Annotated in this window: 53 protein-coding genes (2 of these 53 only partly in view); 27 read left to right on the forward strand and 26 right to left on the reverse strand. The window is 70.7% G+C overall.

The window, feature by feature from the left end:
- The 3 genes from OG417_RS30765 to OG417_RS30775 form a co-directional block, all read left to right on the forward strand.
- Positions 1-1,216: the 3' portion of a VWA domain-containing protein gene (locus OG417_RS30765; protein ID WP_329235961.1), read on the forward strand. It extends 74 nt beyond the left edge of the window; only the last 1,216 of its 1,290 coding nucleotides appear in the window; the start codon falls outside the window, past its left edge; it ends in the stop codon at positions 1,214-1,216.
- A gap of 1 nt (position 1,217) precedes the next feature.
- Positions 1,218-2,003 carry a hypothetical protein gene (locus OG417_RS30770; protein WP_329235963.1) on the forward strand — a complete coding sequence of 262 codons (786 nt, stop codon included), beginning with the start codon at positions 1,218-1,220 and terminating at the stop codon, positions 2,001-2,003.
- A gap of 255 nt (positions 2,004-2,258) precedes the next feature.
- Positions 2,259-5,336 (forward strand): discoidin domain-containing protein, encoded by a 3,078-nt coding sequence (locus OG417_RS30775; RefSeq protein ID WP_329235965.1) that lies wholly within the window; start codon positions 2,259-2,261, stop codon positions 5,334-5,336.
- Positions 5,337-5,346: 10 nt separating this feature from the next.
- Here OG417_RS30775 and OG417_RS30780 read toward each other — a convergent pair whose 3' ends face one another.
- Entirely contained in the window at positions 5,347-5,916 is a 570-nt protein-coding gene (locus OG417_RS30780; protein ID WP_329235967.1) for a DUF4232 domain-containing protein, read from the reverse strand.
- Between the two features lie 186 nt (positions 5,917-6,102).
- The gene (locus OG417_RS30785; RefSeq protein ID WP_329235968.1) at positions 6,103-6,447 is read right to left on the reverse strand and encodes a hypothetical protein; all 345 of its coding nucleotides are present in this window, start codon (positions 6,445-6,447) and stop codon (positions 6,103-6,105) included.
- Positions 6,448-6,544: 97 nt separating this feature from the next.
- Between OG417_RS30785 and OG417_RS30790 the strand changes: the two genes are divergently transcribed.
- Complete coding sequence (locus OG417_RS30790; protein ID WP_329235970.1) at positions 6,545-7,114, forward strand: TetR/AcrR family transcriptional regulator; 570 nt, start codon at positions 6,545-6,547, stop codon at positions 7,112-7,114.
- A 51-nt stretch (positions 7,115-7,165) separates the two neighbouring features.
- On the opposite strand, the gene OG417_RS30795 is transcribed toward OG417_RS30790, so the two are convergent.
- From OG417_RS30795 to OG417_RS30810, 4 genes are all read right to left on the reverse strand, one after another.
- On the reverse strand, positions 7,166-8,323 hold the full coding sequence (locus tag OG417_RS30795; protein ID WP_329235972.1) for a sensor histidine kinase: 1,158 nt from the start codon (positions 8,321-8,323) through the stop codon (positions 7,166-7,168).
- Between the two features lie 233 nt (positions 8,324-8,556).
- Entirely contained in the window at positions 8,557-9,309 is a 753-nt protein-coding gene (locus OG417_RS30800) for an HAAS signaling domain-containing protein (RefSeq protein WP_329235974.1), read from the reverse strand.
- A complete protein-coding gene (locus OG417_RS30805) occupies positions 9,306-9,620 on the reverse strand; it encodes a PadR family transcriptional regulator (protein WP_329235976.1) in 315 nt (104 codons plus the stop codon). The genes OG417_RS30800 and OG417_RS30805 overlap by 4 nt, the downstream gene beginning before the upstream one ends.
- A 94-nt stretch (positions 9,621-9,714) precedes the next feature.
- Positions 9,715-11,535 (reverse strand): helix-turn-helix transcriptional regulator, encoded by a 1,821-nt coding sequence (locus OG417_RS30810; protein WP_329235978.1) that lies wholly within the window; start codon positions 11,533-11,535, stop codon positions 9,715-9,717.
- Between OG417_RS30810 and OG417_RS30815 the strand changes: the two genes are divergently transcribed.
- From OG417_RS30815 to OG417_RS30835, 5 genes are all read left to right on the forward strand, one after another.
- The gene (locus tag OG417_RS30815; protein ID WP_329235980.1) at positions 11,534-11,707 is read left to right on the forward strand and encodes a hypothetical protein; all 174 of its coding nucleotides are present in this window, start codon (positions 11,534-11,536) and stop codon (positions 11,705-11,707) included. The two genes, OG417_RS30810 and OG417_RS30815, sit on opposite strands and share 2 nt — an antisense overlap.
- 14 nt (positions 11,708-11,721) lie before the next feature.
- A complete protein-coding gene (locus OG417_RS30820) occupies positions 11,722-12,216 on the forward strand; it encodes a hypothetical protein (protein ID WP_329235982.1) in 495 nt (164 codons plus the stop codon).
- Positions 12,195-12,440 (forward strand): hypothetical protein, encoded by a 246-nt coding sequence (locus OG417_RS30825; protein ID WP_329235984.1) that lies wholly within the window; start codon positions 12,195-12,197, stop codon positions 12,438-12,440. The genes OG417_RS30820 and OG417_RS30825 overlap by 22 nt, the downstream gene beginning before the upstream one ends.
- Before the next feature lie 136 nt (positions 12,441-12,576).
- The gene (locus OG417_RS30830; protein ID WP_329262738.1) at positions 12,577-13,119 is read left to right on the forward strand and encodes an oxidoreductase; all 543 of its coding nucleotides are present in this window, start codon (positions 12,577-12,579) and stop codon (positions 13,117-13,119) included.
- 125 nt (positions 13,120-13,244) lie between these two features.
- Positions 13,245-14,426 (forward strand): acyl-CoA dehydrogenase family protein, encoded by a 1,182-nt coding sequence (locus tag OG417_RS30835; RefSeq protein WP_329235986.1) that lies wholly within the window; start codon positions 13,245-13,247, stop codon positions 14,424-14,426.
- 85 nt (positions 14,427-14,511) lie between these two features.
- On the opposite strand, the gene OG417_RS30840 is transcribed toward OG417_RS30835, so the two are convergent.
- On the reverse strand, positions 14,512-15,435 hold the full coding sequence (locus tag OG417_RS30840; protein ID WP_329235989.1) for an SDR family oxidoreductase: 924 nt from the start codon (positions 15,433-15,435) through the stop codon (positions 14,512-14,514).
- A 124-nt stretch (positions 15,436-15,559) separates the two neighbouring features.
- Here OG417_RS30840 and OG417_RS30845 point away from each other — a divergent pair, with 124 nt between their 5' ends.
- Positions 15,560-16,123, forward strand: a complete 564-nt coding sequence (locus tag OG417_RS30845; protein WP_329235991.1) for a TetR/AcrR family transcriptional regulator — start codon at positions 15,560-15,562, stop codon at positions 16,121-16,123.
- Positions 16,124-16,152: 29 nt separating this feature from the next.
- Here the strand turns inward: OG417_RS30845 and OG417_RS30850 are convergent, their stop codons facing one another.
- Positions 16,153-17,619, reverse strand: a complete 1,467-nt coding sequence (locus tag OG417_RS30850; RefSeq protein WP_329235993.1) for a class I adenylate-forming enzyme family protein — start codon at positions 17,617-17,619, stop codon at positions 16,153-16,155.
- A gap of 79 nt (positions 17,620-17,698) precedes the next feature.
- Between OG417_RS30850 and OG417_RS30855 the strand changes: the two genes are divergently transcribed.
- On the forward strand, positions 17,699-18,130 hold the full coding sequence (locus OG417_RS30855; RefSeq protein ID WP_329235996.1) for an SRPBCC family protein: 432 nt from the start codon (positions 17,699-17,701) through the stop codon (positions 18,128-18,130).
- Between the two features lie 7 nt (positions 18,131-18,137).
- Here OG417_RS30855 and OG417_RS30860 read toward each other — a convergent pair whose 3' ends face one another.
- From OG417_RS30860 to OG417_RS30870, 3 genes are all read right to left on the reverse strand, one after another.
- Complete coding sequence (locus OG417_RS30860) at positions 18,138-18,923, reverse strand: enoyl-CoA hydratase/isomerase family protein (protein ID WP_329235998.1); 786 nt, start codon at positions 18,921-18,923, stop codon at positions 18,138-18,140.
- Positions 18,920-19,831 carry an alpha/beta hydrolase gene (locus OG417_RS30865; protein WP_329236001.1) on the reverse strand — a complete coding sequence of 304 codons (912 nt, stop codon included), beginning with the start codon at positions 19,829-19,831 and terminating at the stop codon, positions 18,920-18,922. Before OG417_RS30865 ends, OG417_RS30860 begins: the two co-directional genes overlap by 4 nt.
- 113 nt (positions 19,832-19,944) lie before the next feature.
- Positions 19,945-20,664, reverse strand: a complete 720-nt coding sequence (locus OG417_RS30870; protein ID WP_329236003.1) for a gamma-glutamyl-gamma-aminobutyrate hydrolase family protein — start codon at positions 20,662-20,664, stop codon at positions 19,945-19,947.
- Between the two features lie 471 nt (positions 20,665-21,135).
- On the opposite strand from OG417_RS30870, the gene OG417_RS30875 reads away from it, so the two are divergent.
- Positions 21,136-22,245, forward strand: a complete 1,110-nt coding sequence (locus OG417_RS30875) for a globin domain-containing protein (RefSeq protein ID WP_329236005.1) — start codon at positions 21,136-21,138, stop codon at positions 22,243-22,245.
- A gap of 50 nt (positions 22,246-22,295) precedes the next feature.
- On the opposite strand, the gene OG417_RS30880 is transcribed toward OG417_RS30875, so the two are convergent.
- From OG417_RS30880 to OG417_RS30895, 4 genes are all read right to left on the reverse strand, one after another.
- Positions 22,296-23,099 (reverse strand): helix-turn-helix transcriptional regulator, encoded by an 804-nt coding sequence (locus OG417_RS30880; protein ID WP_329236007.1) that lies wholly within the window; start codon positions 23,097-23,099, stop codon positions 22,296-22,298.
- Between the two features lie 143 nt (positions 23,100-23,242).
- A complete protein-coding gene (locus OG417_RS30885) occupies positions 23,243-24,340 on the reverse strand; it encodes a P-loop NTPase (RefSeq protein ID WP_329236009.1) in 1,098 nt (365 codons plus the stop codon).
- Positions 24,333-27,140 carry a molybdopterin-dependent oxidoreductase gene (locus OG417_RS30890; protein ID WP_329236011.1) on the reverse strand — a complete coding sequence of 936 codons (2,808 nt, stop codon included), beginning with the start codon at positions 27,138-27,140 and terminating at the stop codon, positions 24,333-24,335. Before OG417_RS30890 ends, OG417_RS30885 begins: the two co-directional genes overlap by 8 nt.
- Positions 27,141-27,152: 12 nt before the next feature.
- The gene (locus tag OG417_RS30895; RefSeq protein ID WP_329236013.1) at positions 27,153-28,550 is read right to left on the reverse strand and encodes a 4Fe-4S dicluster domain-containing protein; all 1,398 of its coding nucleotides are present in this window, start codon (positions 28,548-28,550) and stop codon (positions 27,153-27,155) included.
- A gap of 241 nt (positions 28,551-28,791) precedes the next feature.
- On the opposite strand from OG417_RS30895, the gene OG417_RS30900 reads away from it, so the two are divergent.
- Positions 28,792-29,178, forward strand: a complete 387-nt coding sequence (locus tag OG417_RS30900) for a YidH family protein (RefSeq protein ID WP_329236015.1) — start codon at positions 28,792-28,794, stop codon at positions 29,176-29,178.
- A 61-nt stretch (positions 29,179-29,239) separates the two neighbouring features.
- Positions 29,240-29,572 (forward strand): DUF202 domain-containing protein, encoded by a 333-nt coding sequence (locus OG417_RS30905; protein WP_329236017.1) that lies wholly within the window; start codon positions 29,240-29,242, stop codon positions 29,570-29,572.
- A gap of 71 nt (positions 29,573-29,643) precedes the next feature.
- On the opposite strand, the gene OG417_RS30910 is transcribed toward OG417_RS30905, so the two are convergent.
- The gene (locus OG417_RS30910) at positions 29,644-30,636 is read right to left on the reverse strand and encodes a LysR family transcriptional regulator (protein ID WP_329236019.1); all 993 of its coding nucleotides are present in this window, start codon (positions 30,634-30,636) and stop codon (positions 29,644-29,646) included.
- A 272-nt stretch (positions 30,637-30,908) separates the two neighbouring features.
- Between OG417_RS30910 and OG417_RS30915 the strand changes: the two genes are divergently transcribed.
- The 4 genes from OG417_RS30915 to OG417_RS30930 are packed head-to-tail and all read left to right on the forward strand — an operon-like array spanning position 30,909 to position 34,394.
- On the forward strand, positions 30,909-31,226 hold the full coding sequence (locus OG417_RS30915) for a UxaA family hydrolase (RefSeq protein WP_329236021.1): 318 nt from the start codon (positions 30,909-30,911) through the stop codon (positions 31,224-31,226).
- The gene (locus OG417_RS30920) at positions 31,205-32,365 is read left to right on the forward strand and encodes a UxaA family hydrolase (RefSeq protein WP_329236023.1); all 1,161 of its coding nucleotides are present in this window, start codon (positions 31,205-31,207) and stop codon (positions 32,363-32,365) included. Before OG417_RS30915 ends, OG417_RS30920 begins: the two co-directional genes overlap by 22 nt.
- 30 nt (positions 32,366-32,395) lie before the next feature.
- The gene (locus OG417_RS30925) at positions 32,396-33,391 is read left to right on the forward strand and encodes an NAD(P)-dependent oxidoreductase (protein WP_329236025.1); all 996 of its coding nucleotides are present in this window, start codon (positions 32,396-32,398) and stop codon (positions 33,389-33,391) included.
- Positions 33,378-34,394 carry an Ldh family oxidoreductase gene (locus tag OG417_RS30930; protein WP_329236026.1) on the forward strand — a complete coding sequence of 339 codons (1,017 nt, stop codon included), beginning with the start codon at positions 33,378-33,380 and terminating at the stop codon, positions 34,392-34,394. Before OG417_RS30925 ends, OG417_RS30930 begins: the two co-directional genes overlap by 14 nt.
- A gap of 34 nt (positions 34,395-34,428) precedes the next feature.
- Here OG417_RS30930 and OG417_RS30935 read toward each other — a convergent pair whose 3' ends face one another.
- From OG417_RS30935 to OG417_RS30965, 7 genes are all read right to left on the reverse strand, one after another.
- Positions 34,429-35,169, reverse strand: coding sequence for a FadR/GntR family transcriptional regulator (locus OG417_RS30935; protein ID WP_329236028.1), 741 nt, complete (start codon positions 35,167-35,169; stop codon positions 34,429-34,431).
- A gap of 101 nt (positions 35,170-35,270) precedes the next feature.
- Entirely contained in the window at positions 35,271-35,663 is a 393-nt protein-coding gene (locus tag OG417_RS30940; protein WP_329236030.1) for a hypothetical protein, read from the reverse strand.
- A complete protein-coding gene (gene sdhC / locus OG417_RS30945) occupies positions 35,660-36,163 on the reverse strand; it encodes a succinate dehydrogenase, cytochrome b556 subunit (protein ID WP_329236032.1) in 504 nt (167 codons plus the stop codon). Before sdhC ends, OG417_RS30940 begins: the two co-directional genes overlap by 4 nt.
- On the reverse strand, positions 36,160-37,887 hold the full coding sequence (locus tag OG417_RS30950) for an FAD-binding protein (protein WP_329236033.1): 1,728 nt from the start codon (positions 37,885-37,887) through the stop codon (positions 36,160-36,162). The genes sdhC and OG417_RS30950 overlap by 4 nt, the downstream gene beginning before the upstream one ends.
- The gene (locus OG417_RS30955) at positions 37,871-38,560 is read right to left on the reverse strand and encodes a succinate dehydrogenase/fumarate reductase iron-sulfur subunit (RefSeq protein WP_329236035.1); all 690 of its coding nucleotides are present in this window, start codon (positions 38,558-38,560) and stop codon (positions 37,871-37,873) included. Before OG417_RS30955 ends, OG417_RS30950 begins: the two co-directional genes overlap by 17 nt.
- Positions 38,553-39,170 (reverse strand): FumA C-terminus/TtdB family hydratase beta subunit, encoded by a 618-nt coding sequence (locus tag OG417_RS30960; RefSeq protein ID WP_329236038.1) that lies wholly within the window; start codon positions 39,168-39,170, stop codon positions 38,553-38,555. Before OG417_RS30960 ends, OG417_RS30955 begins: the two co-directional genes overlap by 8 nt.
- Positions 39,160-40,074: a fumarate hydratase gene (locus OG417_RS30965; protein ID WP_329236040.1), complete on the reverse strand. Its 915-nt coding sequence runs from the start codon at positions 40,072-40,074 to the stop codon at positions 39,160-39,162. Before OG417_RS30965 ends, OG417_RS30960 begins: the two co-directional genes overlap by 11 nt.
- A 314-nt stretch (positions 40,075-40,388) precedes the next feature.
- On the opposite strand from OG417_RS30965, the gene OG417_RS30970 reads away from it, so the two are divergent.
- The 3 genes from OG417_RS30970 (at position 40,389) to OG417_RS30980 (ending at position 42,983) form a co-directional block, all read left to right on the forward strand.
- On the forward strand, positions 40,389-40,631 hold the full coding sequence (locus tag OG417_RS30970) for a hypothetical protein (protein WP_329236042.1): 243 nt from the start codon (positions 40,389-40,391) through the stop codon (positions 40,629-40,631).
- Positions 40,628-42,160: a sodium:solute symporter family protein gene (locus OG417_RS30975; RefSeq protein WP_329236044.1), complete on the forward strand. Its 1,533-nt coding sequence runs from the start codon at positions 40,628-40,630 to the stop codon at positions 42,158-42,160. Before OG417_RS30970 ends, OG417_RS30975 begins: the two co-directional genes overlap by 4 nt.
- A gap of 82 nt (positions 42,161-42,242) precedes the next feature.
- Positions 42,243-42,983, forward strand: coding sequence for a sulfite exporter TauE/SafE family protein (locus OG417_RS30980; protein ID WP_329236046.1), 741 nt, complete (start codon positions 42,243-42,245; stop codon positions 42,981-42,983).
- A 127-nt stretch (positions 42,984-43,110) separates the two neighbouring features.
- On the opposite strand, the gene OG417_RS30985 is transcribed toward OG417_RS30980, so the two are convergent.
- From OG417_RS30985 to OG417_RS30995, 3 genes are all read right to left on the reverse strand, one after another.
- Entirely contained in the window at positions 43,111-48,369 is a 5,259-nt protein-coding gene (locus OG417_RS30985) for an AAA family ATPase (protein ID WP_329236048.1), read from the reverse strand.
- Positions 48,370-48,711: 342 nt separating this feature from the next.
- Positions 48,712-49,965, reverse strand: coding sequence for an NAD(P)-binding domain-containing protein (locus OG417_RS30990; protein ID WP_329262745.1), 1,254 nt, complete (start codon positions 49,963-49,965; stop codon positions 48,712-48,714).
- Positions 49,962-50,510, reverse strand: a complete 549-nt coding sequence (locus tag OG417_RS30995) for an OsmC family protein (RefSeq protein ID WP_329236050.1) — start codon at positions 50,508-50,510, stop codon at positions 49,962-49,964. The genes OG417_RS30990 and OG417_RS30995 overlap by 4 nt, the downstream gene beginning before the upstream one ends.
- A gap of 82 nt (positions 50,511-50,592) precedes the next feature.
- On the opposite strand from OG417_RS30995, the gene metX reads away from it, so the two are divergent.
- The 6 genes from metX to OG417_RS31025 all read left to right on the forward strand — a co-directional run.
- Positions 50,593-51,816, forward strand: a complete 1,224-nt coding sequence (gene metX / locus OG417_RS31000) for a homoserine O-acetyltransferase MetX (protein ID WP_329236052.1) — start codon at positions 50,593-50,595, stop codon at positions 51,814-51,816.
- Complete coding sequence (locus tag OG417_RS31005; protein ID WP_329236054.1) at positions 51,813-53,150, forward strand: O-acetylhomoserine aminocarboxypropyltransferase/cysteine synthase family protein; 1,338 nt, start codon at positions 51,813-51,815, stop codon at positions 53,148-53,150. The genes metX and OG417_RS31005 overlap by 4 nt, the downstream gene beginning before the upstream one ends.
- Positions 53,147-53,629 carry a CoA-binding protein gene (locus tag OG417_RS31010; RefSeq protein WP_329236056.1) on the forward strand — a complete coding sequence of 161 codons (483 nt, stop codon included), beginning with the start codon at positions 53,147-53,149 and terminating at the stop codon, positions 53,627-53,629. The genes OG417_RS31005 and OG417_RS31010 overlap by 4 nt, the downstream gene beginning before the upstream one ends.
- A 293-nt stretch (positions 53,630-53,922) precedes the next feature.
- Positions 53,923-54,879 carry a MetQ/NlpA family ABC transporter substrate-binding protein gene (locus OG417_RS31015; protein ID WP_329236058.1) on the forward strand — a complete coding sequence of 319 codons (957 nt, stop codon included), beginning with the start codon at positions 53,923-53,925 and terminating at the stop codon, positions 54,877-54,879.
- Positions 54,880-54,931: 52 nt separating this feature from the next.
- Positions 54,932-56,005, forward strand: coding sequence for a methionine ABC transporter ATP-binding protein (locus OG417_RS31020; RefSeq protein WP_329236060.1), 1,074 nt, complete (start codon positions 54,932-54,934; stop codon positions 56,003-56,005).
- A 1-nt stretch (position 56,006) separates the two neighbouring features.
- On the forward strand, positions 56,007-56,465 hold the 5' portion of the coding sequence (locus OG417_RS31025) for a methionine ABC transporter permease (protein ID WP_329236062.1). The gene runs 201 nt beyond the window's last position; the window shows 459 of its 660 coding nt (coding positions 1-459); the start codon lies at positions 56,007-56,009; its stop codon lies beyond the right edge, outside the window.

Here is a 56,465-nt window from a genome sequence, read left to right on the forward strand (position 1 = left end):
GCCCGCGACGGCCGGCGAGCCGACGGACGGCGAGGCGCCGAAGGTCGAGCTGGTCCTGGACTCCAGCGGTTCGATGCGCGCCAACGACATCGACGGCCGCAGCCGTATGTCGGTCGCCCAGCAGTCCTTCGACGAGGTGGTGGACGCCCTTCCCCCCGAGACCCAGCTCGGCATCCGCGCGCTCGGCTCCCGCGTGCCGAACTCGGCCAGCCAGGCGCTCGGCTGCCGGGACACCCAGCAGATCAGCCCCGTCGGCCCGGTCGACAAGCCTCAGGCCAAGGCCGCGATCGCGACCCTGCGCCCCACCGGATGGACACCGATCGGGCTCGCCCTGCGCGCCGCCTCCCACGACCTGGGTACCGGCGAGACGACCCGGCGGATCGTCCTCATCACCGACGGCGAGGACACCTGCGGCGCGCCCGACCCCTGTGACGTGGCCCGGCAGCTCGCCGCGGCAGGCACCCACCTGGTCGTCGACACGCTCGGGCTCACGCTGGACGCACGGGTGCGGCAGCAGCTGACCTGCATCGCGGACGCGACCGGCGGGACGTACACCGCCGTCCAGCACCAGACCCAGCTCACCAGCCGCCTGAACCAGCTCGTCCGCCGGGCGCACGACACGTACCGCCGGACGCCGCGTCAGGTGGGCGGCGCCGACCGGTGTTCGGCGGCGCCGGTGCTGGGGCCCGGTGTCTACACCGACCGTGAGCGCTTCGCCGAGCACCGCTGGTACCGGGTGGCGGTCTCGCCCGGCCAGGAGCTGCGGGCCTCGGTGAGCATCGCCCTCGACCGGCGGCTCAACCCCGACTACGGCGTCCTGCTGCGTGCCGTCTCCACGAGCGGCCAGGAGATCGTGCGCGGCACCGGCGCGGACGGGGGGCGTACCGACGTGCTGTCCACCGGGCTGCGCTGGTCGGACCAGCGGCCGGCGGCCTCGCCCGAACCCTCGGCGTCCTCGTCCACGGACGGTTCCGGTGACGGCCTGGTCTGCCTGGTGGTGAGCAACTCCTTCTCCGCTCCCGCCGGCGTGCAGACCAACCCCGGCATGCCGGTGGAGCTCACCGTCGACGTGGTCTCCGCCTCCCCTGCGCCGGGCGGCCCGTCCCTGGGCCGTGGCTGGCTGCTGCTGCTCGTACTGACCGGAACGGGACTGATCGGCGGCCTGGTCACCGGATGGCTGGCCCGCTGGCGCGTCGCCGTGTGGAAGGAGAACTGACATGCGGTACGTACTCGCGGGGCTCGCCGCCCTGGCCTGTCTGTCCGTCGCCGGGCCGGCCGCGGCGGACGACACGCCCTCGCCCAGCCCGAGCGCCACGGTCGGCACCGCCGGGACGTCCTTCCTCACCGCCACCGCCGTGGAGCCCGGCCAGCAGGTACGGGTCTCCTCCTCCACCGGCGACTACCTGTACTGGTCGTTCGACGCGGCGGCCGGAGAGACCGACCGGCTCGCGATCACGATCACGCTGCCGACCCGCTCGAGCCGGCACGGGCCGGCGACCTGGACCGTCGATGTCTTCGACGGTCTTCGACGCCGCCAGCCGTGCACGGCGGGTTCACAGACGGCCACCGCCGCGACCGGCGCCGCGACGCTCGCGCTCCACTGCCTCCTGCGCCAGGTCCGTTCGTGGGCCGACCCCTGGTCCGACGAACCCCTCCCGGGCACCTACTACGTACGGCTGTCGGCGACCGGGCTGCCGGAACAGGATCTCGGCCTGCCGATACAGACCGACCTGTCCATCACGGCGAAGAAGGGCGACGCCCAGCCGGACAACGCCCGCCTGAAGGCCCCGCTCTCACCGGCGACCGACCCGGGGAGCACGTCCGCGCCGCAGGCGGGGTCCTCGGCGGCCCCGGCCGCCGCCGAGGAGGGCGAGCACTTCTGGAACCGGTTCTCCTGGCCGTCCACGCGGTGGTGGTGGACGATCGGCGGCGGCCTGCTCGCGGCCGTCGCGGGCGTCGGCGGTTACCGCCTCACCCGCCACCCGCGCCGCTGGTTCTCCTGACGCCGCGTCCCTGCCCGCCGCCTCGTCGCGCGGCGGGCAGGATATACGTGCGGCCTTAATATAAGGCGTGAGAAATATCCTCCGAGACGGTTGACACCACGCCTGGCCGCGATCAGTCTCTCGGGAGAGCGCTCCTACGCCGGCCTCCGGCGGCCCTGACCCGCCAGTCGGCCGCCGGATCCGGTGTCCCATCCCGTCGCACGACGGTGGCACCCCCTCCGCCGCTCCGTCGTGCTCGCGAAGAGGAGACGCCCCATGAGACCCCGTGCCCGTACGGCGGTGCACCCCACCGTGACGACGGCGGTGATCGCCGCCCTGACCCTGGTCATGGCCTGCGTGAGCGCCGCCCTGCCGCGAACGGCGAGCGCGGCGCCCGCCCTGCTGTCGCAGGGCAGGCCGGCCGTCGCCTCGTCGGTGGAGAACGCGACCACGACCGCCGCGGCGGCCGTGGACGGGGACACCTCCACCCGGTGGTCCAGCGTCGCGAGCGACCCCCAGTGGCTCCAGGTCGACCTCGGCGCCTCGGCCACCATCAGCCAGGTCGTCCTCAACTGGGAGACGGCGTACGCGACCGCCTTCCAGGTCCAGGTATCCGGCGACGCGAACACCTGGACGACCGTCTACAGCACCACCACCGGCACCGGGGGCACCCAGACGCTGAACGTCTCCGGCAGCGGGCGCTACGTCCGGATGTACGGCACGGCACGCGCGACACAGTGGGGCTACTCGCTGTGGGAGTTCCAGGTGTACGGCACGAGCGGCTCCGCGCCGCCCCCGAGCACCACGCCGATCTCCGCCTTCAAGCAGGTCACCGCCTCCTCGACGGAGGGCGGCAACGCACCCGCGGCGGCGCTGGACGGCCGTACGAACACCCGCTGGTCCAGCCTCTACACCGACGACGAGTGGCTCCAGGTCGACCTCGGCGGCGCCGCCACCGTCTCCGGCGCCACGCTCATCTGGGAGAACGCCTACGCCACCGGCTACCACATCGACGTGTCCGACAACGGCACGTCCTGGTCGACCATCTACTCGACCACGACGGGCAAGGGCGGCACCGAGAACCTCGACCTGTCCGGCAAGGGCCGCTACATCCGCTTCCACGGCACCAAACGGGCCACCGGCTACGGCTACTCGCTCTGGGAGTTCCAGGTCTTCGGCACGGTCGACACCACGAACGACGAACCGCCGCTGCTCTCGGCGCCCACGAAGGCACCGGCGACCACCGGCCAGTTCGCGCTGACGACGCCGGCCGACAAGGCGATGGTCACCGACACCCGCCGTCCGATGCTCGCCTGGAACTCCGTGCCCGGCGCCGCGCACTACGAGGTGTGGATCAACGTCAGCCGCACCGACTACGACTTCACCGCGTCCGGGAGGCTGCTCGACCTCTACACCAAGGTCGCCGAGCCCACCGGCACCAGCTACACCCCGACCTGGGACATCGGCGACCGCTGGACGTACAAGTGGTACGTCGTCTCGGTGACCGGTTCGGGCACCAGGACCACGTCGAACATCAGGACGTTCAGCCTCTACCATCCGACCGTCACGGCGGCGAGCGACGGCGTCAAGATCGTGAACGGCGCCCGCGACCTCAACAAGGACGGCACGATCGAGCCGTACGAGGACTGGCGGCAGCCGGTCGAGACGCGGGTGGCCGACCTTCTCTCCCGGATGACCCCGGAGGAGAAGGCGTACCAGATGTTCTACAACGCCCAGACGTACCCGCAGTCGGGCTGGCACTTCGGCCCGGCACAGCCGAACGACCTCAACAACGTGCTCGTCGCCGCCGCGGGGACCCGCCTCGGCATCCCGCCGGTGTCCGCGGGCGACACCATCTCCGGGTACCAGACCACGTACCCCCTGCAGAGCGCGCTGGCCGCGGGCAGGGACTACCCGCTCGACTACAAGCTCGGCGACATGCAACGCCGCGAGGAGCTCGAGGTCGGCGCGCGCGGCGTGCTGGGACCGCTCGCCGAGGTCGGCACCAAGGTGCTCTACCCGCGCATCCAGGAGGGCAACGGCGAGAACGCCGACGTCGCCGCCGCGCAGGTGCGAGCCCTCGTGGCCGGACTCCAGGGCGGGCCGGAGCTCAACCCGGGATCGGTGCTGGCGACCGTCAAACACTGGCCCGGAGAAGGGGCCGGCGGTGAGGCGGGCATCGTCTACGACGGGGTGACGATCAAGTACCACATGATCCCGTGGCGGGCCGCGCTGGACGCCGGAGCCGTCAACATCATGCCCGGCTACGCGGGCAGCTCCTACCTCGACCCGGGCGGGCCCGGCGCGGGCAACAGCAAGCCCATCCTCGACTACCTGCGGAACAACCTGGGCTACACCGGGCTCATCACGACCGACTGGCTGCCCTCCGGCGCGTGGATCAGCGCGGCGAACGCCGGCTCGGACGTCATGGGCGGCGCCGACCCCGGCGCGTCCGGATTCTCGATCTCGAGTTTCCTGTCCAGCGTGCCGATCTCCCGGATCAACGACGCCGTCACCCGGATCCTGCGGCTGAAGTTCGAACTCGGCATCTTCGACCGGCCCTACGGCGACCCGGTGAACGGCCCGTACCGCTTCCACCAGCCGTCCTATGCCAAGCTCGCGAACCAGGCCGCGCGCGAGTCCATCACCCTGCTCAAGAACAACGGAGTGCTCCCGCTGAAGCTCAAGGCGGGCGACAACATCGTCGTCGCCGGGCCGCGCGCCACGGACGGCGCGTCGTGCTGCGTGTGGACCAGCTACTTCCATCCCGACTACGGCTCGCTGGACATCCTGGACGCGATCAAGGCGCGGGCGGCGACGGCGGGCGTCAACGTCTACGCCGACAGCGCGCCCTCACCCAAGCTGGCGGTCGTCGCGGTCGGCGAACCCAGCTACACCCACGCCACCGCATGGGTGAAGGAACAGCCCTACCTGCCGGCGGACCAGCTCGCCATCATCCAGAACTTCCACAACCAGGGCATCCCGGTCGTCGTCGTCATGGACCTGCCCCGGCCGACCGTCATCTCGGACTGGAACGGCATCGCCGACGCCATCGTGATGACGTACCGCGGCGGCGAGGAGGTCGGCCCGGCCACCGCGTCCCTGCTCTTCGGCGACTACACACCCCACGGGACGCTGCCCTGGCAGCTCCCGCGCAGCGTCGACCAGATCCTCGAACCGGGCGGCACCGACACACCCGCCGACGCCGTCGAGGACTGGAGCCTGCCGTACGACCTGGGCGCGACCGCCGCCGAACGCTCCGACATCCGAGCGAAGATCGACGCGGGTCAGTCACCGCCCACCACGTACGGAGACCCTCTGTACCCCTACGGCGCCGGCATCAAGAGCTGGTAGCCATCCACCCCTAACGCAACGGCGTGTGCGCGGCGAGGGCGGAGACGGTGATCCGTCCCGCCCGCACATATCCGGGCGTGAAAGGCACGGTCAGATGGTGGTCCGTGTCGCTGGGCAGCCAGAGCCACAGGGTCTTCGGCTGCACGCCGTCGGAAGAGTCCCCGTTTCCCCAGGCCATGACGCAACTGGCCCGTTCTCCGGGAGAAAGCTCCACCGGGTGCACGCCGGGGTCTTCGTTGAAATAGGTGGATCCGGTCTTGGCGTAGGTCGGCAGATCGGGATCGTCCGGGTTCTGCATCTCCGGCGTGACGTACCCCGAGATCTCGCAGGTCGTCGTGGAGGTGTTGGTGAGCGTGACCATGGTGCCCGCGTTGCCCGCTCCGACCAGTCCGGCGTCGTACAGCTGGGCCTGGAGCTGGTCTTTCAGACACGCCGGTGCGTCGGCCGCGGACTCCCGCCGCGGCGTCGCGCCGTCGGCCGTACCGGCCACCCCCGTCGCGGCGATCGCGGCGCCCGCCACCACGGCGACCAGCGTCCACGCCGACATCCTCTTCATCTCTTCGGCTCCTTTCAGGTGCATGCGCAGCACCTCTTATCGGTTGGAGCTTCGGAATTGCAGAAATGTTCGGAGTAATCCGGGATTATTTTCTTAACTCGCACGGTAAACCATGTGCTGCGGCTGGGCGTCGACCGTCCGGAGAACAAGAAAAAGCCGCGCGACCGGGATCGGGGGGAATGACCCGGCCGCGCGGCGTCCAGGGAGGGCTCAGTGTTCTCTTGTGACCTTCATGATCTGCCAGAGCTCTTCACGGAGGCGGTCACGGCAGACGCGGTACTGCGCCCAGTTACCGTCAAATGCTGTCTTGACGACATACTCCTCATCCGCGGTGGACTCCCGCGAGCGCCCGGGGTGATGCATGGCGTCGTGCATCTCGGCCCACAGCCGGTCGCGCCAGGCGCCGTACCGTTCGCGGTCTCCCCCGAACCTCGTCTCCACCAGCAGCTTCTCGTCGTGCAGCACCCAGTCCGCCAGAGGCGTAGGGGCGTGCGGGTGGCGCGCCGGGACGCGGGCGCCCGTGCGACGGGGCCTGCTCGGTGGCCATACCTTCATGGCGCCCCCCTTCTCTCTTTCCCTTGAGAGGACGCACGTCCCGGCCTTCCGGATGACAGGAATGTTCGACGATGCCGATATCTGGAATTCTGGAACCATGCAGCAGCGCCGAACTCTTCGCGACGACCTGCTCGACGCCGCCGCCTCGCTGATCATCGAGCGGGGGTTCCGGCGCGTGCGGATGCAGGACGTCGCCGACGCGGTCGGGGTCAGCCGGCAGACCGTCTACAACGAGTTCGGGGACAAGTGGCGGCTGGCCGAGGCGCTGAACCTCCGGGAGAACGGCCGCTACCTCGACGCGGTGGACGAGGCCATGACGCGTCACGAGGACCTGTACTCCGCGGTCGCCGACGCCGTGTCGTACACGCTCACCACCGCGGCCGACGACCCGCTCAAGAAGGCGATCCTGACCGGCGCCGGCAGCGAGGACCTGCTGCCGCTGATGACCACCCGTGCCGAGCCCGTGCTGTTCGCGGCCAAGAAGCGCATCATCGCCCACACGCTGCGACAGTGGCCGCAGGCCGACGAGACCGCGGTCGTCGAGCTCGTGGACATGGTCGTCCGGCTGACGATGAGCCACGTCGTCCTGCCCACGGACCCGCCCGAGACCGTCGCCGCGCGGCTGGCGCGGCTCGTCGCCCGCTACCTCGGCGACGCGGCGAGCTGACCTTCGATCTCGGAACAGGGGCTCTACACGCCGCCACGAAAACGGCCGCCGCTAAGACGGGCAGGGGATCGTCACGGCCAGCGACGTGCCGCTCCCGGTCGGGCTCGTGACCTGGATCGTGCCGCCCAGCGCCTGGACGCGGTCCTCGAGACCGGCCAGACCGGAGCCCCGGGCGGGGTCGGCTCCTCCGATCCCGTCGTCGCGCACCCTCAGGCGGATCTGCGAGTCATCACTTTTGAGATCAATGCGCACCGCGGACGCATGCGCATATTTGAGCACATTCGTCAGCGCCTCCGAAATGAGGTAATAAATGGTCACCTCGAACTTTTCCGGGAGGCGCTCACACGCGTCGATGTGGAGTTCGACGGGCACCGGAGAGCGGGACACGAGTGCCTTGATGGCGGCCGGCAGGCCGCGCCGCGCCAGCATCGGGGGCTGCAGTCCCCGCGAGATCTCCTGGAGTTCGGTCAGTACGTCCGACAGGCCCTCCGCCGTGTCGGTCAGCTGCCGCCGGAGTTCGTCGTGGCCGGACGGCACGTTCGCCTCGGCCGCGCGGAGCTGGAGCGTTAGCGCGATCAGGTGCTGTTGTACCCCGTCGTGCAGGTCGCGCTCGATGCGCCGTCGCGTGGCGTCGGCGTCGGCGACGAGGCGGGCGCGGGAGGCGATGAGTTCGGCGCGCGTCTCGGCCTGCATGATCGTGGAGTTCAGGAGTTCGACGAAGCGGCCCATGCGCTCTTCGGTGTCGCCCGGCGGCGGCCTGGAACCGATGTACAGGCAGGCCATCGTCCCCCAGAGCCGATCCTCGACGATGACGGGGCAGGCCACGACGTACCCGACGTTGGTCGCCCGGTGCCAGTCGCCGATCTCGCTGTGGATGGCCTCGGCGGCTCGCCGGGCCGGCTCGTGGGTTCGCAGGGCCTTCGCCGAGGCGGTGTCCGGCTTGAGCGGCCAGCGCCCTCCGAAGGGAATCTTGATCTCGGGAACGCCGGGAGCGCAGTAGAGCGTGACGATCGACATCGTCTGGTCGGTCTCGCACCGGTTGATCGTGGTGTAGTCCGCTTTGATCAAGCGGCCGAGCGCGCTCGCGGCCGCGTTGAAGATCACTGGCGGCGAGGCGCCACGAGCCACCAAGGTCGCGACCTGCTGCAGGGCGGCCCGCTCGTCCGCGTCGCCATCAGTGTGCTGGGAGCGCCCCCCTGAGGCTTGCATGACCCACCGGCGACGAGGCGGTTGCCTTCGCGTATCGGTCGCCGCCGATGATCGCGAGGCCCGTGCATCCACGGCTTGTCCTATTGATCAGTTGACCAATAGGACAAGTATACCGTGCAGCCCCTCGCCGCCCCAGAGACGGCGTTCCGCCATTTGCGGGCCTGAGCTGGGCCGTTGTCGCCCGGCGTCACCCCCGCCGCGATGCCGGAAGGTATCGCGAGGGGCCGCCGCCTTTACGCTGTAGATCGCGAAAAGCGCTCCCGGTAGAGCGACCGGGCGTACACGAGGAACATGACGAGCGCGATGCCGCCGTCGCTCCAGCTCTGGCCGCTCCCCGCGCGCGTCCCGCCGTACGTCACCACGCTCACTCCGTCGATCAGCAGGACGGCCGCCGCCACTCCGTACAGCGTCGCCCCGGCCAGCGGCACCACGCCCGGCCGCGGCGCCAGTCTCGCGGCGCCCAGACGGCGGCGCGCCAGCAGGTATCCGGCGAGCACCAGCAGGCCGAGCGCCCCGTAGACGACGCGCGTCCTCACGATCGCGTGAAGATGCTCATGGATCAGGGCGTTGAGGCAGTCGTGTCCCGCGTTTCCGACCGCCGCGCATCGCCGCGACGTGTAGCGCGCGGGCATGCCGCCCGCGACGAACGCCGTGCCGAAGAGCCGGCCGAGCGCCTCCGCGAGGAGCCCGCTCAGACCGATGGCGACCAGCCCGATCGCGCCGGAGGGCACGACCACCCGCGCGAACTCCGGAACGACCTCGCGCCAGGCGAGCCCTCCGCCGAACCGGCGCGCCACGACCCGCGGCGAGCCGAAGCGCGCGACGGCCCGGCGCCCGGCCTCCTCCTCCGTCAGCCCCTCCGCGACACCGTCGCGTATCGCGTCACGCAGGTGCTCCTCCGTCTCGGCGAGCACCCGGGGTACGTCGGCACCGGAGCCGCGCAACGCGACCGCGAGCCGGTGGAGGTAGCGCTCGATGTCGTTCACGCCAGCACCGCCCGTACACCCCCCGAGAACGTCCGCCACTCCTCGCGCATCTCGGTGAGGGCGGTGGCGCCCGCCGCGGTCAGCTCGTACAGCCGGCGCCGGCGGCCGGACTCGTCGGCCCAGTAGCTGCGCAGCAGCCCGCTCTTCTCCAGCCGGTGCAGCGCGGGGTAGACGGTGCCCTCCGGCAGGTCGAAGGCGCCCTCACTCCGGTCGCGGAGCTCACCGATGATCGCGTATCCGTGCGCCGCCCCGCGGGTGAGCACGGACAGCAGGAGCAGATCGAGATGCCCCTTGAGTTGCTCTCGTCTCATACCTCGCAATGCTAGGCATAGCCTTACGAGGTGTCCAGTGCCCGGTTGCCCGTGAAGGCTCGACCAGGAGCGGCGCGCGATCGCCACACCCCGGTCAGGCGAGGGGGACGGTGGCGAGCTCCTTGCGGGAAAGGACGCCCAGCTTGGGATATGCCTTGTTCAGGTGGTAGCCGACGGTGCGCCGGCTCAGGAACAGTCGCGCCGCGATCTCCTTGTTGGACAGGCCCTGCGCGGCAAGCCGGCTGACCTGCAGCTCCTGCGGGGTAAGGCCCCGCGTCGCCGATCCGGGTGAGCGCCGGGCCCCGGTCGCGCCCAGCTCGGCCGAGGCGCGTTTCGCCCACGGGTGGGCGCCGAGGGACTCGAAGGTTCCCCGTGCGCTGGACAGGTACGGACGGGCGTCCCCCTTGCGGCGCCGGCGGCGGAGCCACTCGCCGTACAGCAGGGCCGTGCGGGCCTGTTCGAAGGGACGGGGGTCCTTCTCATGCAGGTCCAGAGCCGTCCGGTAGTGGTCCTCGGCGTCCGGAGTCAGCAGCGCGCGGCAGCGGGCGACGAGCGCGTCGACGGACGGCTGGTCGATCCGGAAGGCCCAATCGGTGAGGTGGGTGAGCGCGTCGGCGGCCTCGGCCTGCATGGCCTGCCGCACCAGGGCCTCGACGACGTCGGGGATGCCGCGGGTCAGCGGGGTGCCGAACCGTACGGGCCCACGGGCGGCCAGGTCCAGGCGCGTCACGGCTCGCTCCGCGTGGCCCGCGCCGAGGTCGAGCAGGGCGAGTGCCCAGTGCGCCCAGGTGCCGCCGGGGGCGGCGGCCGGGCCGCCGAGCGCGTCGGCCGCGTGGGCCTGGCAGGAGTCCTCGTCGCCCTCGACGGCGGCCAGGTAGGCCAGGATGCCGTTGGCGTACCGGATCCACCAGACCAGGCCGGTGTCGAGCGCGAGCCTGAGCGCCTCCTGCGCGGTCGTCCGGGCGTTCGTGTGCTCGCCGAGCAGCACCTCGGCGGTGCTCTGCAGGCTGAGCATGGCGGCGAGCCAGCCCAGGCGTCCGCGCACCCGGCTTTCGGCCGCCATGGCTGCGAGCACGTCCCGTGTGTGGCGCTCCTGACCGGCGACGAGACCGCCGATGCCGATGAACGACAGGTCGTGCGGGCAGCGGACGGCGGCCTCCCGCGCCTCGGTGACCACCCGGCCGGGAGGCGGCAGCGTACCTGCCGGGGACCCGAGCGCGAGCCGGGTCATCCAGACCAGGAAGGCGTGCACGGAGGCCATCGGGTCGCCGTCGGGCGGCTCGAACGCCGTCAGCCGCGCTGCGGTGACCGCGAGCAGGTCCGTGTCGCCGGCGATCCACGCGGCGTTCGCGGCGGTGAGGTGCATCCGCAGTTCCTGGTGCGGATCGGTGCCCGCGATGTGGACCGCGCCCTCGGTCAACAGGGCGTGCGCCGAGCGCGGGCGGCCCTGCTTGAAGTCGGCGGTCGCCCGCACACGCGCGATCCGCGCGAGCAGCGGCGGGTCGGCGGCCAGCGCCGCGGCGCGTTCGGCGGCCGCTCGCGCGTCGTTGAGCCGGGCGGTCTCGGCGGCCGCCTCGCCCGCGAGCGTGAGCCGCCGGGCCTGGTCGGCGGGGGTCGAGCTGAGCCGTGCCGCCTGGTCGTAGGCCCTCGCGGCCGCCTCGTACCCGCCGCGTTCGCGCGCCCGCCGGGCGGTGTGTTCGAGTTCGGCGGCGACCCGGTCGTCGGTGCCGACGGTGGCCTTGGCCAGACGCCAGGCACGATGGTCGGCCTCCGCGGAACCGGTCAGCGCGGCGGCGAGGGCGGCGTGCGCGGCCAGTCGTTCCGCCAGCGCCGCGCGCGGGGTGGCGTGGCTGGTGGCGGGCCGGATGCTGCAGGGGCCGGCCGCCGGCGCAGCGTCCGGCGCGATCAGCGCCATGATGATCGATCTGCAGCGGCCCGGCTCCCGGCTGGGCGCGCTGATGACCAACGTGTCCTCCGCGGGCGGCAGCGCGCTCGGCGCCCTCGGATCAGGGCTGCTGGTCGAGTACGGCCCGGCACCCACGCGCCTGGTCTACTGGCTGCTGCTGGCGGTGTTCGGCGACTGCTGACGCTGGTGGCCGCCATGCCCGAGACGGTCACCGCCGACGGCGCCTGGCGCGGCTCGCTACGTCCGCAGGTGACGCTGCCGCCTCAGGTCCGCGGCGCCTACCTCGCGCTGCTCCCCTCCGTGGTGGCCACCTGGGCGCTGGCCGGGTTCTATCTCTCGCTCGGCCCGACCGTCATCGCCGCGCTGTCGCACTCGACCGACCATCTGCTGGGCGGCCTGGTGATCGTGGCGCTGAACGGTACCGGGGCGGTGATGGCGCTGCTGACCCGGGCCTGGTCGCCCGAACGGGCCCTCTACGGCGGATCCACCCTGCTGGTCACGGGGGGCGCGCTGGCAATGACCGCCCTGGCCGCGCAGCTCACGCCGCTGTTCGTCATCGGGACAGTGCTCGCCGGCGCGGGCTTCGGCCCGTCGTTCTCCGGCGCGCTGCGCACCCTCACCGGCCTGGGCCCACAGCACGCCGCGCCGAGGTCGTCACCGCGATCTACGTGGCGTCCTACCTCGGGCTGAGCCTGCCGGCGGTGGCCGCCGGGATCGCCGTCGTCCACCTCGGCCTGTTCGCCACCGCCTACGGCTATGGCGTGGGCGTCATCGGACTGGTCGCCCTGGCGGCCGCCGTCTCCCTGCGCGGCCGGCACCGCTCCGCCGCGGCCCGCGCCGCCGCCCCGCTGAGCCCCCACCACGACCTGCCGCCCTGCCCCGGCGGATCCCCCGCTCTCGCCCGGCACGCCTGACCGCTCCGCCCCCGAACCCCTTCCGATCACCGTTCTCAAAGGACATCACGATGTCGCTGTACACACCGTACGAACTCGGCTCACTCACCTTGGCCAACTGCGTCGCCATGTCGTCGATGACCCGCAACCGGGCCGCCTGGCCGCAGGGCACGCCGACCGAGCCGACCACGGTGGCTCGATCGAGAACCGCGTGCGCTTCACGGTGGAGGTCGTCGAGGCCGCCCGCGCGGCCGGGCTGCCGGTCGGGGTGAAGGTGTCACCGAACGGCGTCGTCAACGGCAGCGCGCCGTTCGACGACTGGCGCGAGCTCTACCTCCGGCTGGCCGCCGAGCTGGATCGGGCCGGCGCGGCGTATCTGAACGTGACCGCACAGGCGAGCCACCGCGAGCGCAACGGCCTCGGCCCGGCGTTCGATGAGGCGTTCCTCACCGAGGTCCGCGCCGCCTACCGCGGAACGCTGATCGTCGGCGGCGGCTACGACGCCGCGTCGGCGGAGCGGGCCGTCGCCGGCGGAACCGCGGACATGGTCGCCTTCGACCGGTCCTACGTCGCCAACCCCGACCTGGTGGAGCGGCTACGGACACGGCACCCGCTCGCCGAGGCGGACCTCGGCAAGCTCTACGGTGGCGGCGCCGAGGGATACACCGACTACCCGCCCATGACCGAGGCCGCGGCCTGACCACCCGCCACCCGGGTCGAGAGACGATCGTCGACCTCGGCGTCGTCCTTTACGTTGTAGATCACTCATTCCGCCGGCCCTCGCGCTCGCTACTGTGGTCCGCAGCAAAACCGAAGGAGGTTCGGGTGGATTTCGACCTGCCGGAGAGTGCCGTCGCCGTACGGGACGGGGTCGCCGCGATCGGCGCGCGCCACGGGCTGGACTACTGGGATCGCTGCGACGCGGACAAGCGCTGGCCCGAGGAGGTCTGGCGCGCGCTCGCCGACGGCGGTTGGCTCGGCCTCGCCGTGCCCGAGGAGTACGGCGGCGGCGGGCAGGGCCTGCTCGAGCTCGCGGTCGCCGCCGAGGCCCTCGCCGCCTCCGGGGCGGGCGCGGCGGCCTCCTTCCTCTACCTGCTCACCCCCGCCTTCGGCGCCTTGACCATCGCCCGCCACGGCACCGAGGAGCAGAAGCGCGCGCTGCTGCCCGCCCTGGCCGCCGGCCGGTCGGAGACCTGCTTCGCCATCACCGAGCCCGACGCCGGGAGCAACGCGATCAACATCGCCACCCAGGCCCGCCGTGACGGTGAGGACTTCCTGGTCACCGGCCAGAAGATCTGGATCTCCGGAGTCGAGCGCGCCCGCCACATGGTCCTGGTCGCCCGGACGATCCCGGCCGCCGAGGCGAAGCCGCGGGTCAGCGGGTTCACGATCCTGCTGGTGGACATCGAGGAGGCGGTCGCGGCCGGCACCCTGACCTACCGGCCGATCCCCAAGCTCGGCACCAACACGGTCGCCTCGAACATGGTCTTCCTCGACGACGTCCGCGTCCCCGCCGCGAACGTCATCGGCCGGGTGGACGAGGGCTTCGCCGTGCTGTGGGACATCCTCAACCCCGAACGGATCATCGCCGCCGCCGGCGCGGTCGGCAGCGGTGAACTGTGCCTCAAGGTGGCCTGCGACTACGCGAAGGACCGCGCTCCGTTCGGGCGGCCCATCGGCGCCAACCAGGCGGTCGCGTTCCCGCTCGCGCGGGTCAAGGCCCAGGTGGAGCTGGCCCGCCTGATGACGTACAAGGCGGCGTGGCTGTGGGACCGGCAGCGGCCCTGCGGCTCGGAGGCCAACATCGCCAAGCTCACCGCCGCGGAGGCGGGCTGGCAGGCGGCCGACCGGATGTTCCAGGCGCACGGCGGCATGGCCTACTCCCTGGAATATCCGGTGGCCCGGCTGTTCCGCGACGCCCGGATCGGCAAGAGCATCCCGGTCGCGGAGGAACTCGTCCTGGCGCACATCGCCCAGCACGAGCTGGGACTGCCGAAGTCCTACTGAGCCCGCGGCGCCCGGGGGTGACCGGCGCCGGCCCGCCGATGGTGACCGTCCGGCGCCGGGCCCGCGTCAGGTCCAGGGCGGCGTGTCAGGCGGACGCGGCGTGGAAGTAGTGGCCCTTGTCGAGATCGTCGATGAGCCCGGGCTGAGCCGGCCGCCAGTCCATCCACTGGCGGGTCAGCGCGCTCGAGGCCGGGCTGTCGGCCGCGAACATGGGGGCCAGCCAGCCGAAACGCTCGCCCGCGTCTTCGGGGGATACGGCGGCCACCGGAAGGCCGAGGTGCCGGCCGATCACTTCGGCGATGGCGCGGGTCGGCACGCCCTCGTCGGCGACGGGATGCAGCACCGATCCCGCCGGGGCCTTCTCCAGCGCCAGGCGGAACAGGTTCGCGGCGTCGAGCCGGTGCACGGCGGGCCAGCGGTTGGTCCCGTCCCCGACGTGGCCGGAGAAGCCGTTGGCGCGGGCGAAGCCGACCAGGGCCGCCACGAAGCCGGGGTCACCCTCCCCGTGCACCGTCGGGGGCAGGCGCAGCACGGATGAGCGGACGCCGCGGGACGCGAGGGACAGCGTCAGCTGCGCGGTGGCCATCCGGGCGCTCGGCCCCGCCTGGGCCGGCGCGGGCTCCCGGCCGTCCCGTTCGGTCGCGACCTGCCCGGGAGCGAGCCCGAGCAGCCCGGAGGCGAGGACGAACGGGCGATCGGATCCGGCGAGCGCCTCGGCGAACGTCTCGACCGCACGGCGGTCCGCGTCGGCGGCGCCCTGGAAGTCGCCCGAGAAGGCGATGTCGTGCTTGAACGCGAGGTGGATCACGCCGTCGGACGCGGCGGCCGCGCTCCTCAGGGTGTCGAGATCGTCGAGAGTGCCGCGCCGCACCTGGGCCCCGGCCGCGGTGAGGGCGGCGGCCGAGGCGTCCGAGCGCGCCAGCCCGGTGACCTGGTGACCTGCGCCGATGAGCTCGGGAACGACGGCGGAGCCGATCCAGCCGGACGCGCCGGTGACGAAAACGCGCATGACGAAACCTCCGATGAGTGGACGTCCTCGGCGAGGAGGACGCGCGAGGGGCGACCGATGTCAGCCGCTGTCATCACAATACAGCAAGCATGTCAGTCGCTGTCATCAGGCTACGATCGGGGGCATGGGTCGATGGCAGCCGAACGCGCGCGGCAGGCTCGCGCAGGCGGCACTGGAGCTCTACGCCGAACGCGGGTTCGAACAGACCACGGTGGCGGAGATCGCCAAGCGGGCCGGGCTGACGGAGCGTACGTTCTTCCGGCACTACGCCGACAAGCGTGAGGTCCTGTTCGCCGGTGGGGCCGTGCTGGAGGACCTGTTCGTACGCGCCGTCACCGACGCGCCGGACTCCGCCGCCCCGATCGACGCGGTGGCCGCGGCCCTGGAGACCACGGGCACCGTGCTCCTGGACCGTGAGTTCTCCCGGCAGCGGCAGGCCATCATCGACGCGAACGCCGAGCTGCGCGAGCGCGAGCTGATCAAGCTGTCCTCCCTCGCCTCGGCACTCACCGGCGCGCTGCGCGGGCGCGGCGTCCCGGACCTGGCCGCGAGCCTGGCCGCCGAGGCGGGAATCGCCGTCTTCAAGGTCGCGTTCGTCCGCTGGATCGGCGAGGCCGAGAACAAGGACCTACCACAGCTCATCCGCGAGTCACTCGACGAGCTCAAGGCCGTGACCACGGGCTCGTAGGCCTGCCTCGAAGTCCCGCTGACGGGCGTTCAGGAGCGCTCGGGCAGGCGTACGGCCACCGCCGGGTCGTGCGCCGCGCGCAGGTCGCGTTTGAGGATCTTGCCGGAGTGGTTGCGCGGGATCGCCTCGGCGAACTCGTACCAGCGCGGACGCTTGAAGGCCCCGAGGCGCTCGCGGCAGTGCGTGTCCAGCTCCTCGGCGCCGACCGGCTCGCGGACCACCACCAGGGCCTTGACCGCCTCGCCCCAGCGGCGGTCGGGCACGCCGATGACCGCGGCGTCGCCGACCGCCGGGTGGGCGAGCAGCACGCGTTCGACCTCGGCGGAGTAGACGTTCTCCCCGCCCGTTTTGATCATGTCCTTGGCGCGGTCGACGAAGAAGAGGTACCCGTCGTCGTCGCGGCGCATCACGTCGCCCGTGTGCAGGAATCCGCCGCGCAACGTCTCGGCGGTCGCCTCGGGCAGGTTCGCGTACCCGGCCATCGTCGACGGGCCGCGGACCAGCAGCTCCCCCACGTCGCCCGGCGGCGCGTCGACCATCACGTCGAAGGCGGGCAGCGGGCGGCCGGCGGTGCCCGGCCGCGCCAGCTCGTCGGCGAGGGTGGAGACGGACACGAAGTTGCCCGCCTCGGTCGAGCCGTACACGCCCCGGTAGTCGATGCCGGTTTCGGCGAGCATCCGCAGCGTCGCGGCCCGCTCGGTGCCCGCCATGCCGTACACCAGGCGGATCGGCCGGGCCGCGGGGTGCCGGAGCGCCCGGCGCGTGCCGGCCGGGAAGATCGCCACCGTGACGCCGTGCTCGGTCACCAGCGACCATGTCTCATCCAGGCCCGCGCCGGACGGGAAGACCACGGTGCCGCCCGTCGCCAGGTGGGCGAGCGCCGCGCCGTACCCGGCGACGTGGAAGAGCGGCAGCGTCGCGAGCAGCCGGTCGTCGGCGGTGACGCCCAGCCCCTGCACGGCGTTGGCCGTCGCGGCCACCCAGCCGCGGTTCGTCAGCAGGCAGCCCTTCGGCCGCCCGGTCGTCCCGGAGGTGTACAGGCTGATCACCGGGCTGTCGGCGCCGGGCCGCGGCGGAAGCGGCCCGGTGGCCGCGCCGAGCCGGGCCTCCAGCTCCTCGCCGATCACCCAGTGGGCCAGGCCGAGCAGCCCGGACGCACGCGCGAGCGGTTCGAGCGCGGGATGCACCACCGCGTGCGCGGCGGCGGCGTCCTCGACCTGAAAGCGGATCTCGGCCGGCGCCAGGCGGACGTTGAGCGGCACCACGCACGCGCCGAGCAGCGACGCGGCGAACGCGGTCTCCAGCGCCTCCGGCATGTTGACGGTCAGCAGCGCGATCCGGCCGCCCGGCCGCACGCCACCGGCGGCGAACACCCCGGCCAGCCGTTCGACGCGCTCCGCGAGCTCCCCGTACGTGCGGCGGCCGCCCGTCCAGGCGAAGGCGGTGCGTGACGGCCACAGCGCACCGCCGCGATGAGCGAGATCTCCGAGCAGCATCCGCCCTCCCGGTCCGCGCGTGCTCCCCCGGATCGGAGGGAACCTCATCCAGGAGAACACAACACCAGGAGCGATTTCGATGCCCAAGCCGTACGCCAGCACCGTCCTGCCGGTCTCCGCCGACCGGGTGTGGGCCTACCTCCGCGACTTCGGCAACATCGCCGAGTGGCATCCGGGCATCGTGACGGGCGAGCTGGAACACGGCGCCGGCGACCAGGTCGGCTCGGTGCGCCGGCTGACGGGGCCGGGCGGTGAGGTGTTCCGCGAACGCCTGGTCGCGCTGGACGACGGCGAGCGCACCTCGACGTACGACCTGTTCGAGGGGCCGTTCCCGGTCCGGTTCTACCGCGCGACGCTGAGGGTGGCGCCGGTGACGGACACCGGGCTCGCCTTCGCCGAGTGGTTCGCGCGCTACGACGCCGACGCTCAGGACGAGGCGTGGCTGACCAAGACGTTCGCGCGTGGCATCTTCGCCACCGGCCTGGCCGCGCTCCAGGAGCGGTTCACCTGACCGGTGCTCAGAACCTCGGTGAGCGCTTCTCGCGGAGGGCACGGACGCCCTCGCGCAGGTCCGGGCCGGCGAAGCCGAAGAACTCCATCGCGAGCGACGCGTCGAAGGCGGGGCCGGCCGTGCGGAGCCAGTTGTTGAGCGCCAGCTTGGTGAACCCGATGGCCTGGGTGGCTCCCCCGGCCAGACGGCCGGCGATCTCCAGGGCCCTCTCGTGCACCTCGTCGTCGTCGACGCAGACGCTGACCAGCCCGATGCGCTCGGCCTCCTCGCCCGTCAGCGGCTCGCACAGCAGCAGGTGGTACTTGGCCTTGGCCAGCCCGCACAGCAGCGGCCAGACGATCGCGGCGTGGTCGCCGGCCGCGACGCCGAGCCGGGTGTGACCGTCGATGATCTTCGCGGTGCGGCCGGCGACCGAGATGTCGGCGAGCAGGGCGACGGCGAGTCCCGCGCCGACCGCCGGGCCCTGGATCGCGCTCACGACCGGCTTGGCGCAGTTGATGACGTTGTAGACGATGTCGCGGGCCTCGCGCAGGACGCGGGAGCGCACCTCGTAGTCGGCCATCATCTCCTCGATCATGTCGAGGTCGCCGCCGGCCGAGAACGCCGTGCCCTCGCCGCGGACGACGATGGCGCGCACGTCGTCGTCGGCGTCGGCGTCGCGCCAGATCTCGGCGAGCTCGCGGTGGCCGGTCGCGTCGACGGCGTTGAGCCGTCCGGGCGCGCTCAGCGTCACTCGCAGGACTCCGTCGGCGGCCCAGTCGATCTTCAGTCGCTCGTACGACGCGTAGCTCATCGCTCCTCCTGACCGAACGAGCGCCGGAGACGGTCCGCCACCCACGCGCGGGCCGTGGCGGCGTCGTCGAACACCTCCGGCATCGTGATGAAATTGTGGATCATGCCGTCGAAACGGCGAAGCTCGACCGGCACACCGGCGGCGGCGAGGGCGCGGGCGTACTCCTCTCCCTCGTCGCGGAGGATGTCGTACTCGGCCGTGAGGATCGTCGCCGGCGGCAGCCCGGACAGGTCGGGGGCGCGCAGCGGCGCGACGCGCGGGTCGGAGCGGTCGGCGGCGCCGAGGTAGTGCCCGAAGAACCAGGCCATCGCGGCCGCGCTCAGGCCGTAGCCCTCGCCGAACTCGGTGAAGCTGGGCGAGTCGAGCCCGGAGTCGGTGTTGGGGCACATCAGTAGCTGGTGGGCGAGCGCCATGCCCTCGTCGCGGGCGAGGCGCGCGACGACGGCCGCGAGGTTGCCGCCGGCGCTGTCACCGCCCACGGCCACCGCGTCCGGTGCGACCCCGTAGTGCCCGGCGCGCCGTACGACGTCGGCCGTCACCGCGTAGGCGTCCTCGACCGCGGCCGGGAACGGGTGCTCGGGCGCCAGCCGGTAGTCGGCGCTGACGACGACGCAGCCCGCCTCGGCGGCGAGTCGGCGGCACATCGGGTCGGCGGAGTTCAGGTCGCCGATCGACCAGCCGCCGCCGTGGAAGTAGACGAGTGCGGGCAGCACGCCGTCCGCCGGGCGGTAGGTGCGGATCGGGATCGCGCCGACGGCGGCGTCCTCGACCGCCGCCAGCTCCGGTCCGGCGCCCCGGTGGGGGTTCATCCGGGTGGCGGCGCGCATCTCGGCGATATCGGGCTCCGCCGGGGCCGCGCCGGTCCGCATGATCTCCAGGAACGCGACTGACTGCGGATGCAGCGGCATGCGTTCGACCTCCAGACTCGGCTTGCGCCGACCCTATCCCAGGCGCGTCGCGGCCCCGGGCCGGTGAGTTCGCGCGGAGACCAGGGCTCGCCCGAAGGGGTTCCGGCGGTCGCTCAGCCGCGGGCCTCGGCGACGAGCGCCTCGATGAGGCGCGGGTCGTCGGCCTCTTCCGGGTGCCACTGCACACCGACGCCGAAGCGGTGTCCCTGGAGCTCGATCGCCTCGATGATCTGGTCGTCGGCCCAGGCGACCGTGGACAGGCCCTTGCCCAGCCGCCGGACCGCCTGGTGGTGGCCGCTCATCACCTCGGCGTGGTCACCGAGGGTCTTGCCGAGCATGCTGGTCGCGGAGATCTGGACGCGGTGCCGGCCGAACCGGCCCGGCGAGGGCTGGTGCGCGTGACCGCCGATGACGTCGGGCAGGTGTTGGATGAGGCTGCCCTCGCGTATGACGTTGAGCGCCTGCATGCCGCGGCCGATGGCGAGGAAGGGCAGGTCCGCGTCGATCGCCGCGCGCAGGAGCGCGAACTCGAAGCGGTCGCGGTGCGGCTGCGGCGGGCCGGTCTGCTCGTGCGGCTCCTCGCCGTACCGGGACGGCTCGATGTCGCCGCCGCCGGAGAAGATGAGGCCGTCGAGCCGCTCGATGAGGACCGGGATCGTGGCGCGCACCGAGGGCGGCACGAGGACGGGCACGGCACGCGCTCGTTCGAGCGCTCGCTGGTACGCCACCGGGAGCAGCACCGCCTCGCGCACCCAGTCGGCCCAGCGCGCGGCTTCGAGGCCGGACGTGATTCCGATGAGCGGGGGAACCGCGCCGTACGTCGCCCCTGCCATGCCAGAGCCCCCTCCTGGACGCCGCGCCTACGGACGCCTGATCGCTTCTGATCATCATTGCGCATAGCCGCGCCTTTCGGGCCCATCCCCACCAAGCGCCCGATCCACCACCTTCCGGACGGATTCGCCGGGTGCACGCCGGCCGCCCTCGGCGGGCGCCTCGCCCGGCGGCGCCTCGCCACGGGATGACGGAACCCGCTCCCGAGTGAACAATCCTTCGAACTCGTTGGTATTTCTTCTAACACTCTCGGAGGTGAGGATATCAGCGACGCCAGTAAAACGATCTTATACCGGTCGGTATTTGTCGCCGCTCGGCAATCACTCTCCGATCACAAGCAATCGATTACTGATTACAGTACGTATATGCCCGGACTCTACCGCCGTAGGTGGTTGATGTTCTCCCTGGTGAGATGCGAAACTTCCTCCGGGGGAAATGTGATCGAGGTCATCGAACCGACAGTGGGGGGATTGATGAAATCGGTGAATCCCCGGATCATCAAAGAGAGCTTTGCCCTCTTCGAGGGGAAAGAGGAGGACATTTCAGCCTATTTCTACGGCCGCCTATTCGCCGAGAACCCGCGCCTGCGCGCACTCTTCCCGCCGGCCATGAACCACCAGCGCGATCGTTTCTTCCACGCCCTCCGGAAGATCGTCTGGAGCATCGACAGCCCCGGCACTCTGTCGACGTTCCTGTCACGGCTGGGCCGTGACCACCACAGGTTCGGGGTGACGCGCGAGCACTACGACGCGATGGGGCGGGCGCTGCTGGCCACGCTGCGCAGGTTCGGCGGTGACGCCTGGACCGCCGAGATGGAGTGCGCGTGGCGGCACGCCTACGCCACCGCGGCCACGATGATGGCCGAGGCCGCCGAGTCCTCGCCGCTGCCGCCGTGGTGGACCGCGGAGGTCGTCGAGCACGAGCTGCGCCGGCCCGACGTCGCGGCGCTGACCGTACGCCCCGGCTCGACGCTCCCGTACCGGGCGGGCCAGTACGTCACCGTCCAGACCGCGCGCTGGCCGTGGACGTGGCGGCCGTACTCCGTCGCCAACGCCCCGCGCCCGGACGGGTTGCTGCGCTTCCACGTACGCGCGCTGCCCGGAGGGTGGGTCGGCGGGACGCTCGTCCGGCACACCAAGATCGGCGACACGCTGCTGCTCGGCCACGCGGCCGGCACGATGACCCTCGACCCCGACTCCGACCGGCCCATCCTCTGCGTCGCCGGCGGCACCGGCCTGGCCCCGCTCAAGGCCCTGGTCGAGGAGGCGGTCGAGAAGGACCTGCGCCGCGACATCCACCTGCTCGTCGGCGCACGCACGTCCGCCGACCTGTACGACCTGCCGGACCTGCGGGCCCTGGAAGAACGGACGCCGTGGCTGCGGGTCGTCCCGGTCGTGTCCGAGGACCCGTCCCACGACGGCCTGCACGGCCTCGTACCGGACGTCCTCGACCGCTTCCCCGACTGGTCGCGCCACGACGCCTACGTGGCGGGACCGCCGGAGATGATCCAGCGCACGGTCACGGCCCTGGACGAGCTCGGCGTCCCCGCCGGCCACATCCACTACGACCGGATCGACCAGTAGGACCTCTCCTGGCGCGGCCGGGGCGCGTCGCGACGGCCGAGGGGCCGTACTCAGCGGTGCCGTGTCTCGCCGCGCCGCCGCAGGAAGGCGGCGGTCTCGTCGTCGGCGGGGAAGAACGCCTCGATGGCCAGTTCGGCGAGGGTGACGTCCTCGGCGGTGCCGAAGGTCGTGACCGTGCTGAAGAAGGCGAGCACCTGGTCGTCGTACCGCAGCCGGGTGGGCAGCGCGATGTCGTGTGACGGCTCGTGCGGACCGTCATCGGCGCCGCCGCCGTACGCCCGGGTCTCCTCGTGCAGCGCCGTGAGCTCCGGGTCCCCGGTCAGCGCGACCTGCCGCGCCATCCGCGCGACGAGGTGCGCCCGCACCTCCGGCAGGTTGACCGCACGCGCGGCGAGCCCACGCGGATGCAGCGCGAGGCGGTGGATGTTGATCGGCGGACGCACCAGGTCCTCGGGCACGCCCTCCAGGAAGAGCATGGCCGCCTCGTTGGCCATGACGAGGTTCCAGACCCGGTCGACGACGATGGCGGGGTACGGCTCGTGCCCGTCGAGCACCCGGTTGAGCGCCTCCCGCGCCGGCCGCATCTCCGGCGAGTCGATCGACCGCTCCCGGTAGACGGGCGCGAACCCGGCCGCCATGAGCAGGCCGTTCCGCTCGCGCAGGGGCACGTCGAGGCGTTCGGTGAGCCGCAGCACCATGTCGCGGCTCGGCCTGGCACGGCCGGTCTCCAGAAAACTGAGGTGACGGGTGGAGATCCCGGCCTCGTTGGACAGCTCGAGCTGGCTGAGCCGGCGACGGCGACGCCAGTCACGCAGCAGATCCCCGACGGGCCGGGTGGCGGTAGCGGTAACCATAGTGCCCGCACGCTACCCATCCCTCCGCCCACCGGCGATTACCCGGGAGGTAACGCGGGCCGTTCCGCGCGGACTCCGCAGGGAGGCTGCGGCCCTCCGTCGCGGACCCGGCGAGCGCTGAGCCTCTCACAGAGACGACCGTCTCAGAGCGCTCGCAGGGGCAGCGACACTCCGATGAGGCTCTTCCTCGACCCGGGCAGCGCTCCGGCGATGTCTCGTAGCGCGGACGCGGACGGCGCGTCCGGACGGCCGGCCACGACCGGGACGCCGATGTCGCCCGACTCCCGCAGCTCCACGTCGAGAGGAACCCTGCCGAGCAGCGACACGCCCAGCCCGTCGGCCAGCGCGGTACCCCCTCCGGCACCGAACAGCGGCGTATGCCGTCCGCACGCGCAGGCGAACTGCGACATGTTCTCCACCACTCCCGCGATCGCGATTCCGAGGTCGGCCGCCATCCGCCCGGCGCTCCGGGCCACCTGCTGGGCCGCCGGCTGAGGGGTCGTGACGACCACGACCTGCGCGTCGGGTACGAGTTCGAGTAGCGAGATGGCGATGTCGCCGGTGCCCGGCGGCAGGTCGACGAGCAGCACGTCGAGCTCGCCCCAGTGCACATCGTCCAGGAACTGCTGGAGCGCCTTGTGGAGCATGGGCCCGCGCCATATCAGCGGCTCGTCGTCGCCGACGAAGAATCCGGTCGACATGAGTCGGACGCCGTGGGCCTCGACGGGCAGCATGGCGCCGCCCAGAGCGACCGGAGCACGGTCGGCTCCGAACAGCAGTGGGATCGAGTGACCCCACACGTCCGCGTCCAGCACGCCGACCCTCTTGCCGGTACGGGCCAGCGCCACCGCCAGGTTCGCCGTCACGGTCGACTTGCCGACCCCGCCCTTGCCGCTCGCGACGGCGTATACCGCGGGGCGGTCGTTCAGGACGCCGCGCACGCCTCCGACCTGCGCGCGTACTCGCTCGCCCAGTTCGGCCCGCTGCCGCGCCGTCATCGTCGCGAACTCGACGTCGACGTGCCGGATGCCCGGCAGACCGCGAACGGCGGCCTCGACGTCGGCTCGCAGCCGTTCCCGAAGCGGGCAGCCGGAGGTCGTGAGAAGAAGCCGCACGCTCACCCGGCCGCGCCTGCCGACGCGGACTCCGCCGACCATGCCGAGTTCGGTGATCGGACGGTGGATCTCGGGATCATCGACCGAGGCGAGCGCGGTGTGGATCGATCGCTCGCACTCAGACATGGAAGGCCCGCCTCTTGGGCTTCACCGGCCGCATCATGAACTCGGGGCGGCGCAGCCCGTCCGCGTTCGGACCCGGCCGTGTCTTCTCCAGCCACTCCCGGTACACGGCGCGAGACTTGCGTGTGTCCACGACGACGTCGCCGTACTCGTCACCCGGCTCCACCGGGGCCAGCCGCACTTTCTGGTGCCAGCAGTGCATTCCCGACAAGGGGTCCGGATGCACTGCGAAGGCGAGGTTCTGGTGTACGCCGGGATCGTCCCAGCTGATCCGGGAGCTGTCGGGGTCGGTGGACGCGAATGGCCGCACCCGTTCGCGATAGCGCAGCCGCCAGACCCCCTCATCGCTACGCCGCAGGTCGACCAGGCCGCTCACCCACCGGCTGCCGTCCTGTTCGCGCAGCCTCCAGCGACCCATGTGGTGCGACAGGGCGACCACCCCCGGCCGGATGCCCGCGGTGACCCAGACCCGGACCACGAGATGGCCGATCTCGGTATGGACACGGACGAGATCGCCCGTGGCGATTCCACCGGCGTCTTGCGGGTTCACCCACAGTGGGTGGGTGTTGCTTATCTCGTTGAGGTACTTGGCGTTGCCGGACCGGGTGTGGACGAGGGTGGGAAGCCGGAACGTCGGCATGAGGACGAGCTCTCCCGTCTCCACGTCGACCTGGCGACGCGACACGTGCGACTCGATGTAGCCCGGGGTCGCGTGCTCCGGCCAGCCGAAATCGGCGAGCGCGGTGGAGTAGATCTCCAGCTTCCGCGAGGGCGTGAGCCAGCCGACCGTCACCGTGCCGTCCTCGTGCCGGACCCCGACCGACCCGGCCTCGCCGATGAGTGGTGGAACCGAGTCCGGGCTGGTCGGACGACGCAGCACACCGTTCTCATCGGCCTCGGCGCCCTCCAGCTCATCGGGCGCCGGCGGCCGCTCGTCGACCCGGTAGACCTCCGAGTCGATCTCCACGACCCCGAACTTGCGCATGTACTCCAGGGGGGCCAGGCCGGCCGCGGCCGCCTTCTCGGGAAGTCCCGGCACGGCGTTCTCGAAAACGTGCCGGTAGTACTCATCGACGGTGATCTTCTCGCCGGGCCGGTACGGCGATTCGAAGTACTTGCGGATCCCCAGCTCGCCGTCCGGGTCGATCCGCCAGGACAGCTCGAACCAGAATTCGTTCTCCTCCCAGACCTCGCCCGGATTCGCGTCACGCGTGTCGTGGTAGCTCTGACCAAGTTTGTCCATGGCCACTCGGCGAACCGGCTGCCGGAATCCCAGCCAGCGCCCAGCGTGGGTCTCGTACGAGTGGACGTCGTGCCGCTCCGTCGAGTGGCCCATCGGCAGTACGTAGTCGGCATAGGCCGCCGTCTCCGACCAGGTCGGCGTGAGCGCCACGTGGCAGCCCACCTGCTCCGTACCGCTCAGCGCCTCCACCCACATGAAGCCGTCCGGATTGGTCCAGACGGGGTTGTAGACCCTGCTGAAATAGACCTCGAGCCTGGCCCGGCCGTCGGCGAGGAAGTGCGGGAGCAGGATCGACATCTCGTTCGTGGACATCGGATACTCCCGCGGCCACAGAGTCTCGTTCCAACGTTCGTGCGCGGCGGGCATGTTCGGGCCGTGCGCGACGAACTTGTTCCAGCCGTTCGGGCTGGTGCCGCCCTTGGTACCGACACTGCCGGTGAGCACGTTGAGAAAGAACAGGGACCGGGCCACCTGCCAGCCGCCGAGATTGCCCGCGGCGGCGGCACGCCAGATATGGGCCGCGAGCCGCGTGCCCGCACCGGCCACGATCTCGGCCAGCTCCTCGATCCGCTCCACCGGTACGCGGGCCTCCTGCGCGGCGAACTCGAAGGTGTAGGAGGAGTAATCGGCCTCCAGGCGGTCCAGGAAGGTGTCGAAATCGCGCGGCGCCTCCGGATGCAACCGCTCCAGATACGTCTCCCAGTTGAGCCAGCGACGGAGATAGTCCGTCGCCAGTTGCCGGGTACGGATCAGGTAGGAGGCCACCGCCAGCAGGATCGCGGCCTCACTGCCCGGCCATGGGGCCAACCACACGTCGGCGCGTGCGGCCGTGTTGGACATACGGGGGTCCAGTACGACCAGTTTCGCGCCGTCCAGCTTTCCCTCCATGATCCGCTGGGCGTGCGGGTTGAAGTAGTGGCCGGTCTCCAGATGGCTTGACAGCAGCAGAATGACCTTGGCATTGGCGTAATCGGGCGACGGACGGTCGTATCCGCCCCACATGCTGTAGCCGAAGCGGGCGCCGCTGGAGCAGATGTTGGTGTGGCTGTTGTGCCCGTCGACCCCCCACGCCTGGAGGAACCGTTCGGCGAAGCCGTCCTCGCCGGGACGGCCGACGTGGTAGAGGATCTCATCGTTGCGGTCCTCCACGATCGCCCGACGGATGCGCGCGGCGATGTCATCCAGTGCCTCGTCCCAGGTGACCCGCTCCCAGGAACCGCTCCCCCGTTCGCCGGTACGGCGCAGCGGATACAGGATGCGTTCGGGATCGTTCAGCTGGTTGATGGTGGCGGGCCCCTTGGCGCAGTTACGTCCTCGCGAACCGGGATGCGCCGGATTACCGGTGACCTTCTTGACCGACAGGTCCGGCTTCTCGACGTAGGCGAGAAGCCCGCAGGCCGACTCGCAGTTGAAGCAGGTGGTCGGGATCAGCATGTACTCGCGCGGCACCTTGCGCGGGTGCGCCTTCGCGTCGTTCTCGACGTGATGGTCCCACGTCTCGGGTGGCGGGTAGTTCCGCAGCCGTTCGTGGTTGCGGGCACCCGGAAGGTCGATGCTCATGCGAGGGACTCCCTAGGAGAGCGGCACATCTTGGCCGGCGCGGACGTAGACGCTCTCGTACGCCAGCAAGCCGGCCTGGACGATGAGACCGGAGAGGACGCCTGCGGCCGGGCCGAGGAATGCCAGCGGGATCGCCACCACCACGGGCAGCACACCGCCCAGCCAGAATGTCTTCGCGTAACGACCGCGGGACACCAGGTGCGCGGCGATCGTGGTGCCACGGGCGGAATGCCCGCCTCCGTACTCGAACGCGAGGAGCAGCAGGTGGCACACTGCCGAGACCGCGAATCCCACGGTCAGGAAACGCGTCGCGGCGTCGTCCAGGCCGGCGAACGGCACGGCCACGAGGAGGGCGCCCGAGCCGGCCATCGCCGCCTGGACGATCAAATGCCAGAAGAGCGCCGGCGACTGCCACAGCTGCCTCCCCCTGGCCTGCCCGAACAGGAAGGCGGTGTAGCCGGCGGTCATCGCGGCGACCGGGATCGCCGGCCAGCGCAGCACAGAGAAGTCTCCGAACAGCAGCCACAGCCCACCGACCCCGGCACAGGCGGACAGCACCACGCCGCCCCAGACCAGCCACGAGGTCGGATTCGGCCGCAGGAACAGATACAGGAACCTCTCCGGCCGCTTGAGGTCCCACACCAGCAACGCGCCGGTGCTCGCGGCGCCCACGACCCCGAGCGCGGGCGCGACGAACCGCCCGATCGGGCCGAGATCCGTGCCGAGGACCAGCGCCAGCGCGGCGAAGAACAAAGCGCCCGCGCCGACGGCCTTGGTCCACAGGTAGGTGATGACCCGCCGGCCCCAGGGCCGTGGATGCGCGGTGTTGAGGGTGGTGCGGGCCTTCGTCTCAGCGTCGCCGTACCCGTCGCGTGCCATGTCGAGGCGCTGCCGGTCCGGCTGGGCCCAGATGTAGGTGTCGTCGACCGGCGCGGCCAGCGGGTCCAGCACCGCGCGGTCGGCGCCGAGATAGAACACGTTGGGGCCGGTGTCCCGCTCGGGCGCACGTACGGCCGTGGGGTTGGTGTTCACCAGCCGGCTGATCCCGCTGTCCGGATCGTCGAGGTCGCCGACCCAGATGGAATGGGTGGGGCATACGACGACGCAGGCCGGCTCGAGGTCCTGGTCGACTCGGTGGGCACAGAAGTTGCACTTCGCCGCCGTGTTGGTTTCAGCGTCGATGTAGATCGCGTCGTACGGGCACGCCTGCATGCAGCTCTTGCAGCCGATGCAGCGGTCACCGTCGAAGTCGACGATGCCGTCCTCACGCTTGAACAACGCCTGGGTCGGGCAGATCTTGACGCACGGCGCATCGGTGCAGTGGTTGCAGCGCATCACGCCGAACTCGCGGGACGTGGCCGGGAACTCCCCCTTCTCCACGTACTTCACCCACGTGCGGAACTGTCCCACGGGGATTTCGTGTTCTGTCTTGCACGCCACCGTGCACGCGTGACAGCCGATACACGTGCGCTGATCGATCGCGAAGCCATATCGCACCTGACAACCATGCGCACGATGCGGGGGCCGCCGGTAGCGGTCAGTATGTGATGGGGCCATAGGCCTGGGTTATGACCCTCCTCGGAACGACGGAACGATCGGGGCCGGTGGTTAGTGTTCGGCCGACGTGCCGTCATGCGTAACGGAGGTGGCCGTGCCCAGCACCTGGCGCACCCGAAAGCAGGCTTTGGACGAGGTCGGCGAGGACCCCGACTACCGGTTCTCGCTCGCGAACGAACGAACCTTCCTGGCCTGGATCCGGACGTCCCTCGGGCTGCTCGCCGGTGGGGTCGGCGTCGTCCAGCTCGTGCCCCGCTTCAGCATCCCCGGCGGCCGGACGGTGCTGGGCCTCATACTGCTGACCTTGGCCTTGCTGATCTCCGCGTCGAGTTACGCTCGCTGGGAGCGGAACGAACGGGCGATGCGAATGAACCAGCCGCTGCCGCGCTCGTCGGTACCACGAGTCCTGGCGCTGGGCCTGAGCCTGGTGGCCGTGGGCGCGGTCGTCCTCATCGTGCGCGGCGCCGGAGGCCCCTCATGACCGTGCGCGTCGGCCCATGGGCGCCCGAGGTGATCGGCCGATACCGCGGCACAGGCCGTTCGTGAGTGCGGAGAGACGCGAGGCGGCCAGGCCCGGACTGCAGTGGGAGCGTACGCGCCTGGCGTGGGACCGGACCGCGCTCTCGTTCGCGGCGTTCGGTGCGCTGCTGATGCATCTCGGGCACGGCGGTTCGCACCTCACGAGTCTGGGACTCGGCGTCGGGACGCTGTGCTCGGGCTGGGCGGTGCACGTCCTGGGCCGGCGGCGCCACCGGCGCGGCGTCTCACTCCGCGACCGAGGCGTGGCGTCTCGCCGGGGCACGCTCGCCGTGGTCAGCGTCCTTTCCGCCCTGACGGCCGTCCTGTCGGGCGTGCAGGCCATCCTTTTCCACTGAACACGCTGTATCTCTCCACCGCGCGCGTCTGTCCAGCTTCCTTGCCCCGCGCGCCTGTCCGGCTTCCGCGCTCAGAGCCGCTCATGCGGTCCAGGTCGCCGGCTCGGCTCGCCCGCTCGGCGCCGGCCGTCGCCGGCCGTCTCTCTCAGTCCCCGCGCGGCGGACCTCGTGCGGGTGGCGATCCTGAGCAGGGCCCTGCCTTGGGTGGACAGGGTGGTCTGGCGGCGCCAGACCGCACGCAACGTGCGGGTCAGTTCCATTCCGGTCACCGGAATCCGTATCAACTGGCCGGTGCACAGCTCACGCTCGACGGCCAGGGCGCTGAGCACGGCGGCGCCGGCTCCGGCACCGACCGCCTCCTTGATCGCCGTGGTCGAGGAGAGCTCGAGGTGCGGATCGTCGTCGCGCAGGTCGCCCAGCACGCGGTGCAGCGTCTCGCGGGTACCCGAGCCACGCTCGCGCAGCACCAGACGTCCGGTGGCCAGCTCACGGCTGGTGATCGGCGTGTCCGTGCCGGCCCACGGGTGCGCCGGTCCGGTCACCACGACCAGTTCGTCGTCGGCGATCACCAGCTCGGACAGGTCGGCATGCGCGGCCGGGTCTTCGACGAACCCCAGGTCGACCTTCCCGGCCCGCAGGAGTTCCACGACGTCGTGCGAGTTCTCCGCCCGGAGCGCGACCGTCAGTTCGGGCAGCTCACGGCGCAGTGCGACCAGCCACCGAGGCATGAGGTACTCCGCCACGGTCATGCTGGCGGCCACCCGAAGCCAGCCGTTCTCCACGTTGCGCAGCGCGGCCGCCCCGGCGAGCAACCGGGTCGTGGTCGCCATGACCTCGCGCGCCCATTCGGCGACGCTGGTCCCGGCCTGGGTCAGGCGTGAACCTGTGGGCGAGCGGTCGAGCAGCACGAGTCCGAGCCGGCGTTCGAGCAGCCGGATCCGCGCGCTCGCCGCCGGCTGGGAGATGCCGAGCTCCCGGGCTGCCCGCCCCAGGCTTCCGAGTCGCTCGATCGAGAGCAGCAGGTCAAGATCTGCCAGCTCGGGAGTGTCGGGGGGCAATGGCACACCTAAACCTTGTCATGCCGCCAGACGACGCGCACCCGCGGTTCGGCCGTGCTGTCGGCCCGGCGCCAGGCGCCTCTGGACCGACGCCTCGTAACGCGATGGTCCCAGACCAGCGCCTTCGTCCCGTGCGGCAGGAGACCAGCCGGGCCGCGCGGCACGTGGCCGGCGCACCGGAATTGATGCCGCGTCCCCTCTTTACGTGATCCGCCCTCAGCAGCTAGCGTCTGAGTTCAGAGGTCAGACCACAGACGTCGAAACTCGGAGGTAAGTGCATGGAGGGCGAAGTCCCGGCGGGTGCCCCGCCGCAGTTTCTGATCCATGACGAGGGTGATTCGGTCGCGGTGGCGGTCACGGCTCTCGAGCCCGGGCGCGTCGAAGGCGCGGTGCTGAAATCCGGCCGGCGGTGCGAGTTCGAGATCCTCCGCCCGGTGCCTCTCGGGCACAAGTTCGCGGTGACGGAACTGACGAAGGGCGCCGATGTCATCAAGTACGGCGTCCGAGTGGCGGTCGCGACGAAGGACATAGCGATCGGCGAGTACGTGCACGTTGAGAATGTGAGGAGCGCACGGTGGCAGAACAGCGTCGCCTGACCGGGTACCGCAGGCCGGATGGGACGGTCGGCATCCGCAACCATGTGGCGATCCTGCCGGTGGACGACCTTTCCAACGCGGCGGTGGAAGCCGTCGCCCACATCGTGCCGGGAACGCTGGCGCTCCCCCACGCGTACGGGCGCCTGCAGTTCGGCGAGGACCTGGAACTGACGTTCCGAACGCTGATCGGAACCGGGCGTAACCCGAACGTCGCCGCCGTCGTCGTGATCGGCATCGAGCCGAACTGGACGCAGCGCGTGGTCGACGGGATAGCCACCACCGGCAAGCCGGTCACCGGCCTCGCCATCGAGGGTCGTGGTGACCTGCGCACGATCGAGGCTGCCGCGCGCATCGCCCAGCGCTACGTGCAGGACGCCGGCGAACTGGCCCGTGAGCCGGTCGAACGCGGCGAGATCATGATGTCGATCAAATGCGGCGAGTCCGACACGACCAGCGGCCTCGGGTCCTGCCCGACGACGTCGGAGGCGGTCGACCGGTGGGTCGAGGCCGGCGGCACCGTTCTGTTCGGCGAGACCAGCGAGCTCACCGGCGGCGAACACCTGATCGCCGAGCGCTGTGTCGACGATGAGGTACGGACCGAGTTCCAGAAGACCTATGACGACTACCTCGCCACGATCGAGGCGACCGGCGCCAACCTGCTCGGTTCTCAGCCCACCCAGGGCAACATCGCCGGCGGGCTGTCCACCATTGAGGAGAAGGCGATGGGCAACATCGCCAAGACCGGCAGCGTGCCGGTGGTCGGCGTACTGCGCGAGGCGGAGGCGCCGACCCGGCAGGGGCTCAACTTCATGAACACGTCCTCGGCCGCGGCGGAGTGCATCACCCTGATGGCCGCCGCCGGCGCCGCCGTACACCTGTTCCCGACCGGGCAGGGCAACGTCATCGGCAACCCGATCGAGCCGGTCATCAAGATCACGGCGAATCCGCACACGGCTGAGACCATGGGCGAGCACATCGACGTCGACGTCAGCGGCCTGCTGCGCATGGAGTACTCCCTCTCCCAGGCTGGTGACCGGCTGATGGAGTCGATCGACCGGACCATCAACGGCCGGATGACCTGCGCCGAAGCGCTCGGCCACCGGGAGTACACGTTCACGAAGCTCTACCCCAGCGCCTGAGGAGGGCGATCGACGCCCGGGGAGATCGACATGCCTGACAAGCCGACCGCGGAGCCGGTACTCGTGACCGAAGGCGTGTGGGGGGAGGCGTTCGAGGAACTCGCCGCTCGCCATGACGTCCGGCGCCTGGCCGATCCGCGGTCGGACCTCGACGCTCTCTCCCGGGCCGCCGCCCTGGTCGTACGCAACCGCACGCGGGTGGACGCGGAGTTGCTCGCGGCCGCGCCGCGGCTGCGGATCGTCGGTCGCGCCGGAGTGGGGCTGGACAACATCGATCTGCGGGCCGCCGACGAGGCCGGTGTCGTGGTGAGCGCGGCGTTTGGCGCGAACGCGGTCAGCGTCGCCGAACACACGGTGCTGCTCGCGCTCGCTCTGCTGCGCGACCTGCGGACGCACGATCGGGCGGTGCGCCGCGGCCAGTGGCGGCGCACCCCCGGTCGTGAGTTGTCCGGCCGGACCTGGGGACTGCTCGGCGCCGGCGCGACGGGACGGGCGGTCGCCCGGCTGCTGGCCGGTTTCGGGGTGACGATGATCGCGCATGATCCCTTCGTCGCACGCGATGACGAACTGATCCGCACGTTGCGGATCGAGATGGTCTCCCTGGACGACCTCATCGCGCGTTCCGACGTGCTCAGCGTTCACCTGCCTGCGACCGGCGAGACCCGTGGCCTGATCGACGCCGACCTGCTCGCCCGCGTCCCACCCGGAGCAATCCTGATCAACGTGGGTCGTGGAGAGGTCGTCGACGAATCCGCGCTCGCCGAAGCGCTGCGCGACGGCAGGCCGGCCGGCGCCGGGCTCGACGTGCGCGCCGAAGAACCGCCGGGTCCCGGCCCGCTGGACGGACTGGACCAAGTGCTCTTCACGCCGCACGTCGCCGGGATCACCGGGGAGAGCCAACAGCGGATCGCCGCGGTACTCGCCGCCGACGTCGCCGCGGTGCTCAGGGGGGACCGCGCCTCGGCGGCTGTCGGCCGGCATGCCACCGCACCGCATCGTACGGAGGTGTCCCATGAGGATCGGTGAGTTGACCGGGCTCGCCGCGGACCTGCTGACCGCCGCCGGAGTGCCGGCCGACCGGGCGAATCGCACCGCACGGATCCTGTTGCTGTCAGAGGCATGGGGTAATCCGTCGCACGGCCTGCTGCGCCTCCCCTACTATCTCGCCCGGCTGTCGGCCGGGGGCTGCCGGGCCGACGCCGAGCTGACCCTCCGCGCGGACGCCCCGGCCGCCATCGTGTACGACGGGGAGTCCGGGCTGGGGCACTGGCAGGTGTGGCAGGCCGCCGAGACCGCACGGGACCGATGCCGGACGACCGGGGTCGCGGTTGCCACGATCGCCGACTCCTCACACTGCGGCGCGCTGGGTGCGTACGTGTACCCCATGGTGGAGGCCGGCCAGCTGGGAATCGTGTTCAGCAATGGACCGGCGGTCATGCCGCCCTGGGGCGGAGCGATTCCGTTGCTGTCCACCAGCCCGATCGCGGCGGGGATACCCACCGGACGGGCACCGATGATCGTGGACATGGCCACCACCACCGTGGCGCGCGGGAAGGTCGCCGCTTACGCCGCGCGGGGTCGGGAACTGCCCGAAGGCTGGGCGCTGGACACCGACGGCACCCCGACGACCGACGCGGCCGCCGGCTTGCGGGGCATGCTGGCTCCGCTCGGCGGAGCCAAGGGATACGTGCTCGCACTCCTCGTCGAGGCGCTCACGGGAGGACTGACGGGACCTAATCTCGCGGTTGACGTGCCCGACATGTTCGATCCTGATGACGACGCACGGCCGCAGGGAATCTCGCACACGGTGCTGGCGATAGACCCGAGCGTGCTCGGAGCCGACACGGCGTCCCGGCGATTCGACGGACTGCGAGACCTTGTCGGCCGGCACGGGGGGCGCGTTCCGGGGGCCGCCCGGGTGGCCCCCGGAGACCTCGATGACGACCTCGATCTGACGATCGCGGACGAGACCATGAGCCGGCTCATGGAGTGGGCGGGAGAACTCGGCGTGGCCGCCTCCCGGGCCTGACCCGGGCGAACCGGTACCCGGACGATCGAGACGGTCACACCATGGCGTGAGGCCCCGCGGCCGATCCGTCCGCAGCCTCGGCGCGCAGGCGCTGGACCGCGGTCCGGTACGCCGCTCGCGCATGGCGCCGGGCGGCGGACCGGGCCGCGGCCGCATCGCCCGCGAGCAAGGCCGCCAGGATCCGCTCGTGGTCCTGCCGCGATTTCTCCAGGCGCCCTGGAACCGTCAGCGTGGTCTGCATTCCCCGGGAGAGGATCTCCTGCAGCACACCCAGGCTCTGACGCAGAAACCGGTTGCCCGCCGCGTCCACGATCGCCATGTGGAAGGCCGAGTCGAGCCGCTGCAACTCCGCGTAGTCCAGAGGCTCCCGCGCCGCCGCGGCGTTGAGTTCGTCGAGCGCCGCACGTACCCGGTCGAGCCGGGCGGTGTCCTGCTCGGCCGCCGCCCAGCCCGCGGCGGGAACCTCCAGCACCTCACGCATGGCGAACAACTCGTCCATGGTGATCGCCTCGTTGTCCAGCGCGAGCCGCAGCTCCCGGGTCGTCTCCGGGTCGGCGATGTAGACGCCTCGCCCATGGACCACCCGCACCCGCCCACGCGCCTTCAGGGAACCGACGGCCTCACGGATGGTCGGGCGGCTCACCCCGAGCATCTCCGCGAATTCCCGCTCCGGTGGCAACCGGTCGCCAGGAGAGAGCTCGCCGTTGTCGATCGCCTCGACGATCTGCGCCTCCACCTGGCGCGCTACGCTGCCACGCCCGAGCTTGCGCCACATCAGGGCATCTCCTTATCAGTGGCTAGTGGTCGGATCTCTGACCAGTCGCCCCAAGGATACGCGGACGCGCCACGCACGGTGTGGCCGTCGTCGGATCGGACTCAGCCGAGCACCACGTCGGCGACCACGACGCTACCGACGATCATCAGGACGCAGGTCACGGTGACCAGCAGCGCGTGCGCGCGGCGCCGTGCGGTCGGACCGGTGACATAGTCCTCCACCACCACCCACAGGCCGCACCCGGCATGCGCCAGCACCGCGGCCAGCATCAGCCAGTCCCACGTGACCCAGAGCGCCGAGTGCCAGCGGCGCCCGACGAAGGCCGGTCCGGTCCGCGCCACGTCGGTCGTTATGTGCGTCACCGTGAAATGGCCGAGTACGAGCACCGCCAGCAGCACGCCGGTGACCCGGATGAGCAGGTACGCCACGAGCCGGCCGGAAACGGCGCGGTGGGCGGTGTCCGGCCCGCGACCAGAGCGAGGAAGCACGTTCATGAGATCACCGGACCCAGGATGACGGCGCTGCCGGCGATTCCCAGCGCGGCGGTGAGCAACGCGACCGCCTCCAGCAGCCGCCGTGCGCCGAGGACTCCGAGATCGGCCAGGTCGACGAGGATCAGCCGCAGACCGTTCAACGTGTGGAAGAGGATCGCGAAGAGCAGCCCGCATTCGAAGACGCGCAGCACCGCCGTCCCGTACAGGCGGTGGACGTTCGCGTAGGCGGACGGGCCGAACCCGTACAGGGCGATGTCGGAGAGGTGCAGCGCGAGGAAGCCGAACACCAGGACGCCGGTGAGCCGGTGCAGGTAGAAGGCCCAGCGGTGGTACTCGGTGCGCTCGGCCGGCGAGCGCACCAGCCGCCAGAAGAGCGAGCGGGTCGGGTAGGCGCCACCATCGCTGCGTGCGGCCGCCCGCAGCATCACCGCGCCGAACGCTCCGACGGCGAGCAGGATGAGCGCGAGGCCGGCCAGGAACACTCCCTGTGCACAGGTCACGGTGCGGTCTCCTCTGGCTCGGGGACCAGCCGGGTCGCCTCGACCGGCCGGGTGGACAGGTCCGGGCGGCCGTCCGAGACGCGACGGACGATCACATAGCGGAGCCAGGCGTCGTCGCGACGTTCGGGGAAGTCGGAGCGGTAGTGAGCGCCGCGCGACTCCTCGCGGGCGAGCGCCGACTCGACGACCAACTGAGCCACGGTGACCTGGTTCACCAGGTCCAGCGCCTCCTGCCACGTGTAGTTCGCGGCCGCGGGCCCCGGCGCGCGCACGGCCGCCACCTGCTCGGACAGCCGGTCCAGCGCGGTGCGCGCGGCGAGGAGACCGTCACGGTCGCGGACCACGCCGCAGCGCGCCCACATCAGCTCCTTCAACTCGGTGGTCAGCGGAAACGGCAACGGCCCCGATTCACGGCGCAGCGGCGCGTACGCCTGGTGGATCGACGCGGCCACCTCCTCGGGATCGGGGTCTCGCAGCGGGCGACCGGCCGCCTCGCGGGCCACCTGATCGCCGGCACGTGCCCCGTAGACGGTCGATTCGGCCACGCCGTTCCCGCCGAGCCGATTGGCGCCGTGCGTGCCGCCGGCGTCCTCGCCCGCGACCAGCAGGCCCGCCATCTCCGTACGGCAGTCGCGATCGATGATCACACCGCCCATGTGGAAATGAGCGGTGGGCGACACCTCGACCGGCCCGGTGGCGAGGTCCTGCCCCACTTGGCGGGTACGCGCGACCATGCCGGGGAACCTGCGCTCGACCTCTTCCGCCCCAAGGTGGGAGATGTCGATGTGGACGCCCCCCAAACGAGTGCCGCGCCCGCTCATGATCTCGGTGTAGCTCGCCCGCGCGACGACGTCTCGGGTGCTGCGCTCCATGCGCCTGGCGTCGTACCGGGACATGTAGCGCTCGCCGTCGGCGTTGAGCAGCCGGGCGCCCGCGCCACGTAGTCCCTCTTCCAGTACGGCGCCGGTCAGCCGTGAGGCCCCGGCGAGCAGGCCGGTGGGGTGGAACTGCAGCATCTCCATGTCGCGCAGCGGCAGGCCGGCGCGGTAGCACATGGCCACCCCGTCGCCCGTCTTCTCCCGCGCCGGTGCGGCGATCTTCCACATCGTCGCAGCGCCACCGGTGGCCACCACGATGACGCGCGCCCGTATCAGCATGGCGCGGCCGGTGCGCCAGTCCAGCGCGGTGAGCCCGGCGAGCTCTCCGTCCTTGTCCCGGACGAGGTCGAGAGCGCGGACGTCCTCCAACTCGCGTGGGCCGACACGGAACATCTGATCCCGCAATCGGCCCATGATCTCGATGCCGGTCAGATCACCGCGGTGAACCGTGCGGTCGAAGCTCTGACCCGCGAACGCCTTCTGGTTGATCCGCCCGTCCGGCCCGCGGTCGAAGAAGCAGCCGACCCGCGTCTCGAGCTCGTTGATCACACGGGGGGCGTCGTTGACGAGAGTCCAGGCGAGTTCCTGATCGTTGAGGTACTTACCACCGTCGAGGGTGTCTCGGAAATGCGCGTCGATCGAATCCGACGGATCGAGGACCGCGTTGTAACCGCCCTGCACCATGCGCGTGCAGCCGGACCGGCCGACCGCCCCCTTGCTCACGAGCGCCACGGACAGCCGCGGGTCGGCCGCGTGCACGTGCAGTACGCACATCAGGCCGGCTCCTCCGCTGCCGATGACGGCGACGTCGGTGTCGATGACGTCCGGCTCAGTCGGGAAGCCCATGGGTCCTCCATCGCCGCAGTGCCCGGATCGCCCCGGCGGGGTCCAATCCCTTGGGGCAGGCATGAGTGCAGCCGTAGACGTAGTGGCATCGATCGACCCCTTGGGCCCGCGTGACGACGTCGAGCCGCTCCTCTCCCCCCGCGTCCCGGCTGTCGGCGATCAAGACCATCGCCCGGTTGAGCGCGGCGGGGCCGATGAAGTCGCGCCGGTCGTCGGCGATCGCGCAGCTCGAGAAGCAGGCCCCGCAGGTGATGCAGTCGAGGGAGGGGTCGATGCGCCGCCGCTCCGGCGTGTCCGGCGGGATCACGGCCGGCTCGTCCAGACCGTCCCGCGGTACGAGGTAGGGAGTGACCGCCGCCCACTCCCGCCAGAACGCGCCGACGTCCACGATCAGGTCGCGGACGATGGGGAAGCCGGCCATGGGATCGATCCGCAGCCGGCCGGGCTCCACCTTCGTCTGGCAGGCGAGGACGCTGGAGCCGTTCACGCGCAACGTGCAGGTGCCGCACATCGCGACCCGGCAGGAGAAGCGGAATCCCAGGGACGGATCGTGGTCCCGCTGAATGGCGAGCAGCACGTCCAGGACGGTCATCGGGGGCGTCCAGGCGACCTCGAAGTCCGTACGCGCCGCCGGGTCGCTGCGGGCGACCCGCACCCGCAGCGGCTCACTCATCACTCACCTCGATCCCGAGCGCCCGGTAGGCGGCGGCGAGCCGGGCCTCGGCCTGCTCGCCGACCGTTCGGTAGGAGGACGCGCCCGTCGAGTCCATCGTCACGAACAGCGGCCCGAAGTCGCGCACGCGGAACCTCCACAGACACTCGGGCATCAGGTCGGGCCAGAACACGTCCTCGATCTGCTCGATCTGCTCCGTCTGAACGCTCGCCGCACCACCGACGATCGAGAGGTAGACGCCGTTGTGCTCGCGAAACGCGGCCGAGGACTCATCGCTCAGGCCGCCCTTGCCGACGATCGCGGCGATGCCGAGCTCGGCAAGGCAGGAGCGGGTGAAGCGATCCATCCGCATGGACGTCGTGGTGCCGACGGAGACCGGATCGTAGCCGGAGTCCGGCCGGCGCCGTACGCTCGGCGCGGTGTGCAGGAAGATGCCGCCGCGCAGGTCCGCGGGGACTCGCCGGCCCTCGTCGAAGAACCGGATCAGCGTGGCGTCGCGGACACCCCAGATGACCCCGTCGATGAACAGCTCGTCGCCGACACGCAAGGACGCGACCGTCTCGGAGTCGAGCGGGGTGCCAAGCCGCTTCGGGCCGGTGTCAGTAGCCATATTCGACCCTCCCGTCCGCGTGGATCGTGGCCCGGGCTCGTTCGCCGCGCCAGCACTGGATGTTGACCGCGACCGGGTTCATCGAGATGTGCGTGTAGGCGTACTCCGCGTGGACGGCGAACGATGTCGTCGCGCCGCCGAGCCCCTGCGGACCGACGCCGAGTTGGTTGATCGCTTCCAGTAGCCCGGCTTCCAGCTCGGCGATCTCCGGCTCGGGATGCGGCTCGCCGATCGGACGCAGCGTGGCGCGCTTGGCGAGTGCCGCACACTCGTCGGCGGTTCCGCCGAGGCCGACCCCGACAACGGTCGGCGGGCAGGGCTTCGGGCCGGCGGCGACGACACTGTCGAGCACGAACTTCTTGATGCCCGCCTGCCCATCGGCCGGCGTGAGCATCTTGAGAAAGGACATGTTCTCCGATCCCGACCCCTTGGGGAGGAGCAGGATGTCAAGGTCGTCCGCGCCGTCGACGAAGTCGACGTGCACCACCGGCACGCCCCGGCCGGTGTTGCTCTGGTCGTTCTCCCGGGTGAGCGGGTGCACGATGCTCGACCGTAGCGAGTAGCGGACGGTGGCCCGCGCGATCCCGTCGCGTAGCGCGGCGATCAGGCGTGCGCCGTTCACCGCGAACTCGGTTCCGATGCGGACGAAGAACACGCAGATCCCGGTGTCCTGACAGACGATGATGCCCGTCCGGTCGGAGGTGCCGATCGCGTTGACCATGACGTCGAGTCGCCGCCGCGCCAGTCCGCTCTCCCGGTTCTGGGCGGCCGAGACCGCGCCGCGGACGTCCGGCGGCAGATCGGTGAGGGCTTTTTTGTAGAGCGCGCTGGAGATCTCCGCAAGGTCCTCATACAGCGTCGCGGCTGAGGTGGTGGTGGTGAGTTCGGTGGTGGAGGAAGTCACTGAACCTCCCGTTGTGGCGGCGTGGGGGCATCAGTTGAGGGCGGTGCGCGCCCGGCCGCGGTCGCCGGCGCGCCGTGCTCTTTCCGGGCGTGGCCCCGTACCTGCGTGAAGTGCTGTGGGCAAGTTGGTCTCGCCGGGCGAACCAGCTGCCATATCGACATGAGAGTGGATTGAGGTCTGACCACTCATTGCTCATGCTAGGCAGCGGTCCGTCGGTCGGTCAACGGGCAGATCCAACCCTTGACGTGTCCTGGATCACTTCCTACAGTGCAGGGCCAGTGGTCAGACCTCGGTCCACGAAACAAGGTGGTTACATGGCAAGGCTGATCGTCTGGGCATGGGCGTTCCTCGTGTCCCTCATCCTCATCCTCTATGTCGGCGCGCCCGTGTGGTTCTTCAACGACGCCAGTTCCACCATCGCAGGCATGCCGCCAATGCTGTTCTGGTTCGTCCTGCTGCCCTTTGTGGTGCCGGGGTTGATCGCCGCTCTCTACTTCTACGACCAACGCGCCATGCGGAAACTCGCCCGGCGGCGAGAGAAGGGTCCCAACAGATGAGCAGCTCGGTCATCCTCGCCCTCAGCCTGCTGCTGACCTTCGCCATCCTCATCGTCGGCGCGATGCTCGGGCGCACCCACAACAACGACCTCGAAGGGTGGCTTGTCCACCACCGCGGGATGGGGTCGGTACTCCTGTGGTTCCTGCTGGGCAGCGAGATCTACACCGCGTTCACCTTCCAGGGGCTGGCCGGATACTCCTACACGAAAGGTGCCGCCGGTTTCTACAACGTCGCGCAGAACGACGTCTCGTACGCGGTCGCCTTCCTCGTCCTGCCGTGCATCTGGGCGCTCGGCAAACGGTACGGCCACGTCACCCAGGCCGACTTCATCGCACACCGCTATCGCAGCAGAGGACTGGGGATCTTCACCGCGTTCGCCAGCGCGTTGATAATGATCGCCTACATCGACCTCAACATCGAGGGCCTTGCCGCGATCTTTCACGTGCTCGGCGGCAACGTCTCCCCGGTGGTCGGCAATCTCATCGGCTTCGCCGTGCTGGCGATCGCGGTGTTCATCGGCGGCATCCGGGGTAACGCGATGCAGTCGGTCGCCAAGGACCTCCTGATGTTCGTGGCCATCGCGGCCATTTTCATCGCGGTGCCCGTGCACTACTTCGGCGGCTTCGGAAAGATGTTCAACGCCTTCAACACGCGGACTCCTCAGTATTTCGAGCTCGGCAAGGTGGCGAAGGACCTCGGTCCGACGTGGCTGTGGTCCACCGTTCTGCTCACCGGACTCGGCCAGTGGATGTGGCCACAGTGGTTCGGCGCCGCCTTCACCGCCAAGAGCCCGCGGTCGCTGAAGCGACAAGCCGTGTTCATGCCGTTCTACCAGCTCGTGAAGGTCGCCGTCCTGATCGTCGGGTTCGCCGCCGTCATGGCGCTCGGCAGCGGGCACCCCGGCAACAACGTCGTGATGACGATGGCGAAAGAGATCTTCCCCGGCTGGGCGCTCGTGCTGATCGTGGTGGCCGCGATGTTGGCCGCGATCGTCCCCGGCGGGCCGATCGTGATGACCTCGGCCAGCCTGCTCGCCAAGAACGTCGTGCAACAACTGCGGCCGCAGACGGCCGACCGGACCGTATTCTGGCTCACCCGGGCGCTCGTCTTCCCGCTCACCTTCACCGCGCTGATCATCACGCTGTGGGCGCCCGCGCTCATCGTCAACGTGCTGCTGCTCGCGTACGCCTTCATCGCGCAGCTGTTCCCCGCCGTCGTCGTCGGCGGCATCTTCTGGCGGCGGGCGACCAAACAGGGCGTGCTGACCGGCCTGCTCACAGGCTGGGCGGTGACCGGATATCTCCAGCTCACCGGCCACGACACTCTGTGGGGGATCAACACCGGACTCATCGGCCTGGCCGCGAACCTCCTCGCGTTCGCGGCGGTAAGCCTCGTGACACCCGCGGTCGACGGCATCGAATCGGTACGCGAGACGCTCGACCTGGTCGCGGCGGACGAAGAGGCCACCGCCGGCGAACGCCGGAAGAAGGTGACCACGACTCCACGCACCGCCGCCGAAGGGGCCTGAGCGTGCCGATCACCGATCGCCGCTCCGGCCTGCCGCAGCCGTCGTGCCCCGCCCGGGCGGGGCACGACGGCTGCGAGGCGACATGGCGTTCCTGAAGCTCGCCGCCGGCAGTCTCGTCATCGCGCTCGCCGCCCTCGTCGGCGGCGCGACCGGCTTCGGAACATCGCTCGTCGGCACGCCCGCTCTGTTGCTGCTCGGGCTGACTCCCGGTGAGGTCGTCACGACCAACCTCTCGACGGCCCTCCTCACACGAATCGTCGTCGTCTTCCAGTTGCGGGCGCACATGGCGTCTCGCCGAATTCTGCTGCTGGTGATCGGCAGCGTGCCTGGAGCGCTGCTCGGCGTTCAAGCGCTGTCGGTCATCTCGGTACGCCTGATCACACTGGTCGCCGGAGCGTGTTCTCTGGCCGCCGGCGTCGCGCTTGCGCTGAACCTACGGCCACGACAGCCGCCGCCGGCCACCGCGGCCCCGCTCACCGCCGGCTTTCTCGGGGGCCTGCTCGGCACCACGACCTCGCTGAACGGACTCCCGCCCGCACTACTACTCGCCGGCGACGGCGCGATGCCGCTGACATTCATCGCCGACCTCGCCGGCTACTTCGCCGCCTCGAACAGCCTCGCGCTGGTCATCCTCGCTCTCCGGCATACGTTGGCCGTCTCGATCCTGACCACCGCCCTCCCCGTATGGGCGGTGGCGGCGCTCGCCGGCAACCGGGTGGGGCTGTGGATCGCTCCGCGCCTATCGACGGCGCGGTTCCGTACGCTCGCCCTGGTCATCATCATCGTGTCCGCGCTGGTGGCGATGGCGAACGCCCTCTGGTGACGACCTGGACCGCCACCCGTTTCTTCGGCCCGCGCCCGGACAGCGCGAAGATCCCTCGCACGGCTTTGGCCAGGCCGCCTGCGTCTCCCCGCCGATGATCTCGAACCAGAGCACCTCACCTGCGGTTTCACCCTGAGGGGGACGCGGTGGGCAGGTCGCGGCCGGGAGGCGTCGGCTCCCCTTTGGCGTCGTTCGTGGTGGTGAGCGGGAGTTCCGCGCGTAGGTTCGTCCCGGTGCCGCGGGGGCTGTCGAGTCGGATGCGGCCGCCGAGGGCTTCGACGCGGTCTTTGAGGCCGAGCAGGCCGGTGCCGCGGGAGAAGTCGGCGCCGCCGACGCCGTCGTCGCGGACGGTGACGTGCAGGACGGTGCCGGTGGTGTCGGTTTCGATGGTGACGGTGATGAGGGAGGCGTGGGCGTGTTTGGCGGCGTTGGTCAGTGCTTCGGCGACGAGGTAGTAGACGCTGACGTCGACGTGTTCGGGGAGGCGTCCTTTGGTGCGGACGGTGAGCTGGACGGGGATGGGTGAGCGGCGGGCGAGGGTGCGCAGGGCCGCGGCGAGGTCGCCTTTGGCCAGGATGGCGGGGTGGATGCCGCGGGAGATCTCGCGGAGCTGGTCCAGCGCGTCGGTGGCCTCGGCGGCGAGGTCGTCGAGTTCGGTGAGGAGTTCGGTGAGGTGTGGGGGTGCCGCCGCCTGTGCGGCGCGTATGCGCAGGGTCAGGGAGACCAGGCGTTGCTGGGCGCCGTCGTGCAGGTCGCGTTCGATCCGGCGGCGTGCCTGGTCGGCGGCGGCGACGATCCGCATGCGGGAGTTGGTGAGCTCGTTGCGGCTGGCGGCGTTGGCGATGGCGGTCGCGACGAGTTCGGTGAAGTCGGCCAGTCGTTGCTCGGTGTCCGGGGGCAGCGGTTCGCGGCCCGACCCGACGCCGATCGCGCCCCAGACCCGGCCCTCCACCACGATCGGACCGGCGACCTCGGAGCCGGATCCCGGCAACGCGGTGTCGGGGAGGTTCGCCCGCCGCGAGTCGTCCAGGTCGCGGCGGGCCACACGACCCGTCGCCTGGACGGCGGCCAGGGCCGAGTCCGGGGGAAGCCTGCCGCGCGAACCCGGTCGGGAGAGCGGGAGCACGGTGCCTCCCATCACCGTCGTCTCCCCGTCCGGTTCGAACCGCACGACCGCCGTGTCGTCGGCGCCGAGGAGCGTGGTGACCTCTTCGGCCACCGCCGTGAACATCGACTCCGGCGCCACACCACGGGCGACCAGCGTCGCCACCCGCCGCAGCGCCGCCTGCTCATCGGCGATCCGGCGGAACTCGGCGTACAGATGGGCGTTGTCCAGCGACACCGCGAGCTGACCCGCGATGAGCCTGACGGCGTCGAGCCGTTCGGCCGTGAACGCTCCACGGATGAGGCGGTTCTCCAGCAACAGCACCGCCCGCAACGTGCCGCGGCTGAGGATCGGCACGGCCAGCAGCGAGCAGAAGGTCACGTCGGAGAAGTAGGGATCGCGGGCGAAGCGGTCGTCGCGGGTGGCGTCACCCACCACCAGCGGCTCACCGGTGCGCCGCGCGTACCGCAGCACCGACATCGGGACCGCTCGTTCGTTGCCCTTTCCGCTGAGCATGGTGGTGCCGCCGCCCGGGGCCGGCAGGGACCAGCCGTGCCGGTCCTCGCTCCACAGCGGCAGGTGCACGCCGGTGGCGCCGGTCATCGCGCTGAGCACCCGGACCACGCGGGCGTGCAGCCGTTCGACGCCGGTCTCCGAGCTCAGGGCCTGCGACGCGGACAGGATGCCGAGCAGGTCGAGGGTCCCGGTCGGAACGGCGGCCCGCTGACGGACGTCATCCCCGGGCACCTCGCCGTACCGCTCGGCGGTCGTCTCGCCTTGTGGCCGCAGACGCGGGTACGCCCAGTCGAGCTGGGCGACCTTCGCGGTGGCGCCCCACGCGAGGTACTCGCGGCGCGCTTCGAGGAGAAGGTCATAGCCGACGTGTTCGACGCCGTGGGCGAGGTGGAAGCGGGCCGCGCGTTCGGCGATCAGCGCCTGGTGCCAGGGGCGCCGGCGCTTGGCGACCTCGCGCCGGGCGGCGTCGAAGGCGATGGCCGCGACGCGGAAGTCGCCGATCGCCCAGGCGCGCTCGGCCTCGACGAACCGCATCAGGTGCCGGAGGTTCGCCGGTGCGTCCGCGGTGCGGGCGGCCAGCCACCGCGTCACCTCCTCCAGTTCGGACAGCAGCCGGTCACGTTCGCCGCCGTGGGTGCCGCGGGCCTGCCAGGCAAGGGCCAGTCCACGCAACAGGCGCGTCAGGTCGGCCGGGTAGATGCCCGGCGCGATCGGCAGCAGCGGCATCGCCGCGGCGGTGTGCCGGGCCAGGCCGGCCAGGTCACCGAAGACGGCGGCCGCGATCGCGTGGTTGACGTGAGCGTAGAGAAGCGCCATCCGGTTGCCGGCGTATCCGTCGGGCGCCGGCTCACCGGCCGCACCGGCGCCTTCGTTGCGCAGCACCCCGAGCAGCCACCGGTAGCTGTCGAGCAACTGGCCGGTCTGTTCGTTGCCGGTACGCCACGCGAAGGCCAGCCCCTCGTTCGTCTCGGTGACGCAGTCCTCCAGCGAGGGCGCGCTGTCCAGCAGGCCTCCCACGGCCGGGTAGTAGGTGTAGCCGGCGTGGGTCAGGTCGCCTCCCGCGATCAGCCCCTCGCGGGCCTGCCGGGCCGCTCGGACGGTGTTCTCGATCGGCTCGAACCAACTGCCGATGACGGCGAACACGAACCGCGCCCGCGAAGTGTCGGGCTCGTGGCCGCGCGCCTCGCCCAGCGTCAGGATCCGCCGAATCGCCTGGTACCCGGCGGCGTAGTCGTCACGCAGCAACACGGGGTACAGGGCGGCGTGACTCGCCGGGGCGAGCAGGGCGCGGGCCGGGCCGTGTTCGATCCAGATCCGCAACGCCTCCATGCTCAGCCACGACAAGGTGGCGGAGTCGGCGGCGAAGTAGGTCGCCGGCATGATCGCGGTCAGCAGATCGGCCGCGGCGAGCAGAGTGGGATCGGTGATGTCCGGCCGAGCCACGTCGTCGGCCGTTTCGGTGTGATCCAGCCACCGGTACAGATAGTGGAACTGGTGGTCGAGTTCGGCGGGGAGGCGGTCCGCCGCCGGGACGGGGATGCCGCACTCGCGCAGCGACTCGATGCCCAGAGTGATCGCCTCCGCGATGCGGTTCCGGTTGGTCAGGCTTCTCACCTGCACACACGTCGCCTCCGCCCGCTCTGTGGCGCTGTCGCACAGTCGGACGATCACGCGGTACTCCTCGTCCGCCTCGTCCAGGCGCCCGAGGCCGTACAGGGCGGCGTGGCGGCCGGTGTGCACCTGGGCCAGCGTGGCGGTCTCGCTCGGATCGACCAGCCGCAGCGCCGCCGTCAGCAGCGCGTTGACCAGCGCGTAGTCACCGATCAGGACCGCCTGGTCGGCGGCCCGCCGCAGCAACTCCACCACCCGGCGCCGCTCCGCGGGATCATCGACCGCCTCCACCACCGGCAGGTACTGCTCCGCCGCCACCGCGAACCACTCCGGCACCGCGGCGAGCCGCCGCGCCAACGCCAGCCGCAAAGAGCGCCGCCGTGCGGGATCCAGCCCGCCCAGGATCACCTCCCGGATCCGGTCATGACGAAACCGCACCGCCGGACGCACCCCAGGCTCGATCACCAGCAGACCACCCTCCAAAGCCGGCGCCAGCGCCTCTTCCACCACCTCCGCCGGCTCATCGACGGCCACCCGCAGCAAATGCGTCTCGACGCGTCCACCCAGGCATGCCATCGCCTCCACCACCTGCCGCGACGGCGCCGACATGGTTTCGAACCGCGCCGCCGACAGGCCGGCGACATCGCATCGGCCCAGGTGAGTGTCCACGGCCGGCGCGTCCCACCGCCATCCGGTGGCCGTCGCCGCCAACAGGCCGCCACTGCGCAGCGTGTTGAGCAGCTCAACGGTCTCGTACGGATTGCCGGACGTGTACGGACCGATCGCCTCCGCCAGGCCCGCCGCTCTGGGCGGCTCGACATGTAGCATCTCCGCGACCATGTCGATCGTGGCGGACACCGGCAGGTTGGCCAGCCGCAGATGCCGCACCTGCGGCCGTTCCCGCCACCGCGACAACGGCGCCGCCAGCGGATGGGTCGCCTCCACACCCCCCTCCCGATACGCCCCCACCAGCAGCAGACCGTCGGTGGAGTCCTCGCTCAGCATCATCTCCACGAACCCCACCGGCGTCCGCCCCGCCCACTGCAGGTCATCGATGAACACCACCACCGGCCGCTTCCGCGACGCCACCACCCGCAACACATCCACCGCCATCCGCTGCGCCCGCACCTGCGTCGTCAACGGATCCCCCGGATCCGGCCGCACCCCCAGCAACGCCGCGAACTCCGGCACCACCGTGATCAACAAACCCGCATTCGACCCGACCTCCCGCAGGATCCTCCGCCGAACCTCGGCCAGCTCATCCTCCGGCTCGGCCAGCAACAACCGCCCCAGCGCCCGGAACGCCTGCCGCACCGCGTCGAACTCCAGATCCCGCCGATACTGATCGAACTTGCCCGCCACGAACCAGCCGTCCCGCCCCGTCACCACCGGCCGCAACTCATCCACCAACGCCGTCTTCCCCACCCCCGGCACCCCCGCGACCAACACCCCACGACACCGGCCCGCCAACGACTCCTCAAACGCCGCCTCCAACGCCGCGACCTCACCATCCCGCCCCACCAACCGCGACGGCGGCAACAACCGCAACGGAAAATCCCGCTCCCCCACCCGCAGCCCCGCCACCGCACCCGCCGCCCGCAACCGCTCCAGGTCATAAACCACACCCTCGGCCGTCTGATACCGGTTGTCCGGCTCCTTCTCCAACAGATGCATGATGATCGCCGACAACACCCCCGGCACCGCCCGATTCACCCGATCCGGCGGCACCGGCACCCGAGCCAAATGATCATGAGTCAACCGCAACGGATCACCCGAACCGAACGGCGGCCCACCCGTCACCAGCTCATACAACGTCGCACCCAACGCATACAGATCAGCACGCTGATCCACCGGCCGCCCCGTACGCCCCGTCTGCTCCGGCGCCAGATACTCCAACGTCCCCACGATCTCGCTGTGATGCGTGAACTCCGGACGAACCTCCACAAACGACGACGCCAACCCGAAATCCACCAACCACGGCCCACCACCACCGACAAGAACGTTCGCCGGCGAAATATCCCGATGCACCACACCCCGCCGATGCACCCCCGCCACCACCCGCGCCAACCCCAACCCCAAACCCACCACATCACCGACCACCCAGGGCTTGGGCGAATCCGCCAGACACACCCCACCCACATCCGCCATCACCATCGCCCCAGCACACCGCGGCTCCTCCACCAGCCGCGGAACCCCCACCACACCCCGCAACCGCTCAAGAACCGCCAGCTCATGCGACAACCGCCGCTGAGCATCCGGCCCCAACGGCTCCTTCACCACAACAGAACGCCCATCGGAGAAGACCAGGCGCGTGACACGCGTCTGTTGACTCTCGTGGACTGTTTCGGCCCGAACGGGCGGATCCCGGCCCGGCAGCACCCGCGCTCCCCCATACGACACCGTCTTACGCGGTCAGATAAACGATACGCACCCCCTTCACCGCTGATGTGATGTGCCGCCGGGCATGAGCGTGCGTGGACACATGAGTCCGATGAGTCATTGTCGGCCGGTCAGGTGGCGCGCGAGGTGGTCGACCACCTCGCGCGCGTCATCCTCGATGCCGTAGATGAAGGTGGACTTGCGCCGTCGCAGCACGGGCAGGCCCACCGCGTACAGTCCCGGGATGTCGACGACCCCGCCCTCGTGGCGCAGGCCGCCCTTCTCATCGACCACCGGCACGTCGAGCCATTCATAGTCGGGCCGGAAACCCGTCGCCCACACGATCGTGGCCATCTCGCCGCTGCGCAGGTCGACCTGCAGCCGCGGCGACTCGGGCACGCGCGTCGGCTCGAAGCGTTCGGGCGGAGCGACCTCGGCCTCACGCCCGTTCGTCCACGCCCACTCGTCGAACGTGTCCAGCAGGCGGTTCATCTTGAGGTCCGCGAGCGAGAACACGTTACGCAGCCCGCCGGAGAACAGCGCGCGCCCGTCGCGTACCGCCGCCCAGCGGCCGACCGGTTCGACACCCATCGAGGTGAGCGCGTTGAGGTCGAGCGTCGTCCGCTCGGGGGTCCCGACGAGTTGCGGCGAGGGCAGCCGCCTGGCCCGCGTGAGGTCGTCGACCTCGTCGTACCGCTGGTTCCACCGGCCCGAGGCGTCCATCCACCACAGCACATCACGTCCGCGGTACGTGCGCGGCAACCGCACCTGTTCCCCCACGGAGAGGGTCACCGGCCGGCCCGACCGCCTCAGCTCGGCCGCCAGCTGTACGCCGGTCGCCGACGCTCCCACGACGAGAACGCCGCCGTCGGGGAGATCCGCGGGGCCGCGGTAGTCGAACGGCGTGAGCTGCACGACGGATGCCGGAACCGCGTCGCTGAACGGCGGCACCGACGGCCGGTTGCAGGCGCCGCTCGCGATGACCACCGTCCGGCAGCGGATCTCGCCGCGGCTGGTCGTCACGTGGTATCCGTCGCCGGCGCACCGGACCGACGTGACGTTCGCGCCGGTCCGGACGGGAGCGTTCGAAATCTTGGCGAAGCGCTCGATGAACTCGATGACCTCCCCCATGGTCATGTAGCCGTCGGGGTCTGGGCCCTCGTAGCGGTGGCCCGGCAGGCGGCTCTGCCAGTTGGGAGTGAGCAGGCGCAGCGAGTCCCAGCGCTCCCGCCGCCAGGAGTTCGCGACCTCGCCGCGTTCCAGCACGACATGGTCGATCGACCGGTCGCTGAGGAAGTGGCTCACGGCGAGGCCCGCGTGCCCCGCGCCGATGACGACGGTCGTGACGCGCTCGATGACGTGACCCCTCAGGCGACTTCGACGGTGACGTTCGTCGGGTTCGTCAGAGCGTCGAAGACGGCGGAGCGCTTCTGGGACTGGGCCACCAGCGCCTCGATGTCCTGCTGTGACGCGTCCGCGTCGATGGTGAACGTCACCTTGACGTCGTTGAAGCCGTTACGGACGTCGCTGTCGACGCCGAGGATGCCGCGGATGTCGTGTGCGCCTTCGACCGTCGCCTCGACCGAGCGCAGCTGGATGCCGCGATTCTGCGCGACGGACGCCACGCCCGCCGTCAGGCAGCTCGCCAGGCCGACGAGGAGGTATTCGATCGGCGTGATGCCGTTGTCCTCCGCCGCGAAGACCTCCGGGTGGTCCGCGTCGAAGACCGCCTCGGTCTTGTGGTTCTGTTCCTGCCCGAGACCGAAGAAGCCCTGGATCGTCGTCGTACTGTGGACGCCCTTCTGCCACTTGGAGTTCGCCCTCCAGGTGAACTGCGCGGCCTCGGGCGCGCTCTTCAGCGCCTCGCGCGCTTCGAGCAGTGCCTGCACGTTGACTCCGTTGACGACCGTGGTCATGTCCTGTGACGCCCCTCTTGCTCTCAGTATTCCTACCGGAATGCTTGACAATACACCGGCAACGGCGGGCACCATAGGCCCCATGACAGAGCCGGTCACCACGTTCGCGGCAGGCTCGGTCGGTACGGTCGAAACGCGGCATCTCGACCTGCCGGAGCCGGTACGGCTCGACTGCGGTCGAGAGCTGTACCCGGTTCGCGTGGCGTACGAGACGTACGGCGTCCTCTCACCCCGGCGCGACAACGTCATCCTGGTGTGCCACGCGCTGAGCGGCGACGCCCACGCGGCGGGCCTCGCCAAGGCACAGCTCACGGAGAGCACGCGCGACGGGTTCGGGGCCGAGGACCGCGACGGGACGGCCGGCCAGGGTCTCGGCTGGTGGGACGGGATGATCGGTCCGGGCAAGGCGTTCGACACCGACCGATTCTTCGTCGTCTCCACGAACCTGCTCGGCGGCTGCCGCGGCACGACGGGACCGTCGTCGATCGACCCGGCGACCGGCAGGCCGTACGGCTCGGACTTTCCCGTGATCACGGTCGCGGACATGGTGCGGACCGAGCGCGCGTTCCTGGACGCGCTCGGCATCGAGCGGCTCGCGGCGGTGGCCGGGGGTTCGCTCGGCGGGATGCAGGCGCTCGAGTGGGCGATCCGGTACCCCGGCCAGGTCGACGCCGTCATCCCGATCGCCAGCACGCATGCCCTCCACCCGCAGGGTGTGGCCTGGAACGCCATCGCCCGCGACGCGATCATGCGCGACCCGGCCTGGCAGGGCGGCCACTACCACGGCACGGGTCGCGCGCCCGACGCCGGCATGGGCGTGGCCCGGATGGTGGGCCACATCACGTATCTGTCCGCGCCGGGGCTGAGCGAGAAGTTCGGCCGGCGGCTGCAGTTCGCCGACGACGTCCGCTACACGATCACCGAGCCGGAGTTCGAGGTCGAGAGCTACCTGCGCCACCAGGCCGAGTCGTTCGTCAAGCGCTTCGACGCCAACACCTACCTGTACACCTCCCGCGCGCTGACGTACTTCGACCTCGCTCGGCAGTACGGGGGCGGGTCGCTCGTGCGGGCGCTCGACGGCGTCTCGGCACGGACGCTGCTGATCGCGTTCAGCTCCGACTGGCTGTATCCGCCCGCCGCGTCGGAGCAGATCGCGGAGGCGCTGCGCGCCATCGGCCGGCCGGTGGAGCTCCACGTGATCGACGCGCCGTACGGCCATGACTGTTTCCTGCTCGAGGAGGCGCGGCAGACGCCCATCATCCGCCGGTTCCTGAACGAGATGACGTCGAGGAAGATGACCGAGTGACCGACACCCCCTCCCGTACCGAAGAGGCCCGCGCGTTCGGCTTCGAGACCCGGCAGCTGCACGCCGGGCAACGGCCCGACCCGAACACCGGCGCACGCGCGGTGCCGATCTTCCAGACCACCAGCTACGTGTTCGAGGACCCCGAGTCCGCGGCGGCGTACTTCAACCTGCAGGAGTACGGCAACACCTACTCGCGCATCATGAACCCGACCGTCGCGGTGTTCGAGGAGCGCGTGGCGAACCTCGAGGGCGGCTGTGGCGCGGTGGCGTTCGCCAGCGGGATCGCGGCGCAGGCGGCCGCGCTGTTCACGTTGCTGCAGCCGGGCGACCACGTCGTTTCGTCCTCGGCGCTCTACGGCGGGACGGTGAACCAGCTCAAGCACCTGCTGCGCAAGATGAGCGTGGAGCTGACCTGGGTCGATCCCGATGATCCGGACGCCTGGCGAGCCGCGGTGCGCGCGAACACGAAGGCGTTCTTCGCCGAGACGATCGGCAACCCGGCCGGGAACGTACTGGACCTCGAGGCCGTCGCGGCCATCGCGCACGAGCACGAACTGCCGCTGATCGTCGACAACACGTTCGCGACGCCGTACCTGTGCCGCCCGATCGAGTGGGGCGCCGACATCGTGATCCACTCCGCGACCAAGTTCATCGGCGGCCACGGCACGAGCATCGGCGGCGTCGTCGTGGAGGCCGGGACGTTCGACTGGTCCAACGGGCGGTTTCCCGTGGTCGCGGATCCGTCGCCCGCCTACCACGGCCTGCGGTTCCACGAGACTTTCGGGACGTACGGCTATCTGATGAAACTGCGGGCCGAGACCCTGCGTGACCTCGGCGGGGCGCTCGCGCCGCTCAACGCCTTCCTGTTCCTGCAGGGACTGGAGACACTGTCGCTGCGGATGGAGCGCCACGTCGAGAACGCCCGGGCGGTCGCGGAGTTCCTCGAGGCGCACGAGCTGGCCTCGAACGTGACCTACCCGGGCCTGCCGGCGAGCAGGTACCGGCCGCTCGTGGAGAAGTACCTGCCGCGCGGCGCCGGCGCGGTGTTCTCGTTCGACTGTTCCGGTGGCCGGACGGGCGGGCAGCGCCTCATCGGCGGCCTGACGCTCTGGTCCCACCTGGCGAACGTCGGCGACGCGAAGAGCCTGGTCATTCACCCCGCCAGCACCACGCACCGCCAGCTGGGTGACGAGGAGCTGCGGGCGGCCGGCGTGGGGCCGGGCACGGTACGCCTGTCGGTCGGCACCGAGTCCGTCGAGGACCTGATCTGGGATCTGGAGCGGGGCTTCGCACAGGTCGCCGCCGCATCGGGAGAGAAGGTGGCGAACTCATGAGCGATCTCGGGCGGTACCAGGACCCGTTGACGATCCAGCGGACGCTCCACAACGCCAGGTCGATCGCGATCGTGGGCCTGTCGGCCAACGAGCTGCGGGCGAGCTACTTCGTCGGCTACTACCTCAAGCGGCACGGCTATCGGGTGATCCCCGTCAATCCTCGTGAGACGGAGATCCTCGGGGAGAAGTCCTACGCGAGCCTGCTGGACGTCCCCGGGCCGGTGGACGTCGTGAACGTCTTCCGCGCACCGGACGCACTGCCGGGCATCGCGCGAGACGCCGTGACGATCGGCGCGAACGCCCTCTGGTGCCAGTTCGGCGTGATCAACGAGGAGGGCGCGCGCATCGCCGAGGACGGCGGCGTGACGGTGATCATGGACCGCTGTCTCAAGATCGAGCACGCCCGTTACGTGGGCCGGATGCACTGGCTGGGCTTCAACACGCAGCGCATCACGTCCGTCCGCGCCGGTCTGCAGTAGCGGCCGGAGGCCGATCGGCTACCAACTTGCGCCGGTATTACCTATTTAAATAGCATGAAAACCATGGTTTTTGGTCCGCTGCCGCCGGTGACATTCCGCCGGGCCGGGGTGCCGCCCCGGCGTGAGTTGCTGCTGACCATTCGGCGCGTGGTCGACTACGCGCAGGTCGCGAGCAGCCTCTGTTGTCGATGAGAACGGCACGGCGTCGCCCTTGACGGCGACGCATCTCCCCTTTTCACCCGGCCGGTCGAGCCCCGGCCGGTGCCCTCATCGATGAACCCCCGGAGGTTGTTGTGTCCGATTCGTCCGCATCCAGCGAACCGGCGGCCGAACCCCGGCTGCCGGAACGCCGGTCCGGCGGCAGACGTCGCATCGCGTGGATCGTCTCGGCGGTGGTCGCCGCCGTCATCGTCGTCGTCGCGATCGTGGTCGCCGTCACCGGCGGATCCGGCGACGGCAAGACGGTGCGCATCGGCGTCGCCGACGCGTCCGAGCCGTACTGGAAGACGTTCGCGGCGCTGGCGAAGAAACGGCTGAACGTCACAGTGACCTTGGTGAACTTCAACGACTACAGCCAGCCGAACCCCGCGTTGAAGGAGAAGCAGCTCGACCTCAATGAGTTCCAGCACATTCAGTACCTGGCGAACTACAACGTCACCGCGCACGACGACCTGCAACCCATCGGTGCGACGGCGGTCTACCCGCTGCCGCTCTACTCGCTGAAGTACCGCACGCCGGACGCGCTGCCGAACGGAGCCAAGGTCGCGATCCCTAACGACGCGATCAACGAGGCGCGCGGGCTGCTGGTGTTGCAGGCCGCCAAGCTCGTGACGCTGAAGAACGGCGGCACGGCGTTCTCCGACACCTCCGACATCACCTCGCACCGGGTCGACGTGGTAACCCTCGACGCGTCGCAGACCGCCCGCGCCGTGCTGAACGGGTCGGCGGCCGCGGCCATCGTCAACAACAACTACGCCACGAACGCGAAGCTGGCGAAGACGAACGCCATCTTCCAGGACGACCCGGCGAGTCCGATCGCCGCCCCGTACGTGAACATCTTCGTCTCCCGCGCCGAGGACAAGGACGACCCGACGTACCTGAAGCTGGCCGCGTTGTACCACGACCCGTCGGTGGAGAAGGGGGTCCAGGCCTCCAACGCGGGAACGGCGGTGTTCCGCAACCTGCCGGCGGCGACGTTGCAGCAGGAGCTGAAGACCGTCGAGGCGCAGGCCCAGGCGGCCAAGAAGTAGAAAGGGGACGGGCGGCCCGGGACCGTACGGTGCCGGGCCGCCCGGTGCGACGATGTCCGTCACCACCAGCGAGACTGAGCCGGCCTCGCCCACCGAGGCCTACGTGCGCCTGGAGCACGTGACCAAGCACTTCCCGGCGAACGGCCGGGGCGGCGCGCCGCTGACCGCGCTGCACGACGTGAGCCTGGAGATCTCCCGCGGCGAGGTCTTCGGCGTCATCGGGCACTCCGGTGCCGGCAAGAGCACGCTGGTCCGGCTGATCAACGGGCTGGAGACGCCCTCGGAGGGGCGGGTCCACGTCGGACCGCACGAGCTCACGGCCCTGTCCGAACGCGAACGACGTGGCGTGCGGCGCGACATCGGCATGATCTTCCAGCAGTTCAACCTCTTCCAGTCGCGCACCGTCGCGGGCAACGTCGCGTATCCGCTCAAGGTCGCGAATGTCGAACGGTCCGAACGCGACCGCAGGGTGGCACGGCTGCTGGACTTCGTGGGGCTGCTCGACCGCGCCCACGACCATCCGGAGCAACTGTCCGGTGGGCAGAAGCAGCGGGTGGGCATCGCCCGCGCCCTGGCGACGGAGCCCTCCCTCCTGCTCGCCGACGAGGCCACGAGCGCGCTCGACCCGGAGACGACCGGCGAGGTGCTGGCGCTGCTCAGGCGGGTCAACCGTGAGCTGGGCGTCACCATCGTCATCATCACCCACGAGCTGGACGTCATCCGCAGCATCGCGGACGGGGTGGCGGTGCTGGACGGCGGCGAGCTCGTGGAGTCCGGCAGCGTGTACGAGGTCTTCGCCCATCCGCGCACCGAGGCCGCCGTCCGCTTCGTCGGCACCACCTTGCGCGACCGGCCGTCGGCCGAGACGCTGGCGCGGCTGCGGCGCACGCACCCCGGCCGCCTCGTCACCGTACGGGTGCGCGACCGTACCGGATTCCAGACCGCGCTGGCCGCCACGTTCCTGCGCCACGAGGTCGCGGCGGAGATCGTCTTCGGCGGCATCAGCGAGCTGCAGAATCGGCCGGTCGGGAGCCTCACCTTCGAGCTGACCGGCCCGCCGGACGCCGTGGACGCCGCGCTGGCGGCGCTGCGGGCCGACGGCGTCGAGTTGGTGGAAGAGGACTGAGATGCACGAGTTCGTCGACAACCTGTCGGTCTTCCGCGAGGCGATCGGGCAGACCTTCTACATCGTGCTCATCTCCGTGGTGGCCGGCGGGGTACTCGGCCTGGCCATCGGACTCATCCTGTACGCGACCCGGCCGGGCAACCTGATGGCCAACCGGCCCGTGTACGTCGTCGCCAACATCCTCGTCAACGTCGTCCGGCCGATCCCGTTCGTTATCTTCCTCACCGCGATCCAGCCGCTGATGCTGCACACCATCGGCACCACGATCGGCACCAACGCGGTCACCTTCGCGCTGTCGCTGTCCGCGGCGTTCGCGGTCAGCCGCATCGTCGAGCAGAACCTGCTGACGGTGAGCCCCGGAGTGATCGAGGCGGCGCGCGCCACCGGGGCCCGGCCGGTGAGCATCATCGTCACGGTGCTCATCCCGGAGGCACTCGGCCCGATCATCCTCGGTTACACG

The sequence above is a fragment of the Actinoallomurus sp. NBC_01490 genome (assembly GCF_036227085.1).
In the GTDB taxonomy this organism is placed as follows: Bacteria; Actinomycetota; Actinomycetes; order Streptosporangiales; family Streptosporangiaceae; genus Actinoallomurus; species Actinoallomurus oryzae.

Excerpts from the sequence above, each read along its gene's own strand:
- OG417_RS30985 (WP_329236048.1), bottom strand. The coding sequence starts at position 48,369 with ATGGTGATGGCGGATGTGGGTGGGGTGTGTCTGGCGGATTCGCCCAAG.
- OG417_RS30880 (WP_329236007.1), bottom strand. The coding sequence starts at position 23,099 with ATGGTTACCGCTACCGCCACCCGGCCCGTCGGGGATCTGCTGCGTGAC.
- OG417_RS30925 (WP_329236025.1), top strand. The coding sequence starts at position 32,396 with ATGCCTGACAAGCCGACCGCGGAGCCGGTACTCGTGACCGAAGGCGTG.
- OG417_RS31010 (WP_329236056.1), top strand. The coding sequence starts at position 53,147 with ATGAGCGATCTCGGGCGGTACCAGGACCCGTTGACGATCCAGCGGACG.
- OG417_RS30865 (WP_329236001.1), bottom strand. The coding sequence starts at position 19,831 with ATGCCGCTGCATCCGCAGTCAGTCGCGTTCCTGGAGATCATGCGGACC.
- OG417_RS30980 (WP_329236046.1), top strand. The coding sequence starts at position 42,243 with ATGGCGTTCCTGAAGCTCGCCGCCGGCAGTCTCGTCATCGCGCTCGCC.
- OG417_RS30870 (WP_329236003.1), bottom strand. The coding sequence starts at position 20,664 with ATGGCAGGGGCGACGTACGGCGCGGTTCCCCCGCTCATCGGAATCACG.
- OG417_RS30950 (WP_329236033.1), bottom strand. The coding sequence starts at position 37,887 with ATGGGCTTCCCGACTGAGCCGGACGTCATCGACACCGACGTCGCCGTC.
- OG417_RS30995 (WP_329236050.1), bottom strand. The coding sequence starts at position 50,510 with ATGACCACGGTCGTCAACGGAGTCAACGTGCAGGCACTGCTCGAAGCG.
- OG417_RS30780 (WP_329235967.1), bottom strand. The coding sequence starts at position 5,916 with ATGCACCTGAAAGGAGCCGAAGAGATGAAGAGGATGTCGGCGTGGACG.
- OG417_RS30915 (WP_329236021.1), top strand. The coding sequence starts at position 30,909 with ATGGAGGGCGAAGTCCCGGCGGGTGCCCCGCCGCAGTTTCTGATCCAT.
- OG417_RS30840 (WP_329235989.1), bottom strand. The coding sequence starts at position 15,435 with ATGCGCGTTTTCGTCACCGGCGCGTCCGGCTGGATCGGCTCCGCCGTC.
- OG417_RS30860 (WP_329235998.1), bottom strand. The coding sequence starts at position 18,923 with ATGAGCTACGCGTCGTACGAGCGACTGAAGATCGACTGGGCCGCCGAC.
- OG417_RS30790 (WP_329235970.1), top strand. The coding sequence starts at position 6,545 with ATGCAGCAGCGCCGAACTCTTCGCGACGACCTGCTCGACGCCGCCGCC.
- OG417_RS30855 (WP_329235996.1), top strand. The coding sequence starts at position 17,699 with ATGCCCAAGCCGTACGCCAGCACCGTCCTGCCGGTCTCCGCCGACCGG.
- OG417_RS31020 (WP_329236060.1), top strand. The coding sequence starts at position 54,932 with ATGTCCGTCACCACCAGCGAGACTGAGCCGGCCTCGCCCACCGAGGCC.
- metX (WP_329236052.1), top strand. The coding sequence starts at position 50,593 with ATGACAGAGCCGGTCACCACGTTCGCGGCAGGCTCGGTCGGTACGGTC.
- OG417_RS30935 (WP_329236028.1), bottom strand. The coding sequence starts at position 35,169 with ATGTGGCGCAAGCTCGGGCGTGGCAGCGTAGCGCGCCAGGTGGAGGCG.
- OG417_RS30930 (WP_329236026.1), top strand. The coding sequence starts at position 33,378 with ATGAGGATCGGTGAGTTGACCGGGCTCGCCGCGGACCTGCTGACCGCC.
- OG417_RS30875 (WP_329236005.1), top strand. The coding sequence starts at position 21,136 with ATGAAATCGGTGAATCCCCGGATCATCAAAGAGAGCTTTGCCCTCTTC.
- OG417_RS30890 (WP_329236011.1), bottom strand. The coding sequence starts at position 27,140 with ATGAGCATCGACCTTCCGGGTGCCCGCAACCACGAACGGCTGCGGAAC.
- OG417_RS30885 (WP_329236009.1), bottom strand. The coding sequence starts at position 24,340 with ATGTCTGAGTGCGAGCGATCGATCCACACCGCGCTCGCCTCGGTCGAT.
- OG417_RS30810 (WP_329235978.1), bottom strand. The coding sequence starts at position 11,535 with ATGGCGCTGATCGCGCCGGACGCTGCGCCGGCGGCCGGCCCCTGCAGC.
- OG417_RS30960 (WP_329236038.1), bottom strand. The coding sequence starts at position 39,170 with ATGGCTACTGACACCGGCCCGAAGCGGCTTGGCACCCCGCTCGACTCC.
- OG417_RS30845 (WP_329235991.1), top strand. The coding sequence starts at position 15,560 with ATGGGTCGATGGCAGCCGAACGCGCGCGGCAGGCTCGCGCAGGCGGCA.
- OG417_RS30820 (WP_329235982.1), top strand. The coding sequence starts at position 11,722 with ATGCCCGAGACGGTCACCGCCGACGGCGCCTGGCGCGGCTCGCTACGT.
- OG417_RS30770 (WP_329235963.1), top strand. The coding sequence starts at position 1,218 with ATGCGGTACGTACTCGCGGGGCTCGCCGCCCTGGCCTGTCTGTCCGTC.
- OG417_RS30775 (WP_329235965.1), top strand. The coding sequence starts at position 2,259 with ATGAGACCCCGTGCCCGTACGGCGGTGCACCCCACCGTGACGACGGCG.
- OG417_RS30850 (WP_329235993.1), bottom strand. The coding sequence starts at position 17,619 with ATGCTGCTCGGAGATCTCGCTCATCGCGGCGGTGCGCTGTGGCCGTCA.
- OG417_RS30815 (WP_329235980.1), top strand. The coding sequence starts at position 11,534 with ATGATGATCGATCTGCAGCGGCCCGGCTCCCGGCTGGGCGCGCTGATG.
- OG417_RS30955 (WP_329236035.1), bottom strand. The coding sequence starts at position 38,560 with ATGAGTGAGCCGCTGCGGGTGCGGGTCGCCCGCAGCGACCCGGCGGCG.
- OG417_RS30805 (WP_329235976.1), bottom strand. The coding sequence starts at position 9,620 with ATGAGACGAGAGCAACTCAAGGGGCATCTCGATCTGCTCCTGCTGTCC.
- OG417_RS30975 (WP_329236044.1), top strand. The coding sequence starts at position 40,628 with ATGAGCAGCTCGGTCATCCTCGCCCTCAGCCTGCTGCTGACCTTCGCC.
- OG417_RS30795 (WP_329235972.1), bottom strand. The coding sequence starts at position 8,323 with ATGCAAGCCTCAGGGGGGCGCTCCCAGCACACTGATGGCGACGCGGAC.
- OG417_RS30940 (WP_329236030.1), bottom strand. The coding sequence starts at position 35,663 with ATGAACGTGCTTCCTCGCTCTGGTCGCGGGCCGGACACCGCCCACCGC.
- OG417_RS30970 (WP_329236042.1), top strand. The coding sequence starts at position 40,389 with ATGGCAAGGCTGATCGTCTGGGCATGGGCGTTCCTCGTGTCCCTCATC.
- OG417_RS30785 (WP_329235968.1), bottom strand. The coding sequence starts at position 6,447 with ATGAAGGTATGGCCACCGAGCAGGCCCCGTCGCACGGGCGCCCGCGTC.